This window comes from Staphylococcus casei (assembly GCF_030294405.1).
GTDB lineage: Bacteria > Bacillota > Bacilli > Staphylococcales > Staphylococcaceae > Staphylococcus > Staphylococcus succinus.
This window is the reverse complement of record NZ_CP125718.1, coordinates 2,710,558-2,768,228: the sequence shown is the minus strand read 5'-3', so window position 1 is coordinate 2,768,228 and position 57,671 is coordinate 2,710,558. Positions and strand designations below refer to the sequence as shown.

Below are 57,671 nucleotides of genomic sequence, written 5' to 3'. Positions count from 1 at the left end.
ATCTTCTAAGGCCTTTTGGAGATAGTCCACCGTACAACGTTGCACAATATCCTCATGGGAGTCAGTATCTTGCTGCATTGTAATATATTGATATGGAGCAGTTTTTTCAAGTGTGAAATTTTTCATTTTTACCATTCCTTTCAAAATTTGAGTTGATATTATATCGGTAGAATATTACAATAGGTACTACAATTGTATCACCGATACTTTTATTATAATGATGAAGAAAAAGAAATACAATATGCTTACGCTCGGCCTGGACAGTTTAAGCAAAAACTCTTCGGGAGGACATATTAGGAGGAAAATGTAATGTCGGATAATCAAACGGAATTAGATAAAAGAAATATTCTTCGCTTATCAAATGAGGAATCGAATAGATTGACTCGAGAATGTATTGAGACCGCCTTTAGTCATCTATTATCTGAAAAAGCCATAGAAAAAATAACAATTAGTGAAATCGCAAAAAAGGCAGGTGTTTCACGTTCAGCGCTTTATCGAAACTATATTTCCAAAGAAGCCATTTTAGACGCTATCTCCAAGCATTTTGTAGACTATGCTGCTTATTTTATGGAACAATTAATCAACCAAAAAAACGCAGATCCTAGCTACTATCGAACAATTTTTGAAAAAATCCAAGAGGAATCACATCCCTTTACATTCGTATTGCAATCGAGAATATTAGAGAAAAATTTTATTAATATTCGACAGGTTATCTTACAACAATATGTAGATTGCGATAAGAAAATTCAACATCTTCTATTAGGATGGGCAGGTATGTTCTTGCATATTATATTTAACTGGTATATAGATGGAATGGTGGAAGATGTAGATAGCATGGCAGATTTGTGTTACTCGCTATCAGAGAGTATTTTGGGCCAGATTGAAACCATTGACCCAAATTTTTCAAAATAATACCAGATCCTAGCACAATTGATTAAATACTATGTTTTCTCAAATCATAAAGATTGTGGAAATGAACAGCTTAAAATACAGATTAAAGTTATAGAAACTGCACGTGTACCATATGATGTGAAGAGATAGCTATTCAGCTTGCATATTTATTATTAAATAACTGTGAGTTAGCGCCTTCTAGAAAAGCGAATGCGACAGTAAAGCACTATAAAGTTATTTAGAATAATTAAAAGTACAGCACTAGGGTTAGTATTTACGAGAGTGCAAAATGTGGTCGCTTTTATTATCTACCTAAAAGGAATCGTGTTTTTAGGATGTTTCAAATGGAAATGGGTCACATATTGAATTAATATAATGCATTTTAGGAGTGGGGAAAATGAAACAGTATATTGTGGATGCATTTGCGGACAAAAATTTTGAAGGCAATCCTGCGGCGGTATGTATTTTAGAAAAATGGCCAGATGACTTGCTATTATTAAATATTGCCAAAGAAAATAATCTTTCAGAAACAGCTTTTATTTCTAAAGCAGATGGTTTTAAAAAATTACGTTGGTTTACCCCTGGTGGAGAAATTGAGTTGTGTGGACATGCCACATTGGCAACCGCTTTTGTTTTATTAAATTATATTGATACAACAAAAGAAACTGTTACTTTTTCAACACTTAGTGGGGACTTAATTGTCACTAAAAAGAATGGGTTATTTGAAATGGTTTTTCCAGCGTATGATTTAAAACCAGTTGAAATTGAAAATAAGCTTACTCAAGCTATAGGAATAAAGCCTAAAGAAGTCTATTTGGGTAGAGATTTATTATGTATTTTAGAAAGTGAACAACAAGTTATTGATTTGGATCCTGATATGGATAAAGTAAAAGAACTAGAGGGTTTGCTTTTACAAGTAACAGCACAGGGTTCTGATGTAGACTGTGTTTCAAGAACTTTTGCTCCGAAATTAAACGTAGATGAAGACCCTGTATGTGGGTCAGGTCATTGCCATATCGTTCCTTACTGGGCAGAAAAGTTAAATAAAGATAGTATCATAGCCTATCAAGCTTCTTCGCGTGGAGGTAAATTATATACTACATTTGAAGATGGTAAAGTAACATTATCTGGAAATGTAGTCCTATATGCTATTAGTGATTTATACATTTAAAAGTTCACATTAGCTCACCAATTCCAGCTGTAACATTGAGCATAGGTTGAATAGGATGATATGTTTAGTCGAACAGTATATCCAGAAGTACCACCTAAAGTTATTTATGGATTAACAGAAAAAGGCAATGACCTTTTACCTATTATTGATATGATGGAAACTTTCGGAAAATATCACGGTGAACAACCTAAAAATAATAAAGAGTAACTTTAATACTTTCTATAAATAATGGTAGAACATTGTTAAATAGCACAAGTACTAATTTTAGTACTTGTGCTATTTTTATTGCCTACTTTTAAAATAAGTATATAGGGTATATCATTACGAACAAAGCAGTACACAAATCTAATTAAGTCTAAATCATGAGGATGATATAAATATGAAAATCGGTATTATCGGCGCTGGTCCAATAGGATCAACACTATCTAATAAATTTGTTGATAACGGACATACAGTGAAAATTGCAGATGTACGTAGCATAGAACATTTAAATAACAAAGCATTCAGTGGACAGGCAGTAGATGTAGAAAACGCGATAACAGATATAGACCTTTTAATTCTGTCGATTCCTACAAATATTATGCCAGACATTAATAACATCATAGCACTTGTTTCTAAAGATGTTATTGTGGTCGATACTGCTAACTATTATCCATTTCGAGATAATCAAATCGAAGCGATTGAACATGGAACTCCTGAAAGCGTCTGGGTATCACAGCAAATAGGTCGAAATGTAGTTAAAGCATTTAACAATTTACTCGCATATACGTTAGAAAATAAAGGTGCTTCTCAAGAATCTAAAAACCGTATTGCAATGGCCATCTCAGGAAATCATAGTTCAGCAAAAGAAAAAGTAGCAACTTTAATAAATGAAATAGGCTTTGATGTAGTAGACAATGGGGAATTAACAGGTTCATGGAAACACCAACCAGGCACGCCTGCGTATTGTACAGAATTAACGAAAGCGGAATTGACTCTCGCATTGGAAAAAGCTAACAGGGCCAAGGCTCCAACACTAAGAGATAACATTATAGAAAACTTTTCTCCTGACTTCACTCATGAAGATACAGTGAATTTGAACAGAAAAATTTATAATGATAAGTAATCGGCTCATAGAAAGATCAACTTAATTCAATCAATAAGGGGAATATAATGCGTTATGTTTATGTGATTAGGTTTTGTTTTTAGAAACATATGTATTCAATTAAAGTTAGAAAAATAATTTTTAATAAAGACTAAAACAAAAATGGTTTCAAAAATGTAAAAATCAAATTGCTTCTTTAAATGACGCTTTCTTTTGAACTTTACTAGGATAAGCAAAACCGAAAATAAAAGCAATTATCCCTAAGATAAAACCTAAAACAATGAATCCGTTCAACTCATTATCATTAAAAATATTGATTAGCCCTAGGTCACCTAAATTACTCCAAATCCTATTATGGCCAAAATTAAAACCAGTAAAATTTAAAAGTAAAGTAATTAAGATAATATTTATAAATACAAAAGTGCCATCTTTCAATCCGCTACCAATCCTTCTATTTAAAGCGAATCCTTTTTATTTTTAGTATGTATCATCATGAAATAGTCCGAAAGATTACAAATCAAAGTAAAAAATATGTTGTTCGTGTTCTTAAAAGCTATGAGTTCATTGCTTTGTCGTTTCTTTATCTTTTATCATTTCTGAAGGCACAGCAAAAACAAACATCAAAATAAATAAGATGATTGCTAAATGAGGAATATCCTCTAGAAAATACCATTTCAGATTCCAATCAAACATCATATTAGCCGATGCAATGGCATATTTACTAAATAACAAAACAACACAAAGTCCTGCACATAAGTCTAAAAATTTAGTCAGAAAATACATGGAATTCCTCCTTTTTATCTTTAGTTTATTGAAAATAATGCCTCTGTTAACTGGTTATTAATGCGTCGCTTACTTCATATTTTCATCTTGCAAATCATATTTCTCCGTCTTGTCATCAATAGGTGCATCTTTATAAAACAGGAGAAAATAAACCACAACACCAATCGGAATACCCAATAATGGTGTAGTAAATATACTTGATATAACGATTGAAAATACTAATCAAATTAAATCAGGCCACTCCCATTTTTTATTTAATAAAGTAGCTAATATCTGATTTATAGTCATAACTTAACTCCTCATTTTTGAAAATATAGTTTATTTAAATGCTGTCGTATTAATCTCATGCTTGTCTAAAAATTGTTCAACTTCTTGTTGTTTCTTACCGTTCACATGCGCTTTGTATTTATCATTGATTTTATGTATTGCTTTAACATTTTTTAATTTTTTCTTATCAGAATTAGAATCATCCATTGTTTCATCCACTTTATCGTTCAACTGATTTATGAATTCATTCGCAGAAGTTACATAATCATTAACTTTTAAACTTCCCTTTTTATATTGCTGCGGCAGTTTATTGCTTTCTATAAACTGTTTGAAATGGTCATCATTCTTATTTGCCAGTTTCGTCAGCTTATTTAATTTTATTTGATTTGTTTCATTTACTTCAGCTTTATTTCGAATTTTTGAAGTATTGTCATTTAGTGCATCAAATGTATTTAAATACTTTTTAATGCTTGAATCCATTTCATTTTCGCTAATATTTTCATTCTTTTTTTGACTAGAAAACACCTCTTTGGGAATTTCTGTTGCTTTCGCTTCTTGGTTAGACCCTTTGTTTTCGGGTGCTTCATGACTACAAGCAGTTAATAATAAAGCTAACGCAATAACTGATGTGTATTTTATCAATTTCATAGTTCAAACCCCTATCCACAATATAATTTTTATCGATCATATAGCATATTAATTATATATTCAATCATATATTACATGTCAATACAATCAAACATAAAATATACTATTATTATCACAATAGTATTTCAATAACATAATAATTTTGTTAAACTAAGTTTTGTGTCGAAAATTAGGAGGATGCAAATTGGAAATCTTATCCATGGAAAATATTAATAAGAAAATCAAACGGAAACAAGTCTTAAAAGATATTACGTTTTCACTTGAAGAAGGCCATATTATAGGTCTAGTTGGAGGTAATGGCGCTGGTAAAACTACGCTGATGAAAGTTATTTTAGGACTTTCTAACTATCAATCGGGTACTTTCAAAAAACATATTAGCACAAAACATAATGATATAGGTGCATTGATTGAAGCGCCTGGTTTATATCCTTTTTTAACAGGCTATGAAAACATGAAATTAATCGATGAAGACCCAGATAATAAGCATATCGATCTTATTGTTGAGCAATTAAAAATGGAAGACTTTATACATAGCAAGGCCAAAACCTATTCTTTAGGTATGAAACAAAAATTAGGCATAGCGCTCGCTTTCTTAAACCACCCTAAACTTGTCATTTTAGACGAACCGATGAATGGTCTAGATCCAAGAGCGGTTAAAGATGTGAGAGAAGCTATCATTAGCTTACGTGAACAAGGCGTGACCTTCCTTATATCTAGTCATATACTAAGTGAGCTCGTTAAAGTAACGGATTCACTCCTTATTATTGATAAGGGCGAAATCGTTAGAGAAACAACTATGGAGCAATTGCATCAAACAGGTGAAAGTGACCTAGAGAATGTACTCCTTAATATTATTGAACGTAAGGAGGAAGCGTAATAATGACAACACTTATAAAACAAGAATTATTCAAAATGTTCAAGAAAAAATCGTCTATCATTATTCCCATTCTTATTTTTATTTTAATGATTGGGTTAGCGATATTAAGTAAAAACTATCCTGATATCATGGGATCTAAAGCATTATTTAAACAAGGTTATAGTGCATTTTCATGGATTTTCTTTCTTATGATTATTCAGGCTAGTACGATTATAACGATGGAATTCCATTATGGAACAATTAAAAATTTATTATACAGAAACTATTCTAGAACAAGTATTATTATAAGTAAGATTATCTCATTAGTTATTTATTCGCTTATCATATTTGTGATTAGTATTGTGATTAGTTTAATTCTTAACTTAACGTTCTTCTCTGATGTAAATATTTTAAAACAATCTGGTGATCATCTTTCACTTTTACAAGATATGTTATTAACTGCATTAAGTAATTATGTTGGTATGTGGTTATTATTAAGTTTAACGCTACTTATCTCTTGTGTATTCAAGAGTCCAGGTGTTTCTATAGCGATAGGTATTATTTTCTATTTTGCAATTTCTATCGTTTCAGGCATCTTGTTCGCATTGATCAATCAATGGGAATGGTTAAAATGGTTACCAATTAATATGTTGAATTTGAGTTCCCAAATTACAGATAATGAAGTATTTAAGGCACTAACTAAGCTAGAATTACATGAGCTATTCATCGGTAATATCGTTTATATTATTATCTTCTTAGCTTTAGTGATCTTTGTTTTCAAAAAGAAAAACGTCTAAGTTTTATTACAATATCTAGTATAAAGTAGCATAACGCAACACTCTCTTAGTCCTATAAGAGAGTGTTTTTTAGAAAGGTTAATAACATATGAATAGAGCGAAATGAAGACTTGTTTTAAATAGCTTATTAGCAATAATCTTTTTGGGTTATATATCATATGGATTATTGATATAAAGGCACTTGGATCAGTGATTTATTCAGTCTTATTATTTGAAGTACTTATTGTCAGAGATGTTATCGCTCCTAAAAAGCATAATGAAACGGACAAAAAATAACTAAATCAAGTGGGAGGTGTTTGTATATGTCAGCTAAAATATTAGTAGTTTTTTTATTACTTTTTTATCCTATTTTGATTAAAGCAAGAAGCAAGAAACAAGAAAAAGCGGGATAGCTAATGCGCCTTGGAGGAAAACAAGTAAATCAATGAATTATTGTACTCGAAAAATGTTGTATGGAATATGAAGCAAACTGAATTAATAAAGTAGCATGCTTCATATATGTGACGTTAACATTGTCCGTTATAGTTTTAATGGTAGTTTGTATTGTTAAGAGAATTTAAATCAAGGAGGGCGTATATGTTAAATAAAAAACAAACGCTATGTCAAATGAGTTAACGATATGATAGCTATCTTTGCTACTATAGGCATCTTAATCATAATGGCTTTTCATTTTTATATGAATATAGAGCCTAATGGAAGTTCTGAATTGGGCTTGAAAGTCACAGGACCTAGTATGGTTACTTTATATATTTTGATCGCAGTGGCTATTGTAGCAGCTGTCATCTCCTTTATGTGTAAAAGACAAAGCAAGACAAGATGAAAAACGAATAGGGTATAAATAAGGAAACAATAAGTTATGCAAAGTTTAAAAGCAGACGATATTCTTAAAATGATAAGAATTTCGTCTGCTTTTTTATTAGACAGTTACTATAAATACTTCCCTCCATCTGTTTTTTTATTGCATCTTTATAACCTGTTTTGATTTTATCTTGATAACTATAAACAGCGACACCTGCTGTACCCGGTGGTAAATCACCCGTCGTTGAATATAGCTCATTTTGACTAATTTTTAGAAAGTTACTATAAATTCCTCCTAAGTTAATAAGTGTTGAATATTTTATACTTTGTTTTCACTTACTTTATAGCGTATATTGCTTTCCATTGGCTGGCCTAGGAAATCTTTAGTTATATAGCTAAATTTAGTATAGAAAACAGCACCCACAAAATATCTTTTTCTACTTTTAACTGAAGTTAAAATATTATTCTTTATTTTTTAAAATAGTTTATTAATAAGTCATCTCTTTTAATTTATCTTCCAAGAACAGTGAATATGTCAATCGTAAGTAATTAACTTTTTAATGCTAAAAGGTTAGAATTTCCATTTTAAAGTTGAAGACAATTTTAAAAAATTTTATTATAGTTACCAAAAACTTTTTAAATTTACTTTTCGATAAAAAGTAAATATTGTAGAATTACTTTTGCATAAATGAAATTATGCAAAAATTAATATGGGGGGAATACCTTTGAAAAAGAAATACGATTTTATACCTAATAGACTTAACAAATATTCTATTAGAAGATTTTCTATCGGGACAGCTTCTATTTTTGTAGGGGCCACATTAATTTTTGGTTTAGGTAATGAAGCGAAGGCAGATGAAACGGAAGGTAATACTACTGATAATAAGTTTGTTGGTCAAGAATCAACAGCAAGTCAAGGTTCAGAAAGTAATAAAACTTCAGACTTGATGAATAAATTTAATCAAGAAATACAAACTTCCCAACAAAAAAATAGCACTCAAGATAATAAAGTATCTGATACAACGACTGGTGAAAAATTAAGTACTAATCAAGAACCAATAGCAAAAACAGAAAACGCTAAAAATGAAGAAAATAGTACATCAGATGAAACACAAATTTTACAACAATCATTTGAAAATCAAAGAAATGATGAAATGAATGATGAAATGAATGATGATACAACAGAACAGTTGAAATCAGAAAAGGACATCCAAAGTAATAAAGAGTCCACAAATAAAAATGAAAAAGAAACAATTCAAAATACTGAATATACAATTGAAAAAAACAAGAACGCAGCACAGAGTAATCAAAATATAGTTTCAAATAATGAAATCAATGAAGAATCTTCACCTAATAATCAAGTAGTCGAACATTCGATAGATACGTCATTACAAGATAGAGAAAATGTATCAACAGAACAAAGCAACGATGAAACTATTACAACAGATCAAAAACAAAATAATGACTCAAGAATAGAAAAGCAACAAGGCAATATACAAAGTAGTAATTTAACAAATGAAGTAACTGAACCAAGAGCAGATGAAATGAAATTACGTTCAGTGGACAATAATATGGCGAATGAAACAACGATAAATGAAGTTTCTGGTGAATTAGTAAATGATAAAGTGAATGTGAGTAGTTTTAACTTTAATAATAAAGGTATAAAACCTAATAATAGTGGTTATACAGAATTAAACTCTACTTTTAAAGTTGAAGGAAATGTGAGAGAGGGAGATTATTTTACTTTCATATTACCACATAATTTAACTGCTGATGGTGACGTAGATTATTCTAATATGAATAATACAATGAAACTTCCTGATTTAAAAAATAATGCTGGTCAGGTTGTAGCCACAGGTAATTATAATACTACTAATAAAACAGGAACTTATACATTTACAGACTATGTAAATGGTAAATCTAATATTTCAGGACAATTTCATTTACCAGTATTTACTGATAGAAAGAACACACCCAATAGTGGTACATATCAACTAGAATTTAACATGGCTGGAGAAACTTATGATTCTTCAATTAATATTGATTATGGTAACCCAGTTCAAGGACAACCCGAAAGTTATGGTGCAAATGTTACTTCGTTTATAACAGATATTGACTTACATTCAGGTCAAAATGAATATAAACAAGCAATTTATGTAAATCCAAAAGGAAACACTTTATACAATTCAATTGTAACATTACAGGGTTATCATGAAGATCCGTCTAAAAGTAGTACTACTCTAAATTTAAATGATACTAATTTAAGGATTTATGAAGTAGTAGACACTTCAAAATTAACTGATAGTTATTACATTGACCCAAGTAATCCAAACTATATAGATATCACAAATGATATAACACCATATATAAGAGATAATGGCGATAACACTATTAGTGTCGATTTTGGTAATATAAACAAAACATACGTTGTAGTGGTTGATGGACATTATGATAATAGTGGAGAAAACGTTAAAACAAGAGTGATTGAATCTAATACAGACTACTATGGTGTTAAGAGAAGTACGTATTATTGGGATAATGAAAATATCTTGAAAAATGGTTCGGGCTCTGCTGATGGCGACGATTCAGATGCCGATGCGGACGCTGATTCAGATGCCGATGCGGACGCTGATGCAGACGCCGATGCAGACGCTGATGCCGACGCCGATGCGGACGCTGATGCCGATGCCGATGCCGATGCCGACGCCGATGCCGATGCTGATTCAGATGCCGATGCGGACGCTGATGCCGATGCCGATGCCGATGCAGACGCCGATGCCGATGCTGATGCCGATGCCGATGCCGACGCAGATGCAGATGCCGATGCAGACGCAGATGCTGATTCAGATGCAGACGCAGATGCAGATGCCGATGCAGACGCAGATGCTGATTCAGATGCAGACGCCGATGCTGATGCTGATGCAGATGCAGATGCCGATGCAGACGCCGATGCTGATGCAGATGCCGATGCGGACGCCGATGCCGATGCGGATTCAGATGCCGATGCCGATGCCGACGCTGATGCCGATGCCGACGCTGATGCCGATGCTGATGCCGATGCAGACGCTGATGCAGACGCTGATGCAGACGCCGATGCCGATGCGGATTCAGATGCCGATGCAGACGCTGATGCAGACGCTGATGCAGACGCCGATGCCGATGCCGATGCCGATGCTGATGCGGACGCTGATGCGGACGCTGATGCCGACGTAGATAATACTATGATTAATAATAGTAGTTCTAATAAGGGCGGCCATTCAAATGATGGTAACAAAAATCAAAAAGATGGTGAAAAGTTACCGGATACAGGTGAAGATGCAAACAATAACACTATATTATTTGGATCGTTATTTGCTGGGTTAGGTTCGTTGCTATTATTTGGACGTAGAAAAAAACAAACGAACCAAAAATAAAATAGTATTTGTTAAATGAGGGAGCTAAGAGCTCCCTCATAATATTTATAAAAATTTTATTTAAGGGGGAAAATTGTGGAAAAGGTAATAGAATCATTAATCCAAAAAATTAATAAAATACATGATGAATATGATAAAGCTTTTATTAGCATAGGTAATGCTAATATTAAGGCTTATGTGAAATTGATTAAAAATACTAATAATATGAAATTTCAGCTAATAAAACAAGTTAATAACTTTAAAAAGAAAACCGGCTCATTTCCTAAATGGATAAAAGTTGATATTGTGACACATGAAGAAACAGTTGCTTTTAATGATGTTGAAAGATTATTAATTAATACGAGACGTAATTATATTGATTTTGGTTTAGTATTAGATAATCAATGGCAAATTACATTTTTACCAGACGAAATAAATGCTAATGCATTTGTACGGCCTTCAAAGCAACATAAAAATTTAAAGGAAATTGCAGAAAATAATATTACCTATTATTTAAAAAAATACAAACGATTAAACATGAATTTTAAAGTAGATGGATATAGAAATACCGATGTGACCATTTTTAAAACTAAGGGATATTTTATAGAAGGTAAAGAAATTATAGATTTATATGAACAAGGCTACATGAAAGGTGTTCGCCAGCTTCATGATCTAACTTCAGAAATAGATAGATTAATAGAGACAAGTACAAAATTTTTACAGAATGAAATACAACCTAATGGTAAATATATTTATGGATATTTCCCACATTTTGATAGAAAAATTAATTACTATAATATTTTGAGACATTCATCTTCTACATATGCATTAATAGAAGGCTTAGAATATTTAAATAAAGATATTAGTATAATTAAAAAAGCTTTAAATTATATTATCGAAAACTATTATTATGAAAAATATGATGAAGCATATATATATGATGATACAAAAGCAATAAATGAAATAAAGTTAGGACAGAATGCTTCGTTTATTTTTGCGGTATGTGAATATTTAAAAGTAAATCCCAGTGACAAGCAATATTTAAAATATGCCCAAAAGGTTGCTAAAGGTATTTTATCGATGATAAACATGAACAATATGGAAACAATTCATGTTTTAAATTATCCAGATTTATCAATTAAAGAGCAATTTAGAATTGTCTATTATGATGGAGAGGCTGCGTTAGCCTTATTAAGGTTATATCAAATAGATAAAAATATAAACTGGTTGAATACAGTAGAACTTTTATTCGAACGATTTATCAGTGAAAATTATTGGAAGTATCATGACCATTGGTTAGCTTATTGTTGTAATGAACTAGTTAAAATTAATCCTAAAGAAAGGTACTTTAAATTTGGTATGCAAAATGCAGCTGGTTATTTAGATTATATATATCAAAGAGAAACGACTTTCCCTACATTTTTGGAAATGTTAATGGCAACATATCATCTAGTAAAATCTGCGAAGACTCATGGATTTGAAAAGTTAGTAAAAGAAACGATAGATGAGGAAAAATTGGTGGAAACTATTCATAAAAGAGCTGATTATCAGAGAGTAGGATATTTTTATCCTGAAATTGCCATGTATTTTAAAAATCCACAACGTATATTAGGAAGTTTCTTTATTAAACATCACGGCTATCGTGTGAGAATTGACGATATAGAACATTACTTATCTGGCTATGTCCAATATCAAAAAGTATTCAAATAGGTTGATAACAACTATTTAAATTATAGATTAGAGTGTAATTAGTTATATGAATAATCTTATGAAAGAAATTAATCCCATTAATAAAACAAGACATAAAAAGATAGCACGAGGTTTGTTTATGTTAGACTCCTTAGAATTATTTTTTTTATTTTCATCTTGCTCATTTTTTAATAGTTCTTCTTCAATTTGTTTGTTAATTTCGTCTAGATTTTTTGGGTTCACAATAAGTCCTCCTTATTTAATTAAATTATAAAATAATAAATAGTGTGATACAAATATTATACAAAGAGGTGGTTAGTGGTGTATACAGTTAAAGATCTTGCTGATATTTTAAATCAAAAGATAGTTAATTCAAATAATAGTGAAAAAATAATAATAAATGATTTTGAATATATAGCAAGATACATAACAGGAAAAAATGTGGCCTTTATTAGCATCAGTAAACGAACTTGGAAGAAATGGTTAGGAAAAGAAGTGAAAATTGCAGAAGGTAATCAACAAATTGAAAATATGACGAGATTGCCTGGCTTAGTAATCACAGATGAATTTATATCAAATTTGGATCGCTCAATTCCACAAATAGTGGTTGAAGATGCTATTGAAGCAATGCAGACAATGGGGGAGTACTTTAGAACAAACTTTAATAATCCAGTTATTGGGATAACTGGATCTATGGGTAAAAGTTCTACTAGAATGATGATTGGAGAAGCATTAAAGAATCATAATATATTACAAAATAGAGGTAATGCTAATACACGTGTGCCACTTTTGCTCAATTTGTGTAAATTAATTAAAAAACCTGATTTTGCTATTTTTGAGATATCTATTAACGCATTAAATAATAGAGGAAATTTATCTTTAATAGTTAAACCTAATATCACTGTTATAACAGGTATTGGAGAAGCACATTTATCAACTATTAAAGGAACCCCAGAAATTGCTAGATTTAAATCTAGAATATTTGTAGGGCAAAGTGAAAAAGATATAGCAATTATTAATGAAGATACAAAACATGTAGATATTTTAAAAGACAGAGCTAGCCAATATTTAAATGACATAATAACTTATAGTAGATACCATCACAATGTGAGTATCAAAGAAAATAAAGGCTTTACTACAATTGATATAAATGACAATAAAAAACATATTCGATGTACTATTAATACAATAAGTGAGGGAATGGTCTCAAATGTGTTAGCGACTATAAAAGTGTTAAAAGTACTTAAAGTTGTAAATATAGAAGCGTGTGTTAGTAACCTTTCTGAGTTTAAACCATTTAAAAAGGTTTTAGAAATTAAAAAAATTAATACACCATTATTAAATACAACATTATTGGATGATACACATAATGCTTCGTTACCTGCAATGGTTAATGCTATTGAAGCATTTAACAAACAGTCTAGGTTTTATACAGGCAATAAGATAATAGTATTGGGAAAAATAAGTGACTTAGGTGAAGCGTCTGAAAAATTACATTTACAATTAGTCAATAAATTAGAACAGTCTAATGCTGATTATATTTTATGTATTGATAAGGAAGTGAGAAAAGTAGTAAATAGAGTGAAAAATAAAAGAATTACTTGGTATAATGATGCAGAACAGTTACTTATTGACTTACAACTTCTAGTTAATGAAGATGGCTTAACGCTTCTAAAATCATCTGTTACAGGAACAGAACTTCCTAAAATAGCTACGCGGTTATTTAATAATTTAAAAATTTCTCTTAATCAAAATTTGGATTATCATTATTATAATCAGTTTCCATTCAATCAAGCCTATAAGTATATTAATAAAAACAGCCAAGTCAAGTATAGTAAAAATCTGAATAAATCCTCATCTATAGAAGGATTGAGTCCATTGATTTACTATATTTATAGTCAACAAAAGACTATCTTGCTAAATAAAGTAGCATTGAAAAAGTGGCCTACTAATGATAGGACATATTTTGAAGGTAGAGTATTTAAATATAATGAATTGGTTGAATCTATGTTAAAAAACCCCCATCCAAGTTTGATTTATCAATTAGCAGATGTGTTATTTAAAAATGAAAATGATCGCCGTAAACATATTGAAACATTTATTAAACAACATGATTTAACACCATCATCGTCAGTTAACGTTACAGGAAGATATAGAGGAAAAGAACGCCAATCATTTACTATTGATGATTTAGAAAAAGTGTATAAAGTTTATAGTAATGAATTATTTAAAAATACAAAATATATTGTTTTTGGTGATAAGTATGTACATGGAATGATAAAAGATGATAAAAATGGGGTGCTTATTTTTTCTATGTATGATTCTTTAGAAGCACTAATAGCTCAAATACAATAAGAACAATAGAGCTATACTTATAAAAATATCGTAATTAAGATGGAATTTGAGTTTGAATGTATTTAAAAATACTTCTAAGTATTGATCATTGTAATGCTTACATTGTCAATGAACCTTTTCCCTTAAATTGGACAAAAAGAATTAATATCTTCATCATTATATAAATTTATAGATATGAGATATATTTTGTTGAATACATACATTTTAGCAATAAAGCACTAAAAAATACGAGTGTTTACTTCTCGCTATACGGATAAACGCTCATCAACATTCACTAATACTGTTGGCATTTTAAACTTAAAACTCCCCTCAACGGGAAAGGTGGATAGTAATGAATTTTTAAATTAGAGGATTCACACCGACATGTCACTTTTATATTAAAACTATGAACGCATTTTAAAAGTAAACGTCATAAAATGTTTGAAGATTATTTTCTAGGAAATATGAGTGGTAATAAGTTTATGGAAAATATAAAAAGGGTGTGAACGGATGGCTACTGTAATTTTTCTTATTGCTATAATCATAGTGTTATTAGTATATATTTTAGTTAAACATCAATATACTAAAGATTTTAAAGTTCAACAAAGTAAACGTAAAAGAGAACAAAGAGTTAAAAATTTTGTCTATAATGCTTTTGATATTGATAAGATTGAAGCAATACATTACAAAAAATCGTTTATTGAATTAATATACAAACAAAAAACACTTACTGTTGAAAAAGAGCGTATTATTTTTGTGGATTATGAGTATCAAGAAAAAATAGAGTCTAAATATGAAATGTCATCAGATATTGATAGAAGTGAATTATTTGATTTGATTATTGAAAATACTTATTTCTATATCACTGAAAATCATTATTTCACTTTATTAATTAATTCTAAAAAGAGAGAGAAACTTTGAATTAACAAGAGGGGGAGTTGCTTTGAAACCAGTTATAAAAGCATATGTAAATGTTGATGAATTAGAAGTAGACATTAAAACGTTAAAGGATCAAGGGGTAAATGTCCAAAATATATATGTGCTGCTAAAAAATTCAGAGTATATTAGTAACATCATTAATAACACGCATATTACAAGTATTAGTTATTATCCAATTGATAGTAATGACACATTTGAGAATAAGAGCCAACACATAAAAGAGAACTTAAAAACATTAGATTTTTCTGAAAGTGAGATTGATTCATATAAAGAAAGTGTATTTGATAATAAAATTTTTTTAATTGTTAAGGATTTTAGAATCAAAGGCGTTTTATAAAGGTGAAAATATGGGAAATTTGGATTATTTCAAAACGTATGACCCGTTGTCTCTAAAACTCAAAGTAGATTAGTATATCAATTTAATGATTTTGCATTTCCGCTCACTAGGATTTTATAATGTACTTAACAAAGTTACTAAGCATAATAAACTAAGAAGCTGAGACGTGAATCTCATTCTCAAAATAAAGGACTAATCCGTATGAAAATGGATTAGTTCTTTTTATATTTAAAACCTAACGCCTTCATAAACTAAAAAATTAAAATCTCCCAATTATAAATAATGCAATTTTCTTAGTTAAAGCTTCTTTCTCCATCGTGCTATGACTATTAACTAATTGTAATGCACCTTCATGAACCATTTGTGCAAAAATAGGAACAAATATTTCTTGTTCATTATCTGCATAAATGTCTTTCAAGCTTTTTGCTAAAACAATGTTCAATTCGGATAATATTTTTTCTCTCATTTGAGGTAATGCTAATCCAGCATAGCTACTTCGGCATTCAATATTAGGTTCTTGATAAAAATCATGAACTGCTAAAATGAGTTGGCTTATATTTTTTTGATTAAAAATCATAGTGTCTGGAATATAGTTCTCAATAGACGCTGTAGCAAAATCTTCCATAATGTAGTCTATTAAATCATATTTATCTTCAAAGTGCGCATAAAACGTAGCTCTGTTCACTTGAGCGCCTTTTGTGATATCCGCTATTGTTATTTTCTCAAAATCTTTTTTATTAACCAAACTAAAAAAGGCATTAATTAATGATTGTTTCGTATGTGTCATTCTCAAATTTTTTACTTTTTCTGCCATTTCATTACCCCTTAACAATTTAAAGTGCTTGTTGTTATAGCAACATTTAAGCGTGGTTTGTTGATTGTTATATTATTTTACTAGCTGTATATTTTAATTAAAGCAACACATTGTTGTTTTAATATATCATAGGTGAGGAGCTCCTTAAAATGAAAACAATTGTTATTGTAGGCGCAGGTACAGGATTAGGACTATCTCTTGCTAAGAAATTTGGTGCTGAAGGATTTAGAGTAGCAGCCATTTCTCGAAATGCTGAAAAATTAAAGGTTATTCAAGAAAACTTAAGCAATTTAAGCATTGAGGCGAAGATTTTTACAGCAGATATTACAGATTTAGAATCATTAAAAAAATCTATTCAAGCAATTAAAGTTGAATTTGGAGCGATTGATGTCATAGAATTTAGTCCTTACGCAAAAGAAGATAAATTTACAAATGTATTAGAAACTACCCAACAGAGTGTATCAGAAATGTTAAAAACTTATTTATTCCCATCAATTCAATTAGTTAACGAGGTTTTACCAGAGATGATAAATAAAGGAAGTGGATCACTCTTATTTACGACAGGCGTATCTACAATATTCCCTTTACCTTTTGCTGGAAATGCTGGCATTATAGGAGCTGGATTACGTAATTATGCTGAAAATCTCTACAATGAAATGGAAGAAAAAGGTATATTTATCAGACACCTTTCAATAGGAACAGAGATAAAATCTGGCACAATGGGAGATCCAGATTCTATTGCAGAGGCGTGGTATAATTTATACAAAGAAAAAGGAAAGTTTGAAGAAACATTTCCACAAGGTCTTAAACCATCTGATGTTTCCTAATTAGTATAATGCACTGAAATGACAAAGTATGATAAGTATATCAATTGAGTGATTTTATAATATATGTAACGAAAATAAGTATTCACTTATTACTCCAAACCCCGCACTACTATGAGTAGTGCGGGGTTTGGTGTTGTTGTGATTTAATGGCATATATTATTTATTGCGTTTATTTAGCCAATGCGTAAATAAGCACAATAACACAACCACTGATGACTGTAGGTGAGATGTGGACAAGGATTGATAGCATGAATAGCATATTTCTCCTATGACAATTAATACCTAAGAGATGGTAACGGCACTATTTTACACCTGTAAATACATAAGTATATTCACTTCAGGTCGTTATCGATTATGTTACGGTCTAACAAAACGAACTATCACATAATTAAAAAAGATACTTACAGTATCTTACAACAAGTATCTCCGTTTAAAACCAACTTTTTTTGTTGCTCATTAATTTTACAATAGTTCCATATGCGATGCTTTTCAGCAATAAGAATATTTGCATCCACTAATTTTTTAAACGATAAGAAAGTTTAGATTGTTTAAATGTTAACAATTCCTCTAAATCACATACACATAAAGACTTTGAATTACTTTGACGTATTGAATGCAAAATTTTAAGTTTAATTTTATAAGTAAGTGCATTAAATATCTGTTCATAAACATCTAATCATTCGTCCTTAGTTATATTTAGGATTGGATTTAATAACTTCCATTAAATAATCACCTAAAATACCTCTATTTTTAGTTTTTTGTATTGCTTCGTTAAAATGAGTGTTTATTATTTCACTATATATGTCAGTCTCTTCTTTTAAACTACTTATTTTTCATATATAATATAGATTATTTCAATTTTGCAAGATACTAATTTATATCATTTAGAGAGTGCCCTAATCAATAGAAAAGAACATAATGTAATATTATTTTAACATAAAAATTATTAATCAAATATCGTTTTTAAAAACAAATTATCTAGTAGAAAATAATAAATATTATGGTATACTACCATATATTGCATTATTTTATTTATGTTTTATTATTCCTAGCACTGCTTACTTATATAGATAGGAATATTGAAATTATTGGGAAGGATGAAAATGGGAATGGAAAGAAAGCTTCTAAGTATTATTGTTCCAGTGTTTAATGTACAAGGATACTTACATGATTGTATAGACTCACTGTTAGAACAAAATCTTGATAAGAGTCTCTATGAAATTATATTAATTAATGATGGTTCTATTGATTTATCGGGAAATATACTCAATAGATATAGTGAAATGTATGAAAACATAAAAGTTTATCATTACGAAAATTCTGGATTAGGGGCCACGCGTAATAAAGGTATTAATTTAGCTCAAAGTAAATATATTGCCTTCCTCGATAGTGATGATTTCGTACCTAAAAAGGCATATGAGTCATTATTAGAATCTGCTCTATATAATGACGCAGACATAGTTACTAGTCCTGTAGAGAGATTTGAAAACAATAAATATTCACGATCAGGTTTGCATAAAAAAGTAGACTTCAACTCAAAAGTGGGAACAACTTTAAAAGATACGCCTAGTTTACTTTACGATACAACAAGTACAAATAAAATTTATAATTTAGACTTTTTAAAATCCAATAATTTATTTTTCCCAGAGGGCATTGTTTATGAGGATATTTATTTTACAATGAGTGCTTTTTCAAAAGCTAAAAAAGTTAACGTAATAGAAACAATTACTTATATTTGGAGAATTAGAAATGGTGAAACTATTTCAATTAGTCAAGATCGATTCAATATTCAAAGTTATAAAGATCGTATTAATACATGCTTAAATACATTGAATTTTTTAAGGGAAAATTCGGATAGCATAGTATCTAAAGAGTTTGAAAAAAGAATCTTAGTATTTGATTTGCCATTGTTTTCCCCAGAATATAAAAATACAAATGAAGTATATACAAAAGAGTTTATTAAATTAACAAATGAAGCTCTCAAAAGTCTTGATAATAATTTAATTAAAAATTGTGACTATAGAAAGCAAGCCATCTATGAAGCCATAAAAAGAAACGATATCAATTTAACACTAAACTATAGTCAAGATCATGTACGCTCAATGACTTTAAAAGAAGATAATGGATTAAAACCAAAAGACAATTATCTTCCTGATGATTATATAAAAAGAATAGATTTTAATCATAGTGAAATATTAAAAACAAAGGTGAATTACATATCTTCAAATGAAAAAGAGTTATGTATAACCACTAACATTGAATCTAACTTATTGGAACAAATAAATTCAAAACACATTCATGCTTTTGTTTCTAATAATATTAATGAAATAGAAATTCCAATTAATCACGTTCAGTTGAGCACTTATGAACTGATTGTTGATTTGAAAAAACTAGCACCTTTCAATTATGGTGGTCTGAATAAGATAAAATTAAAATACGAATATGATAATATTCACTATGAAAAAATATTGAGTGAACCCGGAAATAAAAATGCGGTAATTAACAAAAAAATACAAAATTTTAATTATAGAATAAATTATTCATTCGGCTGGGAATTATTTATTGAAAAACAAAATATAGAAAATATTTTCAAAGATTTGTTTATCGAAAATGATAGTTTAATTATAGATACATTAAAAATAGATGAAGACTCTATTTTTAAATTAAAAAACTATCGCGAACAAACTATTACAGGTTATGTTGAAAATCAACGAATTGTTTTTGATTTAACTAATATATCTAACCACGATAGATTATTTGAATTAATTGTAATAAAGAACGGCTTAACTACATACAATTATAAGTTCAAGAAAATACCAAAATATTTTAGTTTTGTTAAAGCAGATAATCTATATGAGTATGTGTTACGTGCATACAGTAACCACTCTGTATCAATTAATAAAAAAGGTATTCATTCTAAAATAAAATCAATAACGCATAAAGATGATAAATTATTCATCGAATATACTTCCCCTTATGAAACAAATAACGAAAGTATTATATCAAATCTAATAGTAAAATCTACCAATGGAAAAGTGCTAAAACAATTTCCTAGCACAAAAGTTAATAATAATTTATTCAAAGTTGAAATAGATTTAGAGACTAATGATATTAACTACTTTCTAACTTACGGTACTTATATATTTTCAGTAGACTATTATTCAGATAATAAATTATTACCCGAATCATTATTACGTAACGAAAATAAAAATGTTGAATTTCCTTTTGAATTTAATCACCTAAATAGAAAATATGAGTTTTCATCACATAACGGACATTTAATATACTTAAAGAAAAGCCAAATATTTAGTCAATTTGAAGATACTAAAAAGAAACGTGATAATATTTATAAGTATTTATATCCTTTATTTAGGCTACTCCCTAAAAATAAAAATAAAATATCATACTACTCTTATTGGGGCGATCAATATAGTTGCAGTCCAAGAGCGATATACAAACAACTAATTCAAAAGAATACAAAATTTAAAAATGTTTGGATATTTAACGATGTTAATATGCCAGTTGAAGGTAATCCGATTAAAGTGAAAAAAAATTCGTTAAAATATTGGTATCACTTAGCTACTTCTAAATACTTTGTTCAAAATACGAATATGCCTTTAGATTATAAAAAACGTAAAGGGCAAATTGAATTACAAACTTTTCATGGAACTTTTATGAAAACAATGGGATTCGATACACCCGAATTTAAATTTGAAACACGTCAATATAAAATAGATGATTTTCAAAGCAAAGTAGATAAGTGGAACTATGTATCTATACCTTCTAACTATATGTTAGAAAAAGCACAAAGTGCTTTCAATACAAAGGTTAAACCTATAAAGTCAGGCTTTCCTAGAAATGATTTAATCTTTGAATCTTTAAATCGTAAAGAAGAAATAAAAAATAATCTTGGCATCCCTGATAATAAAAAGGTGATACTATACGCACCTACATGGAGAGAAGGAAAATCAGCAAATATACCTTTAGATATTGACCTAATGCAAAAATCATTGACAGATGAATATATTTTGTTAGTGAGAGCGCATTACATGGTGAGTAACAATATGGATATACGAAAAAATTATCCTTTTGCTATAAATGTATCGAGTTATCCAAATGTTGAAGAGTTATATGCTATAACTGATATTCTCATAACCGACTATAGTTCTGTTATGTTTGATTATGCTTATCTTAAAAGGCCTATCCTCTTCTATTCTTATGATTTAGAAAAATACTTATATGGTGAAAGAGGAGTATATCTTAATTATGAGAATGATGTTCCAGGACCTGTGGTTAGAACCACAAAAGAAATTATTGAAAATATAGATGATATTAAAAACATTGAAACAAAATATAGTAATTCTTATGAGGCATTTTACAACAAATTCTGTCAATACGGCAGAAAAGGTGATAGTGCTAATCAAGTAATTAGCCAATTTATTAAAAATTAAGGAGAATTTATTTTGAAAATATTAATAACGGGTGGCGCAGGATTTATAGGATCACATTTAACAGAGTACTTTAATGAGCAAAATTATGAAGTTTTTGTTTTAGATAATTTAAAAACTGGTTATCGATCTAATGTATCGTTTATAGATGACTCTCATTTTATTAATAATGACGTTACTAATACTCAATTTATTACAGAACTAATAAAAAAAGAGCAATTTGATTATGTCATACATTTAGCTGCGGTAGTGAGTGTTGTAGAAACAATTAAAGACCCTATACTATCTCAATCAGTTAATATTGAATCTACATTGAATATTCTTGAGTCAAATAGACAGTATAATAAAAATTTGAAAAAATTTATATTTGCCTCTTCAGCTGCCGTGTATGGCAATACAGAAGATTTACCTAAAAAAGTAGCTACGTTTATAGATCCAGAATCTCCATATGCTATAGAAAAATATGCTGCTGAACAATATACTAAGCTATATAATAAATTGTTTAATATGCCTACCACTTCTTTGAGGTTTTTCAATATATACGGCCCAAGACAAGACCCTAGTTCACCATATTCAGGTGTATTATCAATTATGAATGAAAAGTTCCAAAATGATGATACTTTTACCTTTTTCGGGGATGGCGAACAAACTAGAGATTTTGTTTATATAAAAGATTTAGTACAAGCAGTTACTATAGTACTTAATAATGAAAGTTCTAATGGAAGAATTTATAATTTGGGGAATGGTAATCAAATATCTTTATTACAAATCTTCAATACTTTTAAAAAGTTATATAATAAAACAATTAATCACAATTTTTCTGATACAAGAAGTGGAGATATCAAGCATTCTTATGCTCAAATTGAAGAATTAACTTCATTAGGATACAAACCCAAGTATGATGTTGAAGATGGTTTGAAAGCTTATGTAAATTATACTAACCATTCATAAAAAATATAAAAAAGGGGATGGTCAAAATGAAAAATAAATTAAAAAAATTTATTTTAAACCAAGCTAATAGGAAATTTAAATTTCTTATCGCGCCATTAAAACTTAAGTTAAGAAGTAAATATACTCGCAATATTATGCATTATGCTGATTTATATAAAAAAGTAAATATTGAGGGAAATTATATATTATATCAAGTAAGGGATGGTCAAAGTATGACAGATAGTCCTTATGCTATTTTTAAATATTTACTTAATGATAAATCTTATAAAAATTTCCAACATATATGGGTAGTATCTAACACTTCAAAACAAAAATCATATTCTAAAATATATAATCGATCTAAAAATGTTAAGTTCGTTGTAAAAGAAAGTAAGGATTATCTTTTTTACTTAGCTAAATGTAAATATTTAATTAATAATGCTACATTTCCAAACTATTTTACAAAAAAACCAAACCAAACTTATATAAATACATGGCATGGCACACCACTTAAATTTATGGGCTTAGATATAAAAAATAATTTAGTAGAATCTCAAAATACGATTAGAAATTTTCTGAGTTCGGACTTTATTATTACACCCAATAAACATACTAGTGAAGTATTTAAAAATGCATTTAAATTGGGAGGCTTAATAGATAACGCAATTCTTGAGATAGGTTATCCTAGAATTGATGCAACACTTAATTCTAATAAAGATGATGTAATAAAAAATATTAATAAACAAGGGATTAAAACAGATGATTCTCCTATATTATTATTTTCTCCAACATGGCGTGGCCAATTTGTCAGTAAACCCGAAGATAACATTGAAGATATGATTGAAATAGTAGAACGATTAAATGAAGAAACAAAATATCAAATTATTTTGAAAGTACATCCTTTTATTTATGATAAGGTAAAGCATAATAAAAAACTAAAACCTTATTTAATTGCTGATGATTTTGACACTAATGAATTATTAAGTGCTATAGACATGCTTGTGACTGATTATTCAAGTATATTTTTTGACTATCTAGTAACTGATAAACCTATTATCTTTTATACACCTGATTTTGAAACGTATAAACAAGATAGAGGATTATATTTATCAGTAAATTCATTACCTGGCCCTTCCGTGCATACAGTAAAAGAACTACTTCATACTATAATAAACGAAGATAATATTTTATCTGAATATCGAGATAACTATAAAAATTATAAAGACAAATACACTAGTTTAAATATAGGAAATGTCACTGGAAAATTAATTGATTATATATTTGAGAAAAGTTCTTCATCTATTTCAAAAGAACAAAAAGAAAAAAAGAACATTTTAATTTATCCTGGTGGTATGAAACCCAATGGAATTACTACATCGTTAATGAATCTTTTAGAAAGTATTGATTATAATACATATGATGTAACTCTTTTCTTAGGAAAAACTAAAAATAAAGACACATTAGATAATTTATATTCTGTTAATAGTAACGTTAGGGTTATATTAAGAAACGGGCCATTACTATCAACTACTATAGAATATTATCGAAATATTTTAGTTAGAAATAGAGGAATCAATACTAAAATAGAAAAACTTATTTATCCAGACGAATTATATGAACGAGAATTTAGAAAGATATTTGGCAACGCCAATTTTGACTATGCAATTGACTTTAGTGGCTATGCTATGTTTTGGTCATCGTTAGTATTAGCAAGTCATGCTAAAAGAAAATTAATATACTTGCACAGTGATATGAAGATGGATATGGAACGAACTGTGAACGGCATAAGACCCCACTATACAAATGTAAAAGGTACTATTTCAATGTATCCATATTTTGATAAATTAGTTAACGTATCCGAAGTAACTAAACAAGAAAACATTAATAAACTTAGTAAAAAATCAACTAGAAGAAAATTCCAATCTTCCAATAATACAATTAACTTACCTAAAATACGCAAGCTAATGAAGAATGATAATGACATATTTGTTAAAAATGACAAACGTGTCTTAGTACGTCAATTAGATAAACAAATCTCAAGTATACCTTTTTCTAAAGAAGATTATAAAGTTATGACTATGGGACGTTTATCTCCAGAAAAAGGGTTTGATAATTTAATAAAATCTTTTGAAATAGTAGTTAAAAAGCATCCTTCAGCTAAATTATATATATTAGGCGATGGACCACTCATGAATCAATTAAATAACCTTATAATTACATTAAAATTAGAAAATAATGTATTTTTAGTGGGCCAAAAGAAAAATCCATTTTTCATTATGAAAGAATGTAACTTATTTGTTTTACCTTCATACTACGAAGGTCAATCTATGGTTTTATTAGAAGCATTAACTATTGGTATAAATGTATTAGCTTCTAACATAGTAGCGAATAAATATGTATTAGATTATGGTAAATATGGTATGCTCTGTGATAATGATTATGCCTCATTAGCTAGTAGTATAATAAAATTCATTAATGGTGAAACTAAAGAATACGACAAATTTGATGCTGAAAGATATAATGAGGCAGCTATTAATCAATTTTATGATATATTACTCAATTAGTAGAAATGACAGATGTTTTTAGCATCTGTCATTTCTTATATAAATTAATGGAAGGGCGTTATTGAATGAAAATATCAAGTGACTCACAGAAATTTATAATTGAAAATCTACATAAAAATAAATTGTTAATTTATTCAGAAAATGGTGCTTTATCTTTTGAAAAGGAACTTGGAATATTTAATATTCCTTTAGAAAAATTACTGAATTTTTATCAAATTGAAAATGCTCCATTACATATTTTAGGTGAAGATGGTAACCCGATTGATACAAGTAAAATTGATGGGGAAATTGATTTTAGTAATGACACCTATTTAAGTATTGATGAAAAAAATTATTATATTTATATTGATAAAAACAATTTGCTGACGCTAGTTTTTAATAAAAAGCCTTCTCTCTTTAATTTTTATAATAAAGATTGCGAAATTACTAATATTAGTAAAGAAAAAAAAGCATTCACAATCAACTTCACTTGCAAATATTTTAAGCCTACATCTGTAAATGTGCTTATTAAAGATAGAAATCATACTTTTGAGATTCTTTTAACGGCAAGTTCATTCAAAGTAATTGTATTAAAAAGAAATACTTTCCACATACAAGCTCATTTTGTAATCGATAAAAACGCTATACGCTATATAATTAATAACGATAAAAATATTATTAATTATAATGTGGAAGCATATGACATTCACTTTAATTACAATATAAAGGAAATGCCTTTGTCTGAATATCCTCCCCGGATAAAAGCACCTGAAGCAAATATTTTTAAAGAGAATGATGAAGTTTGGGGCGAGTTTAAAAATAAAATGTGTTTATTTAAAATGTATGCTACTCAACATGGAAATTTATCAACTAGAATATTCATAGTTCCAAAGTTAACTTATCTTTACTATTTGAAAATGACAAAAAATAACTTAGAAACTAAGTCTAACAAGCCGATAGTAATTATAGTTGAATATCCAGAAAAGGCTCAAGATAATGGGTTAATCTTTTTTCAATATCTTATCAACAATTATAGTGATAGATTCTCTGTATATTATTTACTATCGGACTATAGTTCAGACATTACGAATCTTAAAGGATATGAAGATAACATTATCCAGTATCAGTCTTTGGAGCATATTAAACTATTTGAGCGTTCTACAGTTATAGTGCATACGCATACTCCAAATTATGTATTACCTTTCTTCACTAATTTTTTAGAAGAGAAAGTTAAATCTAAAAACAAACTATTTTTACAACATGGTATCATAGCTTCTAAAGACGTTAGTAATATATATGAACGCACACCAAATAATGAATTCACAAATTTATTTGTAGTATCTTCAGAAAGAGAAAAAAATGAAGTTATTAATAATTATAATTATCCTGAGGAGTCTGTTATCCTTTCCGGTTTACCACGATTCGATAACATCATAAGACACAGATATGCTTCACAAACTATTAAAGCTAGTATTTTGATAATGCCAACTTGGCGTAAAGAAATTGATCAATATAGTGATTCCAAATTTAAAGAAACGGACTTTTTTAAAGTTTTCAACCAATTATTAACAAATAAATCATTAATAAATTATATGTCTAATAATAAAATTACAATTAAATTTTATTTGCATCATAATTTCCAAAAATTCTCACATTTATTTGATGATACTTATGTAAATATAATTCACGAAGATGACCAAAATGTGAAAGATTTACTGTACGAGAGTAATTTGTTAATCACTGATTACTCTAGTGTTGGATTAGACTTTTCTCTTATGTATAAAAAAGTAATATATTATCGCCCTATTGAGTTAACAGATATAGAAATCACTACAGAAGATGGGAATTTTCTACCAGGAATAATTGTAAACACTGAAAGTGAATTATTAAAACAATTGCAAAATTTTGAAATAGATTATCAATACAAGAAGACTCTCAAAGATATTTATCTATATGATGATACTCTCGCTTGTCAGCGTATCGTTAATAAAATGATAGAAACATTTAATATATAATAAGAAATATTTCTATAGTCAATAATCAACGCATTCTTCGTAGAGTGTTTCATAAAATATAATGTCTTCAAAAATTTTGGTATTAAATAGTAAAGTTTGGATTATAAACATCTGTCATTAGTTATGCTAAAAGTAAGTAACTATATTAGTTAATTAGCACAATATTTAGGGTGAAATATTTTAAAGAAAATTAGTTATGACAATAGTTTATACATCAAAGGATCCCGGTTACTACTGAAAATAGTTATAGGGATAAATGTTTGTTATATTAGTAAGCTATCGTTTGAATGATTTGGTGGTTCAATTTGGGTTAAATTCATTTGAACATCACAATGCTTTAGAAGATGCTAAAGCTTGTGCAAATATTATTACCTACTTCGTTCAGAATAACGAATTAGAATCAATCGAAGTATTTTGTAAAAATCACGATTTTAAAATAGGGAAATTAAAGAAAAATGGGTTTGTGAAACGACATCGCTCAAAAGCAACTAAAATATCATTAGATTATAGTAATATTAATCCAAGAGAAGATAGTATCTTTTTTGATAAGACGATTTGTTTTACTGGGAAACTTCAAAAATATACTAGAAAAGAGGTTGCTCAAGTTGTTACAAATATCGGGGCAACTTGGGTTGATGGAGTTACGAAAGATGTAAATTACTTAGTTATAGGTAATTTAGAAAATTTAGAAAAAGCTACAGGATATAAAGAATCTAGCAAGATTAAAAGGGCAAAGGCGAATGCTAAGAAGGGATTACCTATTCAAATATTAAGTGAAGTTGAATTTTATCAAGAAATGGAAAGCGGGGAGTAAGATGAAAAAAATTATAACAAAAAAGCATGTTTTTTTAATCGATGAAAAAGAATCAATAGGTAATGATGATTGTGTTTATGGTAAAAGTTTACTGTTATCTATATATGTACATGTTAATACAAAGACCAAAGGAAAAACTGGCAGTTTCATCTATTCTGAATTTGTAGGACGTATCGTAAGACACGATGATGTAGTAGCTATAGAGGATCTAACAGATAAAGAAATAGAATTTTTTGAATATGTCAAAAAACGTAAAGAGGTACCATATTCTAAAAAAATAGTAGAAGAATATGATGTTGAAAAATACATAATATATGTTGACGTACAAGCTAAAGTTAATGAAATGAAAAACTAATAAAATTAAGCTAAAAGGTTAATTTTTATGGTAAGACTGGACGAAGTAATACAAAGAGCTCAAAAAAATGTTAATGACATATTTGAAATAAAAGGATTGTTTTCAAAACAAGAGTGAAAAAATGCAAGTAATGTTCAGTCATTAGGAAAGACTTTTTTGACGTGGTATATAATAAACAAGTCGAAGGTATTAGTTTTAAATGTAAAAAGAGTGATAATCATACAATATATAAATATAATCTAGTAAGCAAGCACTCGACCAATTAAGGTTAGGTGCTTTCTTTATAATCCATCAATAAGTTAAATCAATACAAGTATATGAAATGATCTATCACTTTATATGCCCCTTAAAATGCAAAATACAGTCACAATTAAAAAAATAAATTTACACAAAATCTAAACGCAAGCGAGACATTGTTATATTAGGTATGTAAGACAATAAATAGAGAAGGTAAAGAGCCATGAAGATGAAAAATTATGAAGATTATGTAGTCATTGAAAGAAACAGTAGTATCGTATTTGTATGTTTAACAGATAAGGGAAAGACATTTACAGTATAAGATGTTAGCAAAAATACAAAGTTATGTTCATTAAAAAATCTGTTGTTATAAGTATCGTTATTAAGACAGTATTTGATTTTTAAACGTTTAAGAGCTTGAGACATAAATATCTCATTCTCAAATTTAAAGCACGAATCTATGAGTTTATAATGGATTCGTGCTTGTCTATTTAAAATCTTCTGATTTTAAAAGATCATACTTTCCTGGGTATGGCTCGAGTCTTTAGTCTCTCACTCATAATTTCCCCTAGGCATCAACGCTTTACAAAATCTGCACAATCATGTGAATTTATAAAAGGTGTTTTTAACTTTGAAATGATAAAGATATTGAAGAGTGAATGAAAATATTTTTGTTATACTCAATATTGTATAGGTGGATAAATAATTTGCAAAGTAGGGATGTTATATGGAGTTAAGAAACCTTAGATATTTTTGGACAGTTGCAGAAGAAAATTCTATTTCTAAGGCTGCGTCAGTGCTTAATATTACCCAACCCACACTAAGTAGACAACTAAAAGATCTAGAGTTGGAGCTTGGCACTGAATTATTTCATCGAGTTAATAAAGGGATTATTTTAACAGAAGAAGGTATTTTTTTAAAAAATAGGGCTGAAGAAATTTTGTCGTTAACGAGCAAAATAGCGCAAGAATTTGAAAGTAAAAAAGAAAAAGAATTAAGTGGTCATATTACTATTGGGTGTGTAGAAGCAGATAATTCAGATACATTGTCAATGATATTAGAAGAACTCACTAATGATCATCCTTCAATTACATTCCATATTAGTAGTGGAACGAGTACAGATATTACAGAACGCGTTGATAAAGGATTAATAGACATCGCTATTTTACTTGAGCCTATTTCAATTGAAAAATATGAAAAAATTTCGTTACCAAGAACTGAGAGATGGGGCTTATTAGTTTCAAAAGATTCACCATTTGCGAATAAAGCAGATATTAAGCCTGAAAATTTAGAAGATATTAATTTACTAATGCCTAGAAGACAAGAGGTTTAAAAAATGATTGAAAATTGGGGGTCTTTTTCTGTCCATGATTTACAAATTATAGGGACTTATAACCTGATTTTTAATATATTTTCATTAGTTAAAAATAATGTGGGTTCAGCAATCGTGATTGAAGGAGCAGCTTCTAATAGAAGTATAGAAAATTTAAAATTTATACCATTAAAACCAGAAATGAAGACGAATTGTATTTTGGCATGGAAGAAAAACAGATTGTTGACGCCTATTTTAGAAGAATTTATAAGACGCTTTAAAGAAATAATTTAGTTAATTTTGAATATAAAATTTAAGAAACAAGCTATGCTTTTTGGGCATAGCTTGTTTCTTTTTAAGCATTAGACGCATGTTAAATAAAGCGTTAAGATTAACGTGTAATAAGTAACAAAATTTTGCCGGAATGAGGTGTTAAATATGGTGAAAAAACAAACAGCAGGTAGAGATAATTTAGGAACTTTTGCACCGAAGTTTGCTGAGTTAAATGATGATGTATTATTTGGAGAAGTGTGGTCAAGAGAAGACACATTATCGTCTTATAAAAGAAGTTTAATCACTATTGCTTCATTGATTACGGGTGGTAATTATGAACAATTAAATGCACATTTTAAAATAGGAAAAGCAAATGGGATTACAAAAGAAGATGTTTCTGAAATCATAACACATTTAGCATTTTATGTTGGATGGCCCAAAGCATGGTCAGCATTTAATATAGCCAAAGAAGTATATGAAGATTAAACGAGACAAAATGGAGGATTTAGGATGGCAAAAAATGAAGAAGTTAAAAAAGGTATTATATTCTCAATCGGTGAAACAAATGATACATGGGCAGAGTTTTTCACAGGTCAAAGTTATTTGAATACGCTTGTAAATGAAGATGGTGTCAATGTAGTGGTAGGAAATGTCACATTCGAACCAGAATGTCGAAACAATTGGCACATTCATACAGAAGGTTATCAAATACTACTTGTAACTGGCGGGGAAGGTTGGTATCAAGAAGAAGGAAAAGATGCACAAAAATTAGTGCCCGGTACTGTAGTTGTAACACATAAAGGTGTGAAGCATTGGCATGGTGCCACAAAAGATAGCTGGTTTGAGCATATTGCAATTACTGCAGGTGCATCAGAATTTTTAGAACCAGTTACAGATGAACATTATGAGAATATTGAAAAATAAGGAAATTAAAATATATGGCTAATAATATACAAGGCAAAGTAATTGTAATTACAGAGGCTGCAAGTGGTATTGGGGCAGCATCAGCTAGATTATTAAACAAACAAGGCGCTAAACTTGTTTTAGGTGCATGTAGAGTTGATAAATATATTATTGCAATCCATAGATGTAACGAAACCAGAAGAAGTTAATGCACTTGCAGAATTAGCATTAAAAGAATTTGGCAAAATCAATTATCAATGCCATAGATACAGAAGAAGCGACATCAATTAATGAAGTAATTGTTCGTCCTACACGTCAATGACCATAATAATACAAATAAAAGAAAGATTGGATTGAGTTATGGCTGAAAAACAGTGGAGTAAAAAACAAATAGAACAATTTAACATTGCTGATGATATGCGTATTTCACCCTTTTATAATGATGGGGAAACATTAGGGATACCAACTTGGATTTGGTCAGTTGTAACTGATGGCAATTTATATGTAAGAGCTTATAATGGTCAGAATTCAAGATGGTATTAATCTGCTAAAGTACAACAAGCAGGTCAAATTCAATTGGCAAAGCAGAAGTTTGATGTGAAATTTGAACCTATCTCTGGAAATCAAGCTCTAGATGAGCAAATTAGTGGAGCTTATAAAGAAAAATATAAAGCTAGTTTTTATCTTCCACCAATGATTGTAGAAGGACCAGTAAGTGCAACAGTTAAAATAGTGCTTAAATAATAAAATATGTGTATTTTGAAAATTCAGGGTTATCATGAACAACCTATTTTCTAAGAGAATTAAAAGAGGCTAATAACATGAATAAAAAATTAGTACTATTTATAGTATTAGGATCTTATTTTTTAATAATGATGGATACCTCGATTACTATGACAGCATTAAACGAAATTCAAGATGACTTAGAGATGAGTGAGGGTTTATTAACTTGGGTTCAAAGTGCTTATGTTTTAATTTTCGGTGGTTTACTTTTACTTGGTTCTAAAATGGGTGACATTTTAGGACTTAAAAAAATATTTTTGGTAGGTTTAAGCCTATTTCTATTATTTTCAATTGCTACGGGACTTGCAACAAATAGTTTAATGTTAATTACATCCCGTGGAGGACAGGGTATAGCAGCTGCACTTGTTTCACCTTCCATATTGGCATTTATTAATTCAATTTATGAAGATGGTCCTGAAAAAAGAAAAGCTATATCACTTTATAGCGCAATTGCAGGTATTGGCGCAAGTGGTGGATTAATAGTAGGCGGTGTGTTGACGTCATTAATTTCTTGGAGAGTTTGTTTTTTAATCAACATTCCTATATGTCTTATATTTATTACTTTGGCATTGGTACAGTTACCAAAAATGAATTCTAGTAAACAACAAGGCATTGATATATTAGGAACACTTTTATCAATTGTCTCTGTCATTTTAATTATTTTAGGTATAGAACGTATGCATACGTCAATTAGCTTAGAAAGTATATGGCTAATATTGATAGGAGTAGTTTTACTAATCTTATTTATAATAACGGAAAATAAAATACCTAATCCAATTATAAATTTAAATTTATTCAAAAACAAAGTACGTAGTTCGGGCTATCTTTTACGTTTTTTGTTTTTGAGTACAAGTTTTAGTTTTTGGTATTATATAAGTCTTTACTTTCAAAATTCATTTGGCTTAACACCATTTGCTACTGGTTTATTACTCATTATCACAACAGGTTTTAATTTTATTGTTGCTCTAAATATTCATAAATTATTAGAAAAAACAACAAACATAGCAATACTCGTACAAGGTATAGTGATTTCAATTATAGGTATGGGGTTATTGTCATTATGTCTTTATTATCAGACCAAAATACTTTTTTTCATCATTCCTTTGGTTTTGATAGGAGTAGGTCAAGGTTTTATTTTTACACCATTAACTAATTTAGGTGTTCACAAAGTATCTAACGAAAATTCTGGTATAGCTTCTGGATTAGTGAACTTGTCACATCAAATAGGATCATCCGTTGGGATAGTATTTCAACTATTGATAGCAACATTTATTATCAATTACACTAGTGTGGTAAATAACAATAATACATTCACATTTATTACTATTGTCATTGGTACTATTATCCAATTGTTTATGTTGATTTATGTCATGATAATTTTCAAAAAAAATAATTATAAATATGAAATTTAAATAGTTAAAACAATGGAAATAAGGAGTGATTTTTAATGGAATACGTAAAACTTGGAAATTCAGGATTAGAGGTATCTCGTCTTTGTTTAGGTACAATGGGATTTGGTGATGCCAGTAAATGGATTCATCCTTGGGTGATTGATGAAGATCATAGTCGTCCTATCATAAAAAAAGCGCTAGATCTAGGTATTAACTTTTTCGATACTGCTAATGGATACTCAGATGGTGTTAGTGAAGAGATTTTAGGAAGAGCTTTAAATGATTACGCAGATCGTGATGAAATTGTAATTGCAACAAAGCTTTATTTTTCTAATCAAAAAGGGCCTAATAGAGAAGGGCTTTCAAGAAAAGCGATAATGAGAGAAGTAGATAAAAGTTTAAAAAGACTTAATACGGATTATATAGATTTATATATTATACATCGTTGGGACTATAATACTCCTATTGAAGAGACGATGGAAGCGTTGCACGATGTAGTTAAATCTGGAAAAGTGAGATATATCGGTGCATCAGCTATGTATGCATGGCAATTTTTAAAGGCTAATTATATAGCAGAAAAAAATGGATGGACCAAATTCATTTCGATGCAAAATCATCTGAATCTTCTATACAGAGAGGAAGAAAGAGAAATGTTACCTCTTTGTAAATCGGAAAATATTGGTGTCACACCGTATAGCCCATTAGCATCAGGAAGATTAGTGCGTGATGGGGCTCAAAAAACAAAACGTTCAGAAACGGATCAGGTTCAAAAAGCTAAATACGATACTACTATTGAACAAGATAAAAGAATTGTTGATAGAGTGGCGGAACTTGCTGAAAAATATCAAGTAAGCCGTGTCCAAATTGCGCTTGCTTGGTTATTACAAAAAGAAGAGGTGACTGCACCTATTGTAGGTGCTACTAAACTTCCTCACCTTGATGATCCAGTGGCTGCAATGGATATTAATCTTTCTCATGAAGATTTAATGTATTTAGAAGAAAATTATGTTCCTCATAATGTAGTTGGTCCACAATAGTTGTTTTAAAAACTATCGTTATTAAGATTGAATTTGATTTTGAAACGATTAAAAGACTTCCTTTTAAAAAGGAAGTCTTTTTTACATATGATTAGCTTGTTATTTATTTAAAAGATAATATATTAATAATTTTGCCACTCTTCTCTTAAAATACCCATTTGTATGGCATCATAGAAATTCCCTTCAACTACTCGTCCTTTACGTATACGTGATTCTTCTATCATTCCAGCTTTACTCGCTACTTTCATCATTCTAATATTTCCTGACCATGTTGAAATACCTATTCTATTAGCGTCAGTTTCTTTAAAAAGATAATTAATCCATTCTTTAAACACTTGAGAACCTAATCCCTTTTCCCAATTATCATTTTTGTATATTACAATACCACATTCTAACCATTTGGATTTCTTGTCTTTCCAATAAGAAGTCACTACACCTAAGAAAGTTTTTTTATATTTTATTGCTAAAGTAGATAACGTATTTTTATAAAGATATTTATTTTCTTTATATTTATTTTTAAATTCACTGAACGTAAATTTTTCTTCTTCGATATATGGTCCGTTCCATTCCTTAGCTTTTTGTAATGGATCTAAATATTTCCAATAATAATAAATGTTTAAATCATCTGCATTTAGTTCTTCAAGAAGTACCTTGTTATTTGAATTTTTCAACTTTAATCTACCCCTATATTGTTTAGAATTTATTGATAGTATATACTTTTTACTGTATTAATTACATATAATAAATTCTATTAGTTCTAGCACTTAAAACGATCCTTATTTAGACAGAATTTGATCTTGAAATGATTAAGAGACTCCTTATTGAAAAAAGGAGTCTCTTTTAATCTATTTTTTGATAATCATCACCTATATATAATGACAAGGTTTAATCTTTAATTCACGTTATTATGGTTGAAGAAGAATATGTTGATTTAATGATTCCTAATAAGACAGAAATATGTAAAAAGTATTTGACATATTTTCAAGGAATATTTACACTCATAAATGTCAAAAACTTTTTACATTTATGAGGTGTTGTAATGAATTTTATCCCTTTTATTATTATTCTAATTTTTTCTTGTTTATGGACAGCCATAACACATAAGTATTTACCTTCTGAAACAATAGATAAAAGAAAGCACCAAGATCGATATGATGAGAGACAACGTAAAATGTTTATTGAAATACTCGCTAAAAGTTTTATTTGGATTATTTATTGTATGTTATTTACACTACTGCTTAGGTTCATAGGTTTATCACCAAACATTGAAAACACATGGTTTTCTCAATATCCAGAAGTATTCTTTTTAATTGTAAGTTTGTTTCTTTTTACTTTTAATTATTTCACTACAAATAAAAAATATACATCTAAGAGTTGAAACTATGAAAAATAAAATTAAAGAATATAGAAAGCAGAGAGGTATTTCTCAAGAAACTTTAAGTAAAAACTTAAATGTATCTAGGCAAACTATCAATGCAATAGAAAATAATAAATATGATCCTACGTTAACTTTAGCTTTTAAATTAGCAAAGCAATTTGATATAACTGTTGATGAACTTTTTTCTTAATCGTTCTATTTGCTTATATAGAGAAGACAATCAAAATCTTACTACTTTTTTATCCCTTAAGCGCTATATTATTATGTATTGTTATGGACAATTCAAATATTATTAAGAAAATAATAAACGGTTCTTCAAGTAAAAAAATTACTTTTAAGGAATTAGAATACCATGGTACAGCTAAAGAAATAATGTCTTGGTTTACTGAAATGAAAAGTTGTAAAAACTCAGTATAATTTTGCATTCCAAACTACTATGGTGTTATAATATGTGTAACGAAAATAAGTATTCACTTATACACCAATCCCCTCACTATGCCAGTAGTGAGGGGATTTTTGTTGGTGTGGCTTAATGTCGCCTATTTTTTATTACTTTTACTTAGCCAATAAGTAAAGTACGCAATGGCACAGCCACTGATGACTGGCGTTATGATGTGAACGAAAATAAGTATCACTTTATACACCCCCTCTCTACGTCAGCTAGACGCCTGAGAGATAGGCGACACCATTATTATACCACCTGTGAATATACAAGCATATGCACTTCTAATAAGTTGAATTATGTAAAAAACGACCTTTGTTCGCGCTAAATTAGTAGTTGTTCTATTAAGTATGCTACTAGTTAAAATGAATAATGATAGGACAACATAATTTAACATCCCCCTATTTGATAGCCGTAGTTTTTTAAAAATAAATCCCCCAATCTGTAGCAGTAGAAAGGGGATTTAATGAAAAGCAGAAATTTATCCATTCTGTTTTATTTACAGAGATAAATATTTCATTTCATTATAAAAGTAAAAATGCCCTTACTACTCGTAATAGTAAAGGGCGTTTTTGTTTTGATTTAAATGACAAATACTTCATTGAGTAATTGATTCTTATGATGTTCGTTTAATTCGTCATCACAAATTAATATATCCAATTCATCAAAATCGCATATTTTTACGGTAACCACTTTATTCATCTTACTACTGTCTGCTGTAAGATAATTGATTTTAGACATTTGAAGTATTTTACGACGTGTTTCGACTTCTTCTAGGCTATAATCAGTAACCCCATTATTTAAAGAAATACCACTGCAACAAATAAATGCTTTTTCTATGTTTAAACGATCAAAATTAAATAAAAAATCAAAACTTGTAATAGAGTGTTCCGATTTGCGTAATTTTCCTCCAATACTAATTACTGTATGACCTTGATCTAAAGTTTGTAACATCACAGGGATAGAATTAGTAATAATAGTTAGATTTTCATGATGTTTTAAATTTTTAGCGATTTGCAAAGTAGTCGAACCGCTATCTAAAAAAATACAGTCTCCATCGCTAATTTCTTTAATAGCTTTTTTAGCAATACTTTCCTTCTTATCTAAGTTTAAACCTAAACGCTGTTCAATGACTGACTCACCATTAGGTTCTTTTTTGATACGGATGCCACCATATTCTTTCGTAATCAAGTCATCTTTGACCAATTGTTGAACATCTCTTCTTAATGTCTCCATAGAAATATCTAAAGTTTTTTGTAACGATTTTAGTTTTAAAAAATCATTTTTTTCGAGTTCTTTAATGATTTTATGTCTTCTTTCTGTAGGTAACACTATATATTCCTCCTAAGTCAAATGTTTAAAGTGGTAAACAGTTGGTAATTAAGTAGTCAAGAGTTATTAAAATTTTACGTGCGCTTAACATGATATTAACAAACAATTTGTATACTTTCAGTATAGCAAATTGGAGGTGCTAAGTTGTTAGAATTAAAAAACGTGTCAAAAAAATACAAGCATAATGATGTCTTAAACGGAATTAATTTGGCTATTGAAAACGGAGAAATAGTTAGTTTACTGGGGCCAAGTGGTTGTGGAAAAACGACATTATTAAATATGATTTTAGGTTTAACTGAAGTAAGCGAAGGAGAAATTATTTATAATAACGAAGCTATTCAAAATAAGCCAATGCAAAAACGTGATTTTAATATTGTCTTTCAAGATTTTTGTTTGTTTCCACATTTGAACGCATACGAAAATATTATTTATGGATTAAAGAATATAAAAAAAAATCCTCACGATAAAAGTGTGACTGATTTAATAGAATTATTAGAACTTAGACCGCATTTATATAAGAAGATACATGAATTATCAGGAGGACAAAAGCAACGCGTGTCAATTGCAAGGACAATTGTTATGGAACCTAAAATTTTATTAATGGATGAACCATTAAGTGCATTAGATGGTGTAATCAAGGAATCTATTAAAGATATGATCCAAAAAATAGCAAAAACTTTAAATTTAACAACGATTATTGTGACACATGACCCTGAGGAAGCGTTAACCATGGCTGATAAAGTTGTTGTAATAGAGGAAGGGAAAATAGCACAATGCGCAACACCAGAAATAATTATAAATGAGCCTAAAAGTAAATTTGTAGAAAAATTTATTTTAGATCAATTAAAGATTAAGAGAAACAACATTTATCAACTGTTTGGAGCCTCATATGGCGCATAAAGTACTTAGCCAGCGTATGATATTTGCGTTAATCATCTTATTTTTTATATTTTTCCTAGTGGTTCCCATGCTCTTTTTGTTAGGCCGTTCTTTTATTTACCAGGGCCATTTAAGTTTAGAATATTATCAATTTATATTAAGTAATCAGGAAATCATTACAGCATTACTCAACAGTTTTAAAATCTCTTTTATTTCAGCAATTGTAACTACGATGCTCGCATTTTTAAGTGCTTATGCTATTCATATGACACAAGCAGCATCATGGCTAAAAACTTATAATAAAACATTAACTTTATTACCCATGCTTGTTCCAACGATTACTTATGGTTTTATTTTAATGTATTTATTCGGAAGTGAAGGGATTGTGGCACATGTTTTAGGGGGGATGCCATTTACGATTTATGGTAAAAATGGTCTGTTTATCGGCTACATTATTTATACCCTACCTGCCGCCTATATGATTATTTCCAATGCTTTCAATTACATTGATCATCGATTTTACTATATTTCTCAAATAATGAAAGATAACAAAGCAAGACGATTTTATCACACGCTGATTAGACCACTTCTGATTCCTATGGCTAATGCTTTTGTTCTTTCATTTATATTAAGTTTTACTGATTTTGGGATACCAGCTTCTATTGGTGCAAATTACAGTGTAATCTCTACCACACTTTATCAAATGATATTAGGCTCGATACCTAAATTTGCTGAAGGTGCGGTAATAGCTATGCTCATGCTTATTCCGGCAGTGATTGGGTTCGTATTTTTATCAATAATAGAAAAATGGAATGTTCAACAAGTAGGTGCATTTCACACTGTAATTAAAAAGCGGCCAATTCACGATATGATTATTAATGTATCTAGTTTCACCTTAAGTACGGCAATTTTACTTATATTTTCAGTTATGTTTATCGTACCGTTTACTGAAAATTATCCGTATCAATTGAATTTTACACTAAAGCATATCATTAACTTATTTAAAGATGATATTTTAATTCATATTTACCTACAAGCACTGTTTGTTGCAGTATCGACAGCACTATTTGGTACTATTATTAGTTTTTGTGGTGCTCTAATTAACATTCGAACAAATTTAAAAGCGAAGCAATCGATAAAAATGATTTCAATGATTACCACTACAGTTCCTGGAATGATTTTAGGATTGTCATATTTATTAGTTTTTCAAGGTAGCAGTATTAAAGGGACATTTCTCATTATCATTATTAGTATTATTGTTCATTACTATACAACACCCTTTTTGATGGCAAAATCTGCTTTAGAAAAACTAGATCCTTCATGGGATATCACAAGTGTATTAATGCGCGACTCATGGGGAGGTACAATATTTAAAATTATCCTACCCAACATGAAAGCAACGATTATTGAAATGATAAATTATTACTTTATTAATGCGATGGTCACGATTAGTGGCGTGATTTTTTTAGTGTCAACGTCGACACAACTTGTCTCAACAGAAATTAATCAACTACAACATTTTAATAGATATGTAGATATTTTTATTTTATCTATTTTGATATTGGTAACCAACGTCATCGTACGTATATTTAGTAGTTGGTGGCTGAAATATAATGAAAGAAAAGAGGCGAATTAAATGAAGCTAAAATTGAAAATAGTATTAGGCGTACTTTTGTGTTTGATATTACTTTATTTTTCATATTTTGGTCTTGGTTCGTCTACAGATAAAGTTATTATTTCGAGCAATGCGGATGAAGAAGCGATTGATGTTATAGATAAAACATTAAAGCAACATGGTTTTAAAGGCGAATACATCATACAACCGCAATCAACTTCAGAGTTAGGCGGAAAAATGATTGCAGAAGGTACAAATATAGAAGCAGATATTGTTACTCAATCGACTTATTATTTAGAAAGTGCGCAAAAAGAAAATAATATGTTTGCCAATCTAAAGCATACCAATAAAAAGAGTTTAGACAATTATCCAAATTATATAACGCCATTGTTAGGCAATATGGGCGCGCTATTTGTAAATACAAAAGCCTTAAAAGAGCAAAGGTTAGAGACTCCAAAGACAATTAAAGATTTAACTAAACCAGAATATAAAAATCAAGTGGCTATGCCAAATATTATGGACTCTTCGACGGGGTGGCTAGTAATACAAAGTGTCATAGGTCAATACGGCGATAAAGCAGGTGAACAAATATTAACAAAGTTAATTAAGCATGTGGGTCCTCACTTAGAAAGTTCAGGTTCAGGCCCATTAGAAAAAGTTGAGTCCGGTGAAGCAGCAGTAGGTGTTGGCTTAAGAGCACAGGTAATTGATTCTGAAAACAAAGGTAAACCTATACATCTAATTGATCCAAAAGAAGGTAACTATTCTCTTGTAGAAGGTGTAGCAGTTGTGAAAAAGGGTGGAGAGAAGCAAGAAAAAGCAGAAGAAATGGTGAGCATTATCCAAAAATATGGAAGACAAGATTTATTGGCAAAATACCCGGTGCCCCTGTATGAAAAAGATAAAGTAGCAAAAGATCAACTTCCAGCATATCCTCGAAAATGGGAAGGGAAATTGACAGTTGATTTATTGGAGAAACATCAAGACTTATTTAACAAGGCTAAAAAAGAAGCACAGAATAAATAAATGGAGGTACAATTATGGCACAATATAAACTTTTAACACCAGGACCTTTAACAACTACAGATACAGTGAAAAAGAAAATGCTAGAAGATAGATGTACTTGGGATGATGAGTATAAAAATTTAACCCAAGCGATACGTGAAAAATTATTAACAATAGGTATGGCAAGTGCAAGAGAATATACGGTGGTATTACAGCAAGGTAGCGGTAGCTTCGTTGTAGAAAGTGTATTGCAGACCGCATTATCAGATGAAGATCATGTGCTTATCATTAGTAATGGTGCGTGTGGTGAAAGAATGATAAAGATGGCACAAGTAATGAAAAAAAACATAACACCAGTTTGTTTGCCATATAATGAAACGCCAGATGTTAATGTATTGAAGAAAATATTAGAGCGCGATGATTCATTTACACATATCGCGTTTGTACATTGTGAAACAACCACAGGTATATTAAACCCAATTGAAGAAATATGCGAAATGGCTATTCAAAAAAACTTGAAGGTTATTTTAGATGCAATGAGTAGCTTTGGCGGTGTGCCGATTAATATACGAGCCTTAGATATCGATTATTTAATTAGTAGCGCTAACAAATGTATTCAAGGTGTGCCTGGTTTTGGATTTGTAATTGCTAAACAAACATCATTAGAACTATGCGAAGGTAACGCGACCAGTGTTTCCTTAGATCTTTATGACCAATGGAAAAGTATGAATATAGATGGAAAATGGCGTTTCACGTCGCCAACCCACGTAGTTGCTGCTTTTAGACAAGCAATCAGAGAATTAGAAGAAGAAGGCGGTGTAGAACAACGCTATCAAAGATATCGCAGTAACAATACGTATATTATAAATGAAATGAAGAAAATTGGGTTTGAACCTTATGTTGAAAGCGCATTTCAATCACCGATTATTACTACATTTTTATATCCTAATGAAACATTTGAATTTCAAGATTTTTATAAATATATGAAAGAACGAAATTTTGTGCTATACCCTGGTAAATTGATGGACAAACCTTCATTTAGAATTGGAAATATTGGCGATTTGCATAGAACTGATTTTGAAATATTAATTAAAATTATAAAAGAATATCAAATGATGAAAGGGGAAGAAGTATGACTAAAATTAAAGGGGTTATATTAGATTGGGCAGGTACTACAGTTGACTTTGGTTGTTTTGCACCTGTAAATGTATTTATAGATATTTTTAAAGAAGCTGGTATTACAGTCACGATAGAAGAAGCACGTGAACCAATGGGTATGTTAAAAAGAGATCATATTCAAAGTATGCTAGAAATGCCGAGAATACAACAATTATGGCAACATCAATATGGTAAAGCACATAGTGAAGCGGATATTGATAACCTATATAGACAATTTGAAACACTGTTAATGAAGAATTTGGAATCATTTACTGATCCACTTCCACATGTTATTGAAGTAATAGATGCGCTTCGTAAAAAAGGTTATGTCATTGGTTCTACAACTGGATATACAAAAGAAATGATGGAAATTGTCAGTTCAGCCGCAAAATCAAAAGGCTATACGCCTGATAATATTGTAACGGCTGATGATGTGAGTGGTTATGGTAGACCTTATCCATATATGATTTTTGAAAATATGCGTCAACTCGAGTTACAATCAGTTCATGAAGTAATTAAAGTAGGTGACACATTATCTGATATCAAAGAGGCACTTAATAGCGGCGTCACAGCTGTAGGTGTTATTAAAGGGAGCTCGATTATTGGGCTAAGCGAAAGTGAATGGATTAATTTGAACAATGATGACAAGAAAAAAATTATAGAGGATGCAAAACAAAAATTCTTAGCTCATGGGGCTCATTACGTATTGAATGATATAACAGAATTACCATTACTATTAGAGAACATACAAGAAACATAGTGTGTTATGCTATGTGAATATTATTTGCACTTTGAATCCTATAAGAATAATAGGCTTACAGAAGTGTCTAATATAAAACCCCCTCACTATCGTTTGAAGTGAGGGGTTTTATACTAGATAAATGCTATGATTGGTACAATCAGATATTCAATAATTGTGCCAATCATATAAATATAGAGTTTTTGACAATTGCGGTTCTTTAAACGCTTGATTGTCCACGTTTGTGCCACGTTAATGTGAAACTTAACATTGCTAATATACTAACAATAGTAAGTAGTAAGAATCCAGCATCCCAGCCTAAATGATCAACTAAGAGTCCCATAATGATATTAGCCATTACTGCGCCCCCTAAATAACCAAATAAACCTGTTAATCCAGCTGCCGTTCCAGCTGCTTTTTTCGGAACATAATCTAAGGCTTGTAAACCAATTAACATGACTGGTCCATAAATTAAAAACCCGATAGAAATGAGCGCAATGTTATCAATCAATGGGTTACCAGCTGGATTTAACCAATAAACGATAACCGCAATTGTAACGCCGAGCATAAAGATAAAGCCAGCAGGGCCTCGACGCCCTTTAAATACTTTATCAGAAATATAACCACATAATAATGTACCAGGTATACCTGCCCATTCATATAGGAAGTACGCCCAACCCGATGCTTTTAAATTAAAGTCCTTTTCTTCACTTAAATAGGTAGGGGCCCAGTCTAGGACACCATAACGTACGAAATATACAAATATATTAGCAATCGCAATGGCCCATACCCATTTATTATTTAACACATACTTAAAAAGAATTTCTTTTGTAGTCAATTCAGTTTCAATGGTATGTTTTGAATTTGTATCATAATCATCCTTATATGCTTCAATTGGAGGTAATCCCTCTGATTGAGGCGTGTCTCTAATCAAACTGTAGGAAATCAGTGCAATAATTATTGCCACAATGGCTGGAAGAATAAAAGTACCCTCAAAGCCTTTTAAATAACCAAAAGACCAAGTACTGATTAGCGTTACGCCAACGAGCGCTAATGGTGCCATTAAGCCGCCACCCACATTGTGTGCTACATTCCAAATGGCAGTCTTACTACCACGCTCACTCACACTATACCAATGTACAAGGACACGTCCAGAAGGGGGCCAACCCATACCTTGGAACCAGCCATTTAAAAACATCATCACAAACATAATGAAAATACTAGAGGTAAGCACAGGGATAAAACCTAATAATAAATTAACGATAGCCGTTAAAATTAAGCCTAATGTTAAAAATATACGGGCATTACTCCGATCACTTACTGTTCCCATTACAAACTTACTGATACCATAGGCAATCGATATAGCAGATAAAGCGATACCTAAACCAGTTTTACTAAACCCTTCGTCAATTAAGTAGGGCATCGCTAAGGAAAAGTTTTTACGTAATAAGTAATAACCAGCATAGCCTAAGAAAATTCCAAGGAATACTTGTAACCTTAAGCGTTTGTATGTATCGTCCACTTTCTCTGATGGAAGCGGTTTGATATGCTTCGCAGGTTTTAAAAATTTGAACATAAAGCCAATTCCCTCCTTTATTAATTTAAATTTAAAAAATAATTAACTTAATATTAAGATAGAGTGAATTGTAAGCGTTGTCAATATAAGTTGGAATAATATGTTATATTATATTAAAAAATGAATTACTATATTTATATTGTTTAATATTTGTGTATTTTTACTATGAGTTCTCTTATTTTTTATAGAAAAACACCTCCTTATAAATTCAAATTTAAATAAATTTATAAGGAGGTGTTTTTAGTTGTAAATGTTTATTTGCAATAAAAATAACTTCATAAATAGAAGAGGGCGTTAACTTTCGATGCCTTGTTTTTTGGGAATAGCAAATAGCACGATAATAAACGATAATAGGGCTAATAACACGTTTAACCCAAAGCCAAGCATTGCACTTGTTTCTAAACTTAATGCTGTTTTACCAATAGCATAAATTGTGCCGGACAATGCGACACCAAAAGCATTACCTAGTGATGAAGACATTTTGTATACACCTGAGGCCATACCGATTTGATCTTCTGAAGCATTGGCGATAGCTGTATCCATAGAAGGCGTAGCATAGAAACCTAAACCTAAACCATAAATGAAATAACCCACGATACAAAATACCACGTATAGTGTATTAGGTAAGAATGTAAATGATATTAAAATAATACCGATCATATTAAGTAAACTACCTATAACCATAGGTTTTTTAGCACCTAAATGCTGTAATATTTTTTCTCCAATACGAATCGTAGCAATTACTGTAACGAGGTAAGTAATTGTCAGTGCACCTGATTGAAATGCATTAAAACCTAGTGATTCTTGAACAAATGTATTGCCGACAATTAATGTTCCTGCAACGGCATTCATTAAAAAGTTAGATAGTGTTGAACCGGTGTAACCCATATCTTTAAAGATTTTAAAATCAATTAATGGATTTTTAATTCTTCTTTCAACAATAATAAATATAATAAGTGAAATAATAAATATAGCTATCATTGTTAATATTAACGGAGAAAATAGACCGTAATCTGAACTTTGAGTAATAATGAGGTTAATGCTAAATACAAATATAACGAAAATAACTAATCCGGCAATGTCGAATTTTTTATTTGCTTTAGATTGAGCACGTACTTCGGGTGTGCCTTTAATAAGTAAGATAGAAATTAAGGACACAATGATTGATATGATAAAAATCCATTTCCATCCAATCGCAGTCGAAACAATACCACCGAAGAATGATGCGATACCGCCACCACCCCATGATCCAATAGACCAATAACTTAAAGCGGCTTGGCGATGTCTGCCATTATAATAAGCTTTGACCAATGAGAGTGTCGCTGGCATAACGATTGCTGCTGAAAACCCTTGTATAATACGACCTGTTATGAATAAAGGGACAGCAGATGAAATAATAATTAATAATGACCCTAAAATATTTAATACTAATCCAATATATGTCATTTTTACGTAACCAAACTTATCAGCTAAACTACCTGCACCTACAACAAACATACCAGAGAATAACGCTGTAATACTAACTGCTGCGTTAATGATTCCGGCATTTGCGCCAAATTCTTCTTTTAATGTTGGAACGATATTGACGAGTGAGCTTGAGAATAACCAGAAAGTTATTACTCCAAGAACGATACCTGTAAGAAGTCTTCCATTGCCTTTAAAATCTGTTTCTTTAAGCACTTTTTTTCATCCTCCACGCTTGCATCTTTAAAATTCTTTGCTATTTTAAATTGCTTTAAATTAGATATTTAAGAATTTTAAAAGCTTTTAAAATCTTGCCATACTTAAATATCTTATTCCTTTTATATAATTTTTCAAGACAAAAAACTGTATTTTCCTTCATAAGCAAAAATAGTTTGCTTTGCTAACCAAAAGTGGTAGAATGTCTCGGTGCGCAAAATTTGATGAACGTAAAATTTTATTATCAAATACTGTGATGAGGACATATTGAAGGCTTTTTTGAATTAGCACTATCATTATATATTCTGTATGATTATAAAATGAAAAAGAACCCCGACAACTACAGCAAGAGTTCTCGAGATTCTTTAGATTGGAAATGTATTAACCTGTTGTGCCTTCCCAAAGTTTAACAGGTAACACATATTCATTTTTCGTATGATCATTCATTAGGCGTTTTGTTAAAACTGATAATGCTGTTGTAGCCATGTCATCAATAGGTTGAATGATTGTGGTTAAGTCAGGTTGAATATTTCTCATCATTTGCGTACCGTCATAGCCTATAATTTTGAAGTTATCAGGCACCTTTTTTCCGAATTCATAGGCGAGTTGTAATATCATTGCAGCGTCGATGTCATTGGATACAAAAATACCTTCAATTTCAGTATATGCTCTAAGAATTTGACGAAAAGTTTCTTTTTTATTAATATCATTCAAACTAAAATCTACTTCATAACACATCGGCTCTAAATGATGAGCATTCATTGTATCTACATAAGCTGACTTTCTTCTATTTGCGGGTGTTTCTAAATCGGTGGGCCCATGTAAATGCAATATTTTTGTTAATCCTTGATTGATTAATCTTTCTGTAGCCATTTTACCACCACTATAATTATCAGATTCGATAATTGGAATATCCTCATTCATAATACGATCTATAGCGACAATAGGTAATTGCGCGTTTTCGTATTGTTTAATATTTTGGTTATGGGTTCCAACAATTAAGCCATCAATCTGATTCGATAATAATTGATCTAAGTAATGCATTTCTTTTTCTGGATCATTCATAGAGTTACCAATAATCACTTTATAGCCTTGATTATATAACTTTATTTCTAATGCTTCGACGAGTTCACCGAAAAAGGGATTTGCTACAGTGGGAAAGAGTAAGCCGATAATGTGTGTTTGTTTTTTATATAACTGTCGTGCCACCGTATTGGGTTTATAGTTCAAAGTCTTCATAGCCGCATTTACTTTATCAATTGTAGCTTGGCTAAGATAACCACGATTATTTAAAACCCTCGACACCGTAGTCTTAGATACATTGGCTAATTTAGCAACATCTTCTAATTTAGGCTTCATATAAACCTCCTCAATAATTCTTAATTATCTCTAGTTTAATAAATATATTGAGAAAGTGAAAGGAAACAAAGGCCCACATATGATTCATATGCAGACCTTTGACTTAGAATTGTATAGCATCGTCCTTAAGTTTATAAATGATAGCTGTACCTGACAAAGAACGATTTGATGTATTTTCAATACTTAATATTGGCGTATGCGGGTAATAATAACGTTCTGTAAAGCATGTTTCACCATCATTGATAAATATTTCTACGGAACTCTTATCTATAAAAATACGTAAATTCACTTCATGAGCTGCTGTAATATCAGCATAACGACAATCATCATGGTCGCTACGGAATAACGTAAATGAATGACTTTGTGTGTTGTAAGTGAGTGACATGATAGTATCATCTTGTTGCGTGTTGAGCGCCAATTTAATAGTATCGTTCTCTAATTTATTTGTTTTCAAAGATAGATTTACTTCGACATGTGCACTATCATCAGATAACAACACTTGGCGATGATCTAATGAGAGTGAGCGACATGCTCCTGTACGAAGGTGTTTAACTTCTTCTACAGGGTTCATAAATACTTTATTATTTTTTAAATTGAGCGTTCTAGGTAAAGTTAAAGCACCTGCCCATCCATCTTCTTGTTCGATTATGTCATTTTCCCACATGTCCATCCAACCGATAACAACAGTTCTACCATCGGGTGTTAAAGTAGTTTGTGCCGCATAAAAATCATGACCATTATCTAATTCTATAAATGACCTATCTCGATTGAAAGTGGATTGCGCGTAATCTAAATGACCTATAAAATAACCTGTTTGGAATAAATTGAGAAACTTTTTATGTTCAGCTTCAATACCTTGTGGAGAAAAGAGCAAAACATGCTTGTGCTTTAATTCGAAAAGGTCTGGACATTCCCACATGAAGCCTTCTTTAGCGACTTGTTTAGATTTATCAATAGCCCCTTGATATTCCCATTTTTTGAGGTCAGAAGATTTATATAATAGGGCACGTCCTAAACCGTCTTGACCTTGGCTACCTAAAATCATGTAAAATACATCTTCGTATTGCCACACTTTAGGGTCTCTAAAATGCTGAGTATTATCTGCTGGTGGTGTAGCAATGATTGGATTGTGCTCATATTTAGTAAAATGTATGCCATCTTGGCTGTACGCCATATTTTGATTTTCCCAGAAATCTTCAGGTTGATTACTATCATTAAAATGATGACCAGTGTAGATAAGGTAAAGTGTATCATCTTTGACAATTGCGCTGCCTGAGAAACAACCATCCGTATCTTCAGGATCTCCAGGCGTTAATGCAATAGGGAGGGTTTCCCAATGTACTAAATCTTTACTGCGGGCATGTCCCCAATGCATGGGGCTACCGCCTTTTTCACTATAAGGGTAATATTGATAAAAGATATGATAATATCCCTTGAAATAACAAAAGCCATTTGGATCATTTATCCATCCTGAAGATGCCATAACGTGATAACCTAAACGATATTTGTGTGATTTTAATTGAACTGGATTCATAAAATATATGCCTACTTTCTATACTGAATTTTAATTTGTTAGTTGTGCATTTTTAAGGAAAGGATCGCCATCTACCATTTCATCATCATTTTTCAATAAAACAAAACCGAATACGGCTGCTATCATGACAATGATTGAAATGAGAATAAATGTATAATTGTATCCTATGTTATCTCGGAGTATGCCTAATGGTGTTGAAAGTAAAACAGAACCAATTTGACCTGATATTTGTAAGCCGACAAGATAAAGTGTTGCAGATAATTTAGGATCAAAGTGCAGAGTCAGATATCTAAAGGTTGGTAACATGAATAAGGGTACTTCTAAAGCATGCATCATTTTAATTAAAGACATTAAAATGGGACTATCGGTAGAAGCACTTAACCCAATGCGTAAAAACATAACAGATACGCCTAACATTAACGTGGGCTTCACCCCAATTTTCATCATAATAATAGGAACAATACCCATCATGATGGCCTCGCAAAACACCTGCAATGAGTTTAAATTTCCGTACATCGTTTGGCCTGTCTTTGGATTATCAAATAATTTGGTATAAAAATCAGGGAACATTTGCCCATCGTAAATACCATAGAAGGTGCCCGTAAACATGATAAATAACATTACGACCCATAAATGCTTCATTTTCAGCGTTTCAATCATGTCTTTGGCAGTAGGTATAGATTCATCATCCGGATGATGGCGTAAGGTTTTTATCATTTTCTTTTCATTTTTAGATTTTAATAAAATGAGATTTAATAAAAGAAATAGACTTAATAGCGAACCAAGCCAGAAATTAAAATCCGGATTGATTACAAATAAGTGACCCGCAATCAAAGCGGATAATGCAAATCCAATAGAACCCCATGCTCTGGCTTGTCCATATTTAAAATTAAAGAAACGACTTAATTTTTCAGCAACTGTTTCATAGACACCAGAAGCAGAAAGAAAACCTGCTGATAAAAAAATTGACCCTGCAATGACACCAACAAAAAAATGATTTTGAATTAAATCTTTGTATACTAAAGTGAAAAAAGGTCCAACTAAAACTGAAATTGAAGCACAAGAGATGATGAGTGTTCTTTTAATAACCAACTTGTCTTGAATTAAACCATAACTAAAAAGAAAAATAATCGTTACAAAGGAATTTACAGAATAAATGGTTCCAATTTCAGTACCGGACAAACCTAAACCATTACTTTTTGAAGCAAGCCAAATTTGAAAAAGAGACCACCATATCGACCAAGAAGCAAAGTATAAAAACATAGTTAAAGAGCTTTGTACATAAGAGACATTTTTAAAAGGTTGTAAATGTTTAGTGATATTCAAATGTTTTTCTCCTTCCGCAACACATGTATTGAAAACGCTTTCTTAGAATTGTAGAGTAATTTTTTCTGTATGTCAACCGGTTGACATACAAGGTCAATGATATTGCCTATGAATAAAGGCGTTTTGATAGTGCATATTAAATCAAAGTAATAATCAATAACTATATTAAAAAGTTATATAGACACAGGCAGTGGACGACGATGTGATAACATATAAAGTTCACATATTTTTTAGAATTAAATCCTACCTTTCATCATGAATTGTGTTATGTTATGTAGGAAAAGTTATATTATAGGAGGTATAAATATGGAAGCAACTTTACCAAATTGCCCAAAATGTGAATCAGAATATACATATGAAGATGGCAACTTATATGTTTGCCCAATGTGCAATCATGAATGGTCATCAAATGCAGATGAAAGTAATACAGAAGAAGAGATTATTAAAGATGTTAATGGACAAGAACTCAATGATGGTGATGCGGTCACTGTTATCAAAGATTTAAAAGTCAAAGGCACGTCATCAGTAATTAAGCAGGGTACGAAAGTCAAAAGTATTCGCTTAGTAGAGCCAGAAGATGGACATGATATCGATTGTAAAATTGCAGGTATTGGACAAGTAGGCTTAAAGTCATCGCTTGTGAAGAAATCTAGTAAATAATAAGTCGTTCGTAATAGCTAAAAGCCTCGTAACTACAAATCAGTTACGAGGCTTTTGATTATCATTTTTATAGAAGATCATAAATCAGATATATTTGAAATAGAAAATATTCAAAACACTATATACCTAAGAGGGGTATATGTTATGATAATACTAAATGATTCTGATATAAAATAAAGGGGTGTTTTGCGATGATAAAAAAAGTGAGCTTTATAATCATAGCATCAGGTTTAATGTTGTCAGCTTGTTCAAATAATCATGAAGGTAAAGAACATGCTAACAATCAACAACACGAAGACCATGTGCAACATAAAGATACACAGCAGTTGCCAGATAATATGAAACAGACAAAAGACGGCGAATTTAAAAAAGGTGATAAAGTGACGATTACCATGGGACATATGGCTGGTATGAAAAACGCCAAAGCAACAGTGAAGGCCGCATATAAAACGCATGCTTATGTTGTCAGCTATAAACCCACTAATGGTAAAAAAGAAGTTGAAAATCATAAATGGGTCGTTAATGAAGAATTAGCAGATGCGCCTCAAAAAGGATTTGAAAAAGGTGACACTGCAAAATTAAAAGCAGATCATATGCCTGGAATGAAAGGCGCTAAAGCCACAATAGATAATGTTAAGCATACAACGGTTTATATCGTTGATTATAAATCTACAGACAATGGTAAATTGGTTAAAAATCATAAATGGATGACAGCTGATGAATTAAAATCCCGTTAAGGTGATGACGATAATAGGTAAAATAAAAAGAGAAGTACATATGTGTTTGTACTTCTCTTTTTTTATTTAATATAGAATGAAAAAAGCGATTTAGTTAGTGAGTAATGCTAATTCTTGACGAGCACTCATTTCTACTGCTTGTGCTACCGCAGTTGTTACGTTAGCGTTTAAGGCACTTGGAATAATGAAACTTTCATTTAATTCATTTTCTGGAATGACACTTGCGATTGCATGAGCAGCTGCTACTTTCGTCTCCATTGTGATATGTTTAGATTGTGCATTTAATATACCCTTAAATATCCCTGGAAAGGCCAATAAATTATTGATTTGGTTTGGATAGTCTGAACGCCCTGTACCGACGACGGCAGCACCTGCAGCAATTGCCTCCTCTGGATAAATCTCTGGCACAGGGTTGGCTAAAGCAAAAATAATGGGGTTAGCACGCATCGTCTTGATATGTGTTTGTGTTAACGCTAAGGGGCCGGACACACCGATAAATACATCTGCGTGTTCAATAACATCATCTAAAGTGCCGCGTTGCTCTGTTAAATTGGTGCGAGTTGCAATGTCATTTTGTGTAGCGTTGAGCCATGATTCTCCTCTACATAAGACGCCCTCTAGACTGACTAGAGAGATGTTAGAGTAGCCAGCTTCTAGTAACAATTTAGCAATAGCAATACCTGCTGAGCCAGCCCCGTTAATGACAATCTTGACATCATAGTGCGTTTTTTCTACAAGTTTTAGTGCGTTCGTCAAGGCTGCGAGAACAACGATAGCCGTTCCGTGCTGATCATCGTGAAATACAGGGATGTCTAACTCTTCTTTTAAGCGCGCTTCTATTTCAAAGCAACGTGGTGCTGATATATCTTCTAAATTAATACCAGCAAAGTTAGGCTGAAGTGCTTTAGTAATAGCAATAATTTCTTCTGTATTTGTGGTATCTAAACAAATTGGAAATGCATCTAATCCTGCCATCTGTTTAAATAAAATGCTTTTCCCTTCCATTACCGGTAATGCAGCCTTAGGTCCAATATCTCCTAGACCAAGGACTGCCGTACCATCAGTTACCACAGCAATCATATGCCCTCTGGCAGTTAAGGTGTTAACTTTGTTTTCATCATTTGCGATCGCTTTACATACTTCAGACACACCTGGGGTATAGACAACACTTAAATCTTCTTCAGAAGTGATATTAACCTTACTCGTCACGGCAATTTTCCCAGCATGTTGTTGGTGAAAAGTTACCGAATCTATTTTCTCATTTTCTCTGGACATGTTTAGAACTCCTTATTTTAAATATATTTTGAATGTAGATTAGCTTAATAATTTCAAGAGTAAAGTTGCAAAAATAACAGTTGAAACGCCACCAATTCTAGTTGCTACCTGAGCAAAAGGCATCAGAGACATACGCTTAGAAGCAGATAAGATAGCTACATCGCCTGTACCTCCTAAGCCACTATGACAACCTGTAACTATAGCTGCATCAACAGGATACATGTTCATTAATTTACCTACAAAGTAGCCTGAACTAATCATTGTGATTACCACAGAGGCGCAAATAATAATATAGGCTGGTGTGACAATTTTAACGACATCACCTAATGGAATATAAAGCATGCCTAAACCAACCATGAGTGGCCACGTAAGACTGGTTGAAACAAATTTGTATAAATGGTGTGCGCCCTGTTCCATTTTGCTAGGCATCCATTTTAAGCATTTAATCAATGTAGCAAAAAGTATCATAATCACGGGGCCTGGTATACCAGTAAATTTATGTCCAAGCGTACCGACAATAAAGAAACTACACGCAATTAATAAGCCGGCGCCCATTAATGAAAAATCAATTGTTTTATGATCAGATTGAGTATCTTTAGAATTTTCATCTGCTGAAATCTTGTCTTTGTCTTTAGATTTTACTAATGTGCCATTGCCTGAAAGGGCTGTTTTCTTTTCTCCTAAACGCATCATTAATCCCGCAGAAACAACTGCGATAATATTACCGATAACTGCAGCTGGAATCATTTGACCAACAAAAGATTCTGCAGAGTCTCCCAAGATCGATGAATAAGCAATTGATAATGGAAGGATACCTTCTCCGATACCTCCACCAATAATTGGAACAATAATATAAAATACTGTATGCATGACATCATAGCCAAATAACAGGCCGACTAATATGCCTACGCCTACAGAACTAGCAGTACCTACTAATAAAGGCACGAACATACGCGTGAAACCTTGAATTAACATCTTACTATTCATGCCTAAAATACTACCAACCACCAAACATGAAATATACAGATATAAGAAGTTTGATGTCTTCATTAATGTTGTGACTGCTTTAACAGAAGCTGGATTCATTAAATTTAAAAATACTAATATAGATGGTATAAGTAATGCAAGTATAGCTGGACCACCGATATCTTTTAAAATAGGAATTTTCATCCCTAAATCACCTAGTAATATACCCATAATCATAATGACAGCAAATCCACCAATCATATCTGGTGGTAAAGTATTATATACAGAAGCGGCATAGATAATGATGGCTAACGTAATATATAGTGGTAGAGGCACAACGCCAACCTTTACATTTAATAATTTTGACCAAAAGCCTTTAGCTGTTTCTTCTGATTCTCCCCCTGACAACGAAAGCGCTTTCATTTTATTCTTTGAAATCATAATAATCCCCCTTATTAATCTTAAGTACATCTTAGTGCTTTAAGGGAATAAAGCCTAGTTTATGAAAGTTTTATAATCTTTTTGTAATTAAAAAAAGGGGACGTAGCATCCCCTTTAAATATCGGTAATTTTTGTATTTTTATTGCACATATTCATTTAGAAAATGTAGATTTTCTTGTTTGAAATGGTATAAATAAACAGGTCTTCCTATGCCATAGGTAAGGGTTTCTTCCAATACGTCAATATCAGCTAAAAATTTTAAATATTTCCGGACAGATACTCTTGAAATATTTGCGATTTCTGAAATTTCATCAGTTGAAAATTCCATTTTACCGGAATGATTGACTTTATTTACAATAGATTGCAACGTTCCTTTAGTTAGTCCTTTAGGTAAATTACCATTGGAATCTGATGACGTACTTTTTTTATTAAATAACTCATTATCTAAGACAGATTGGCTAACGCTTTGGTTATCGTTATAAAATTTAAGTTTCTCTTTATATTGTAGTAATGATTTTTTAAAACGTTCAAATTCGAAGGGCTTAATTAAATAATCCATAGCACCATAACGGAAAGCTTTTTGAATTTGATCTACATCAGATGCTGCGGTAATCAGTATCGCATCAATCTTCAAGTGATGTTCTCGTATATAAGTTAAAAGTGACAGGCCGTTTTGTTCTGGCATATAAACATCGAGCAAAATTAAATCAACATGAGTTTGCTCCATTGTTGTAATCGCTGCTGTCACATTATGTGTAATTGCCACTAAATCATAGCCATCTATTTTTTCTATAAATTGTTTGTTTAATTGCGCTACCATAGGATCGTCTTCCACAATCAATACACGTATCATTGATGATTCCCCTTTTCTTCATATGGTATGACGACTGAAAACTGTGTTTTCCCTTTAACATGCGTATCGATAGTGATTGTACCTTCAAGCTTTTCGACACTTTGTTTAACAAGATACAGTCCATACCCTCTATGATTCCCTTTAGTTGAATACCCTTTATCAAATATTTTTTGTTGTAATTCATCATTTAACCCGATACCAGAATCCGTAACATCTATATATAATTGTTTATCTAAATATTTTAAATATACTTCAATGGTTGGATAGATACTAGACGATGAAGATAAGGCATCCATGCTATTATCGATTAAGTTCCCAATAATAGTAATCGTTTCATGAGTTAAGTATGCATGTTCTGGTTCGCGAATCACGCTCTCATTAATTATGGATAATTCAATATCCTTTTCTCTCGCTAGACTAAGTTTGCCAATTAAAAAACCAGCTAGTGCAGGGTCTTTAATATTGGAGGCGATTGTTTCATTTTCCTGAGTGCCATGATCTACAATTTCGTGAATATATTTTTCTAAGTCATCATAATTTTCCATTTGTATCAGACCAAGGATAACATGCAATCTATTACTAAATTCATGAGATTGTGCACGTAACGTCTCAGCATAGGTCTTCACACCGACTAATTGTTCTGATAGTTGAGCCATTTCTGTTTTATCCCTAAATGTAGAAATGGCACCCACGATTTCGTTATTTACAAAAAGTGGTACGCGATTCACTAAAATTTTAACACCATTGATGTTTTGTTCTTCATCTAACTCTGGTTTACCAAATGCTAACACATGAGGGAGTTGCGTAGATTGCATGTAGTCATCGATTTTCATTCCTACAGCGCGGTCAGGTAATCCAGCTTTTTTAAATATCTCTTTTGCTGACTTATTTACTAAATTAATTTTGCCTTCTTGATCGACAGCGACAATGCCTTCGTGAACAGATTGTAGCATCGTATTACGTTCTTCAAGTAATTTAGCTATTGCTGAAGGTTCTAATCCATATAGAATTCTTTTAATATATCGTGATAATAAATATGCGCCTAATATACCAACAAGAATGCCCAGCAACGTGCCGATGAGTACTTCTCTTTTGCCTTCTGACATAGCATCATCTACACTTTTCATCGGAACGCCTACCGCCACCACGCCGATTTGTTTATGGTTATTATCATACACAGGTGTAAATGAGCGTAGTGATTTACCTAATGTTCCTTCAGCTTCAGACATAGATGACTTCCCATTTAGTGCTAGCATTTCATCTCCACCTTGAAATCTTTTGCCTATGAGATCAGGGTTCGGGTGAGATTTCCGTATGCCATGCATATCCATAACAACTATGAAACTAACGCCAGTCACAGATTGTATTTCGGAAGTATATGATTGAATTTTATAAGCGTTTTTTTGATGCTTGAATCCTGATTCTACAATTTCAGAATGCGCTATGGTGCGTGAAATCACTTCTGCTTTTTCTTCTGCAGTTTTATGTATGGCATTTCTCACAGTATTACCAATAAGCAAACTTGTAATGACTAATGACAAGATGACTACTAAACAGACAAAAATAATAATAATAGTACTAAGTTTCAATTGTCTTTTGCGCAAAATAGTTACCTTCCTTATTTGATACGGCGTATGTCTATTAATGTGTTTCTTACATTTTTAATATATGAATATTTGAGTCTTCTAGCTAAGAATATATTAAAAATATAATTTTACAAGCCATGTTCGGAATATTCTATCATTTTGTTACTTTAATGGATCATTTGCATCACGTTATGAAGTATATGTTATTGATAAAATAAGAAAGGATACTGTAATTAAAATAGGGTATAAATATGAAAATATAGTTTTTAATTACTGAAGGAGCAATGTAAATGATGCAGTCGATTAAATCTGTAGCTATGGAGTTAGAGATATCCAAAAATGCATTACGCTATTATGAAAAAGAGGGATTAATTGGCCCGATTGATCGAGATACAAATGGTATTAGACAGTATAGTACTCAAGATATTGAAATGATATATAAAATCGTGCATCTACGTGCTA

At 30.7% G+C, this 57,671-nt stretch carries 54 protein-coding genes and 3 pseudogenes (2 of these 57 only partly in view); 37 read left to right on the top strand and 20 right to left on the bottom strand.

The window, feature by feature from the left end; translation table 11 throughout:
- On the bottom strand, positions 1–126 hold the 5' end (the start) of the coding sequence (locus QMO72_RS13330; protein WP_286093205.1) for a tannase/feruloyl esterase family alpha/beta hydrolase. 1,641 nt of this gene lie to the left of the window's left edge; the window shows 126 of its 1,767 coding nt (coding positions 1–126); the start codon lies at positions 124–126; its stop codon lies beyond the left edge, outside the window.
- 183 nt (positions 127–309) lie between these two features.
- Here QMO72_RS13330 and QMO72_RS13325 point away from each other — a divergent pair, with 183 nt between their 5' ends.
- From QMO72_RS13325 to QMO72_RS13310, 4 genes and pseudogenes are all read left to right on the top strand, one after another.
- A complete protein-coding gene (locus QMO72_RS13325) occupies positions 310–912 on the top strand; it encodes a TetR/AcrR family transcriptional regulator (protein ID WP_103266185.1) in 603 nt (200 codons plus the stop codon).
- Positions 913–1,288: 376 nt separating this feature from the next.
- A complete protein-coding gene (locus QMO72_RS13320) occupies positions 1,289–2,062 on the top strand; it encodes a PhzF family phenazine biosynthesis protein (protein ID WP_103266186.1) in 774 nt (257 codons plus the stop codon).
- Between the two features lie 69 nt (positions 2,063–2,131).
- Positions 2,132–2,269, top strand: a pseudogene (locus tag QMO72_RS13315) (winged helix-turn-helix transcriptional regulator); the annotation flags it as partial.
- Between the two features lie 172 nt (positions 2,270–2,441).
- A complete protein-coding gene (locus QMO72_RS13310) occupies positions 2,442–3,167 on the top strand; it encodes an NADPH-dependent F420 reductase (protein ID WP_103266188.1) in 726 nt (241 codons plus the stop codon).
- A gap of 162 nt (positions 3,168–3,329) precedes the next feature.
- Here QMO72_RS13310 and QMO72_RS13305 read toward each other — a convergent pair whose 3' ends face one another.
- The 4 genes from QMO72_RS13305 to QMO72_RS13295 all read right to left on the bottom strand — a co-directional run bounded on the left by QMO72_RS13305 (position 3,330) and on the right by QMO72_RS13295 (position 4,844).
- Positions 3,330–3,581 (bottom strand): hypothetical protein, encoded by a 252-nt coding sequence (locus QMO72_RS13305; RefSeq protein ID WP_286093204.1) that lies wholly within the window; start codon positions 3,579–3,581, stop codon positions 3,330–3,332.
- Positions 3,582–3,707: 126 nt separating this feature from the next.
- Positions 3,708–3,929: an epilancin biosynthesis-related protein ElxI1 gene (gene elxI1 / locus QMO72_RS13300; protein ID WP_103266189.1), complete on the bottom strand. Its 222-nt coding sequence runs from the start codon at positions 3,927–3,929 to the stop codon at positions 3,708–3,710.
- Between the two features lie 69 nt (positions 3,930–3,998).
- Positions 3,999–4,139 carry a hypothetical protein gene (locus tag QMO72_RS14190; RefSeq protein ID WP_491016612.1) on the bottom strand — a complete coding sequence of 47 codons (141 nt, stop codon included), beginning with the start codon at positions 4,137–4,139 and terminating at the stop codon, positions 3,999–4,001.
- A gap of 108 nt (positions 4,140–4,247) precedes the next feature.
- Positions 4,248–4,844, bottom strand: coding sequence for an NDxxF motif lipoprotein (locus tag QMO72_RS13295; protein WP_103266190.1), 597 nt, complete (start codon positions 4,842–4,844; stop codon positions 4,248–4,250).
- A 184-nt stretch (positions 4,845–5,028) separates the two neighbouring features.
- Here QMO72_RS13295 and QMO72_RS13290 point away from each other — a divergent pair, with 184 nt between their 5' ends.
- The 5 genes from QMO72_RS13290 (at position 5,029) to QMO72_RS13270 (ending at position 12,397) form a co-directional block, all read left to right on the top strand.
- The gene (locus tag QMO72_RS13290; RefSeq protein WP_103266191.1) at positions 5,029–5,721 is read left to right on the top strand and encodes an ABC transporter ATP-binding protein; all 693 of its coding nucleotides are present in this window, start codon (positions 5,029–5,031) and stop codon (positions 5,719–5,721) included.
- Between the two features lie 2 nt (positions 5,722–5,723).
- On the top strand, positions 5,724–6,497 hold the full coding sequence (locus tag QMO72_RS13285; RefSeq protein ID WP_103266192.1) for a DUF2705 family protein: 774 nt from the start codon (positions 5,724–5,726) through the stop codon (positions 6,495–6,497).
- A 619-nt stretch (positions 6,498–7,116) separates the two neighbouring features.
- Positions 7,117–7,317 carry a hypothetical protein gene (locus QMO72_RS13280; protein ID WP_103266193.1) on the top strand — a complete coding sequence of 67 codons (201 nt, stop codon included), beginning with the start codon at positions 7,117–7,119 and terminating at the stop codon, positions 7,315–7,317.
- A 703-nt stretch (positions 7,318–8,020) separates the two neighbouring features.
- Complete coding sequence (locus QMO72_RS13275; RefSeq protein ID WP_286093203.1) at positions 8,021–10,708, top strand: fibronectin-binding protein FnbA; 2,688 nt, start codon at positions 8,021–8,023, stop codon at positions 10,706–10,708.
- Between the two features lie 75 nt (positions 10,709–10,783).
- Complete coding sequence (locus tag QMO72_RS13270; protein ID WP_433963171.1) at positions 10,784–12,397, top strand: poly(glycerol-phosphate) alpha-glucosyltransferase; 1,614 nt, start codon at positions 10,784–10,786, stop codon at positions 12,395–12,397.
- Between the two features lie 42 nt (positions 12,398–12,439).
- Here the strand turns inward: QMO72_RS13270 and QMO72_RS13265 are convergent, their stop codons facing one another.
- Positions 12,440–12,619 (bottom strand): hypothetical protein, encoded by a 180-nt coding sequence (locus tag QMO72_RS13265; protein ID WP_103268174.1) that lies wholly within the window; start codon positions 12,617–12,619, stop codon positions 12,440–12,442.
- A gap of 78 nt (positions 12,620–12,697) precedes the next feature.
- Between QMO72_RS13265 and QMO72_RS13260 the strand changes: the two genes are divergently transcribed.
- The 3 genes from QMO72_RS13260 (at position 12,698) to QMO72_RS13250 (ending at position 15,986) form a co-directional block, all read left to right on the top strand.
- Positions 12,698–14,731 carry a Mur ligase family protein gene (locus QMO72_RS13260; RefSeq protein ID WP_103268173.1) on the top strand — a complete coding sequence of 678 codons (2,034 nt, stop codon included), beginning with the start codon at positions 12,698–12,700 and terminating at the stop codon, positions 14,729–14,731.
- Positions 14,732–15,220: 489 nt separating this feature from the next.
- The gene (locus tag QMO72_RS13255; protein WP_069824567.1) at positions 15,221–15,631 is read left to right on the top strand and encodes a hypothetical protein; all 411 of its coding nucleotides are present in this window, start codon (positions 15,221–15,223) and stop codon (positions 15,629–15,631) included.
- Positions 15,632–15,653: 22 nt separating this feature from the next.
- Positions 15,654–15,986, top strand: a complete 333-nt coding sequence (locus tag QMO72_RS13250) for a general stress protein (RefSeq protein WP_069824568.1) — start codon at positions 15,654–15,656, stop codon at positions 15,984–15,986.
- A 259-nt stretch (positions 15,987–16,245) separates the two neighbouring features.
- Here QMO72_RS13250 and QMO72_RS13245 read toward each other — a convergent pair whose 3' ends face one another.
- Positions 16,246–16,800: a TetR/AcrR family transcriptional regulator gene (locus QMO72_RS13245; RefSeq protein WP_103268171.1), complete on the bottom strand. Its 555-nt coding sequence runs from the start codon at positions 16,798–16,800 to the stop codon at positions 16,246–16,248.
- A gap of 149 nt (positions 16,801–16,949) precedes the next feature.
- Here QMO72_RS13245 and QMO72_RS13240 point away from each other — a divergent pair, with 149 nt between their 5' ends.
- Positions 16,950–17,627 carry an SDR family NAD(P)-dependent oxidoreductase gene (locus QMO72_RS13240; RefSeq protein ID WP_103268170.1) on the top strand — a complete coding sequence of 226 codons (678 nt, stop codon included), beginning with the start codon at positions 16,950–16,952 and terminating at the stop codon, positions 17,625–17,627.
- A 401-nt stretch (positions 17,628–18,028) separates the two neighbouring features.
- Here QMO72_RS13240 and QMO72_RS13235 read toward each other — a convergent pair.
- Positions 18,029–18,285 (bottom strand): annotated as a pseudogene (locus QMO72_RS13235) (ArsR family transcriptional regulator).
- A 451-nt stretch (positions 18,286–18,736) separates the two neighbouring features.
- Between QMO72_RS13235 and QMO72_RS13230 the strand changes: the two are divergent.
- The 14 genes and pseudogenes from QMO72_RS13230 to QMO72_RS13165 all read left to right on the top strand — a co-directional run bounded on the left by QMO72_RS13230 (position 18,737) and on the right by QMO72_RS13165 (position 34,668).
- Positions 18,737–22,078, top strand: a complete 3,342-nt coding sequence (locus QMO72_RS13230) for a CDP-glycerol glycerophosphotransferase family protein (RefSeq protein WP_286093202.1) — start codon at positions 18,737–18,739, stop codon at positions 22,076–22,078.
- A gap of 12 nt (positions 22,079–22,090) precedes the next feature.
- Positions 22,091–23,026, top strand: coding sequence for an NAD-dependent epimerase/dehydratase family protein (locus QMO72_RS13225; protein WP_103268168.1), 936 nt, complete (start codon positions 22,091–22,093; stop codon positions 23,024–23,026).
- A 26-nt stretch (positions 23,027–23,052) separates the two neighbouring features.
- Complete coding sequence (locus QMO72_RS13220) at positions 23,053–25,569, top strand: glycosyltransferase (RefSeq protein ID WP_286093201.1); 2,517 nt, start codon at positions 23,053–23,055, stop codon at positions 25,567–25,569.
- A 65-nt stretch (positions 25,570–25,634) separates the two neighbouring features.
- Positions 25,635–27,563 carry a CDP-glycerol glycerophosphotransferase family protein gene (locus tag QMO72_RS13215; protein ID WP_286093200.1) on the top strand — a complete coding sequence of 643 codons (1,929 nt, stop codon included), beginning with the start codon at positions 25,635–25,637 and terminating at the stop codon, positions 27,561–27,563.
- A gap of 256 nt (positions 27,564–27,819) precedes the next feature.
- Positions 27,820–28,377 (top strand): BRCT domain-containing protein, encoded by a 558-nt coding sequence (locus tag QMO72_RS13210; RefSeq protein WP_103267985.1) that lies wholly within the window; start codon positions 27,820–27,822, stop codon positions 28,375–28,377.
- 1 nt (position 28,378) lies between these two features.
- On the top strand, positions 28,379–28,732 hold the full coding sequence (locus QMO72_RS13205) for a hypothetical protein (protein ID WP_103267984.1): 354 nt from the start codon (positions 28,379–28,381) through the stop codon (positions 28,730–28,732).
- A gap of 964 nt (positions 28,733–29,696) precedes the next feature.
- A complete protein-coding gene (locus QMO72_RS13200; RefSeq protein WP_286093199.1) occupies positions 29,697–30,302 on the top strand; it encodes a LysR family transcriptional regulator in 606 nt (201 codons plus the stop codon).
- Positions 30,303–30,305: 3 nt separating this feature from the next.
- Positions 30,306–30,575 (top strand): type 2 periplasmic-binding domain-containing protein, encoded by a 270-nt coding sequence (locus QMO72_RS13195; RefSeq protein WP_286093198.1) that lies wholly within the window; start codon positions 30,306–30,308, stop codon positions 30,573–30,575.
- Between the two features lie 144 nt (positions 30,576–30,719).
- Positions 30,720–31,040: a carboxymuconolactone decarboxylase family protein gene (locus QMO72_RS13190; protein WP_103267983.1), complete on the top strand. Its 321-nt coding sequence runs from the start codon at positions 30,720–30,722 to the stop codon at positions 31,038–31,040.
- A 24-nt stretch (positions 31,041–31,064) separates the two neighbouring features.
- The gene (locus tag QMO72_RS13185; protein ID WP_103267982.1) at positions 31,065–31,478 is read left to right on the top strand and encodes a cupin domain-containing protein; all 414 of its coding nucleotides are present in this window, start codon (positions 31,065–31,067) and stop codon (positions 31,476–31,478) included.
- 14 nt (positions 31,479–31,492) lie between these two features.
- Complete coding sequence (locus QMO72_RS13180) at positions 31,493–31,666, top strand: hypothetical protein (protein WP_286093197.1); 174 nt, start codon at positions 31,493–31,495, stop codon at positions 31,664–31,666.
- 151 nt (positions 31,667–31,817) lie between these two features.
- A pseudogene (locus QMO72_RS13175) lies at positions 31,818–32,201 on the top strand (DUF2255 family protein).
- Between the two features lie 77 nt (positions 32,202–32,278).
- Positions 32,279–33,652 carry an MFS transporter gene (locus QMO72_RS13170; RefSeq protein ID WP_103267981.1) on the top strand — a complete coding sequence of 458 codons (1,374 nt, stop codon included), beginning with the start codon at positions 32,279–32,281 and terminating at the stop codon, positions 33,650–33,652.
- A 35-nt stretch (positions 33,653–33,687) separates the two neighbouring features.
- A complete protein-coding gene (locus QMO72_RS13165; RefSeq protein ID WP_103267980.1) occupies positions 33,688–34,668 on the top strand; it encodes an aldo/keto reductase in 981 nt (326 codons plus the stop codon).
- A 122-nt stretch (positions 34,669–34,790) separates the two neighbouring features.
- Here QMO72_RS13165 and QMO72_RS13160 read toward each other — a convergent pair whose 3' ends face one another.
- Positions 34,791–35,339: a GNAT family N-acetyltransferase gene (locus QMO72_RS13160; RefSeq protein ID WP_103267979.1), complete on the bottom strand. Its 549-nt coding sequence runs from the start codon at positions 35,337–35,339 to the stop codon at positions 34,791–34,793.
- Between the two features lie 368 nt (positions 35,340–35,707).
- Between QMO72_RS13160 and QMO72_RS13155 the strand changes: the two genes are divergently transcribed.
- Positions 35,708–36,046, top strand: coding sequence for a hypothetical protein (locus tag QMO72_RS13155; protein WP_103267978.1), 339 nt, complete (start codon positions 35,708–35,710; stop codon positions 36,044–36,046).
- 4 nt (positions 36,047–36,050) lie between these two features.
- Entirely contained in the window at positions 36,051–36,236 is a 186-nt protein-coding gene (locus tag QMO72_RS13150; protein WP_103267977.1) for a helix-turn-helix transcriptional regulator, read from the top strand.
- Between the two features lie 349 nt (positions 36,237–36,585).
- Here QMO72_RS13150 and QMO72_RS13145 read toward each other — a convergent pair whose 3' ends face one another.
- Together QMO72_RS13145 and QMO72_RS13140 are read right to left on the bottom strand one after the other, a co-directional pair.
- Positions 36,586–36,681, bottom strand: coding sequence for a type I toxin-antitoxin system Fst family toxin (locus QMO72_RS13145; RefSeq protein WP_286093196.1), 96 nt, complete (start codon positions 36,679–36,681; stop codon positions 36,586–36,588).
- Positions 36,682–37,070: 389 nt separating this feature from the next.
- Positions 37,071–37,820, bottom strand: a complete 750-nt coding sequence (locus QMO72_RS13140) for a DeoR/GlpR family DNA-binding transcription regulator (RefSeq protein WP_103267976.1) — start codon at positions 37,818–37,820, stop codon at positions 37,071–37,073.
- A 144-nt stretch (positions 37,821–37,964) separates the two neighbouring features.
- Between QMO72_RS13140 and QMO72_RS13135 the strand changes: the two genes are divergently transcribed.
- From QMO72_RS13135 to phnX, 5 genes are read left to right on the top strand one after another with little or no spacing between them, the layout of a single operon-like run.
- Positions 37,965–38,720 (top strand): ABC transporter ATP-binding protein, encoded by a 756-nt coding sequence (locus tag QMO72_RS13135; protein ID WP_103267975.1) that lies wholly within the window; start codon positions 37,965–37,967, stop codon positions 38,718–38,720.
- Positions 38,710–40,335, top strand: a complete 1,626-nt coding sequence (locus tag QMO72_RS13130) for an ABC transporter permease subunit (protein WP_103267974.1) — start codon at positions 38,710–38,712, stop codon at positions 40,333–40,335. Before QMO72_RS13135 ends, QMO72_RS13130 begins: the two co-directional genes overlap by 11 nt.
- Entirely contained in the window at positions 40,336–41,340 is a 1,005-nt protein-coding gene (locus tag QMO72_RS13125; RefSeq protein ID WP_103267973.1) for an extracellular solute-binding protein, read from the top strand. It abuts the gene before it with no gap.
- Positions 41,341–41,354: 14 nt separating this feature from the next.
- A complete protein-coding gene (phnW, locus tag QMO72_RS13120) occupies positions 41,355–42,455 on the top strand; it encodes a 2-aminoethylphosphonate--pyruvate transaminase (protein ID WP_103267972.1) in 1,101 nt (366 codons plus the stop codon).
- Positions 42,452–43,237: a phosphonoacetaldehyde hydrolase gene (gene phnX / locus QMO72_RS13115; RefSeq protein ID WP_103267971.1), complete on the top strand. Its 786-nt coding sequence runs from the start codon at positions 42,452–42,454 to the stop codon at positions 43,235–43,237. Before phnW ends, phnX begins: the two co-directional genes overlap by 4 nt.
- A 199-nt stretch (positions 43,238–43,436) precedes the next feature.
- Here the strand turns inward: phnX and glpT are convergent, their stop codons facing one another.
- The 5 genes from glpT to QMO72_RS13090 all read right to left on the bottom strand — a co-directional run bounded on the left by glpT (position 43,437) and on the right by QMO72_RS13090 (position 50,691).
- The gene (gene glpT, locus QMO72_RS13110; protein WP_103267970.1) at positions 43,437–44,792 is read right to left on the bottom strand and encodes a glycerol-3-phosphate transporter; all 1,356 of its coding nucleotides are present in this window, start codon (positions 44,790–44,792) and stop codon (positions 43,437–43,439) included.
- A gap of 294 nt (positions 44,793–45,086) precedes the next feature.
- Positions 45,087–46,472, bottom strand: a complete 1,386-nt coding sequence (locus QMO72_RS13105) for an MFS transporter (protein WP_103266884.1) — start codon at positions 46,470–46,472, stop codon at positions 45,087–45,089.
- Positions 46,473–46,853: 381 nt separating this feature from the next.
- Complete coding sequence (locus tag QMO72_RS13100; RefSeq protein ID WP_103266886.1) at positions 46,854–47,831, bottom strand: LacI family DNA-binding transcriptional regulator; 978 nt, start codon at positions 47,829–47,831, stop codon at positions 46,854–46,856.
- 103 nt (positions 47,832–47,934) lie between these two features.
- Positions 47,935–49,365, bottom strand: a complete 1,431-nt coding sequence (locus QMO72_RS13095) for a glycoside hydrolase family 32 protein (protein ID WP_103266888.1) — start codon at positions 49,363–49,365, stop codon at positions 47,935–47,937.
- Between the two features lie 30 nt (positions 49,366–49,395).
- Positions 49,396–50,691 (bottom strand): oligosaccharide MFS transporter, encoded by a 1,296-nt coding sequence (locus tag QMO72_RS13090; protein WP_350049699.1) that lies wholly within the window; start codon positions 50,689–50,691, stop codon positions 49,396–49,398.
- 306 nt (positions 50,692–50,997) lie between these two features.
- Here QMO72_RS13090 and QMO72_RS13085 point away from each other — a divergent pair, with 306 nt between their 5' ends.
- Positions 50,998–51,351 carry a zinc ribbon domain-containing protein YjdM gene (locus QMO72_RS13085; protein ID WP_046837016.1) on the top strand — a complete coding sequence of 118 codons (354 nt, stop codon included), beginning with the start codon at positions 50,998–51,000 and terminating at the stop codon, positions 51,349–51,351.
- 191 nt (positions 51,352–51,542) lie between these two features.
- Positions 51,543–52,088 carry a YdhK family protein gene (locus QMO72_RS13080; protein ID WP_103266889.1) on the top strand — a complete coding sequence of 182 codons (546 nt, stop codon included), beginning with the start codon at positions 51,543–51,545 and terminating at the stop codon, positions 52,086–52,088.
- 90 nt (positions 52,089–52,178) lie between these two features.
- On the opposite strand, the gene QMO72_RS13075 is transcribed toward QMO72_RS13080, so the two are convergent.
- The 4 genes from QMO72_RS13075 to dcuS all read right to left on the bottom strand — a co-directional run bounded on the left by QMO72_RS13075 (position 52,179) and on the right by dcuS (position 57,227).
- The gene (locus QMO72_RS13075; protein ID WP_103266890.1) at positions 52,179–53,363 is read right to left on the bottom strand and encodes an NAD(P)-dependent malic enzyme; all 1,185 of its coding nucleotides are present in this window, start codon (positions 53,361–53,363) and stop codon (positions 52,179–52,181) included.
- A 39-nt stretch (positions 53,364–53,402) separates the two neighbouring features.
- Entirely contained in the window at positions 53,403–54,770 is a 1,368-nt protein-coding gene (locus QMO72_RS13070) for a 2-hydroxycarboxylate transporter family protein (RefSeq protein ID WP_103266892.1), read from the bottom strand.
- A 139-nt stretch (positions 54,771–54,909) separates the two neighbouring features.
- On the bottom strand, positions 54,910–55,623 hold the full coding sequence (locus QMO72_RS13065) for a response regulator (RefSeq protein WP_103266893.1): 714 nt from the start codon (positions 55,621–55,623) through the stop codon (positions 54,910–54,912).
- Positions 55,620–57,227 (bottom strand): DcuS/MalK family sensor histidine kinase, encoded by a 1,608-nt coding sequence (gene dcuS / locus QMO72_RS13060; RefSeq protein ID WP_103266895.1) that lies wholly within the window; start codon positions 57,225–57,227, stop codon positions 55,620–55,622. The genes QMO72_RS13065 and dcuS overlap by 4 nt, the downstream gene beginning before the upstream one ends.
- Positions 57,228–57,499: 272 nt before the next feature.
- On the opposite strand from dcuS, the gene QMO72_RS13055 reads away from it, so the two are divergent.
- Positions 57,500–57,671: the start of a MerR family transcriptional regulator gene (locus QMO72_RS13055; RefSeq protein ID WP_083248575.1), read on the top strand. Its footprint extends 203 nt past the window's final position; only the first 172 of its 375 coding nucleotides appear in the window; the start codon lies at positions 57,500–57,502; the stop codon falls past the right edge of the window.

Excerpts from the sequence above, each read along its gene's own strand:
- QMO72_RS13095 (WP_103266888.1), bottom strand. The coding sequence starts at position 49,365 with ATGAATCCAGTTCAATTAAAATCACACAAATATCGTTTAGGTTATCAC.
- QMO72_RS13150 (WP_103267977.1), top strand. The coding sequence starts at position 36,051 with ATGAAAAATAAAATTAAAGAATATAGAAAGCAGAGAGGTATTTCTCAA.
- QMO72_RS13070 (WP_103266892.1), bottom strand. The coding sequence starts at position 54,770 with ATGATTTCAAAGAATAAAATGAAAGCGCTTTCGTTGTCAGGGGGAGAA.
- QMO72_RS13170 (WP_103267981.1), top strand. The coding sequence starts at position 32,279 with ATGAATAAAAAATTAGTACTATTTATAGTATTAGGATCTTATTTTTTA.
- QMO72_RS13215 (WP_286093200.1), top strand. The coding sequence starts at position 25,635 with ATGAAAATATCAAGTGACTCACAGAAATTTATAATTGAAAATCTACAT.
- QMO72_RS13205 (WP_103267984.1), top strand. The coding sequence starts at position 28,379 with ATGAAAAAAATTATAACAAAAAAGCATGTTTTTTTAATCGATGAAAAA.
- QMO72_RS13295 (WP_103266190.1), bottom strand. The coding sequence starts at position 4,844 with ATGAAATTGATAAAATACACATCAGTTATTGCGTTAGCTTTATTATTA.
- QMO72_RS13085 (WP_046837016.1), top strand. The coding sequence starts at position 50,998 with ATGGAAGCAACTTTACCAAATTGCCCAAAATGTGAATCAGAATATACA.
- QMO72_RS13065 (WP_103266893.1), bottom strand. The coding sequence starts at position 55,623 with ATGATACGTGTATTGATTGTGGAAGACGATCCTATGGTAGCGCAATTA.
- QMO72_RS13075 (WP_103266890.1), bottom strand. The coding sequence starts at position 53,363 with ATGTCCAGAGAAAATGAGAAAATAGATTCGGTAACTTTTCACCAACAA.
- QMO72_RS13245 (WP_103268171.1), bottom strand. The coding sequence starts at position 16,800 with ATGGCAGAAAAAGTAAAAAATTTGAGAATGACACATACGAAACAATCA.
- phnX (WP_103267971.1), top strand. The coding sequence starts at position 42,452 with ATGACTAAAATTAAAGGGGTTATATTAGATTGGGCAGGTACTACAGTT.
- phnW (WP_103267972.1), top strand. The coding sequence starts at position 41,355 with ATGGCACAATATAAACTTTTAACACCAGGACCTTTAACAACTACAGAT.
- QMO72_RS13310 (WP_103266188.1), top strand. The coding sequence starts at position 2,442 with ATGAAAATCGGTATTATCGGCGCTGGTCCAATAGGATCAACACTATCT.
- QMO72_RS13195 (WP_286093198.1), top strand. The coding sequence starts at position 30,306 with ATGATTGAAAATTGGGGGTCTTTTTCTGTCCATGATTTACAAATTATA.
- QMO72_RS13200 (WP_286093199.1), top strand. The coding sequence starts at position 29,697 with ATGGAGTTAAGAAACCTTAGATATTTTTGGACAGTTGCAGAAGAAAAT.
- QMO72_RS13165 (WP_103267980.1), top strand. The coding sequence starts at position 33,688 with ATGGAATACGTAAAACTTGGAAATTCAGGATTAGAGGTATCTCGTCTT.
- QMO72_RS13285 (WP_103266192.1), top strand. The coding sequence starts at position 5,724 with ATGACAACACTTATAAAACAAGAATTATTCAAAATGTTCAAGAAAAAA.
- QMO72_RS13255 (WP_069824567.1), top strand. The coding sequence starts at position 15,221 with ATGGCTACTGTAATTTTTCTTATTGCTATAATCATAGTGTTATTAGTA.
- QMO72_RS13320 (WP_103266186.1), top strand. The coding sequence starts at position 1,289 with ATGAAACAGTATATTGTGGATGCATTTGCGGACAAAAATTTTGAAGGC.
- QMO72_RS13240 (WP_103268170.1), top strand. The coding sequence starts at position 16,950 with ATGAAAACAATTGTTATTGTAGGCGCAGGTACAGGATTAGGACTATCT.
- QMO72_RS13280 (WP_103266193.1), top strand. The coding sequence starts at position 7,117 with ATGATAGCTATCTTTGCTACTATAGGCATCTTAATCATAATGGCTTTT.
- QMO72_RS13185 (WP_103267982.1), top strand. The coding sequence starts at position 31,065 with ATGGCAAAAAATGAAGAAGTTAAAAAAGGTATTATATTCTCAATCGGT.
- QMO72_RS13100 (WP_103266886.1), bottom strand. The coding sequence starts at position 47,831 with ATGAAGCCTAAATTAGAAGATGTTGCTAAATTAGCCAATGTATCTAAG.
- QMO72_RS13155 (WP_103267978.1), top strand. The coding sequence starts at position 35,708 with ATGAATTTTATCCCTTTTATTATTATTCTAATTTTTTCTTGTTTATGG.
- QMO72_RS13130 (WP_103267974.1), top strand. The coding sequence starts at position 38,710 with ATGGCGCATAAAGTACTTAGCCAGCGTATGATATTTGCGTTAATCATC.
- QMO72_RS13125 (WP_103267973.1), top strand. The coding sequence starts at position 40,336 with ATGAAGCTAAAATTGAAAATAGTATTAGGCGTACTTTTGTGTTTGATA.
- QMO72_RS13325 (WP_103266185.1), top strand. The coding sequence starts at position 310 with ATGTCGGATAATCAAACGGAATTAGATAAAAGAAATATTCTTCGCTTA.
- QMO72_RS13180 (WP_286093197.1), top strand. The coding sequence starts at position 31,493 with ATGGCTAATAATATACAAGGCAAAGTAATTGTAATTACAGAGGCTGCA.
- QMO72_RS13220 (WP_286093201.1), top strand. The coding sequence starts at position 23,053 with ATGAAAAATAAATTAAAAAAATTTATTTTAAACCAAGCTAATAGGAAA.
- glpT (WP_103267970.1), bottom strand. The coding sequence starts at position 44,792 with ATGTTCAAATTTTTAAAACCTGCGAAGCATATCAAACCGCTTCCATCA.
- QMO72_RS13230 (WP_286093202.1), top strand. The coding sequence starts at position 18,737 with ATGGAAAGAAAGCTTCTAAGTATTATTGTTCCAGTGTTTAATGTACAA.
- elxI1 (WP_103266189.1), bottom strand. The coding sequence starts at position 3,929 with ATGTATTTTCTGACTAAATTTTTAGACTTATGTGCAGGACTTTGTGTT.
- QMO72_RS13080 (WP_103266889.1), top strand. The coding sequence starts at position 51,543 with ATGATAAAAAAAGTGAGCTTTATAATCATAGCATCAGGTTTAATGTTG.
- QMO72_RS13210 (WP_103267985.1), top strand. The coding sequence starts at position 27,820 with ATGTTTGTTATATTAGTAAGCTATCGTTTGAATGATTTGGTGGTTCAA.
- QMO72_RS13190 (WP_103267983.1), top strand. The coding sequence starts at position 30,720 with ATGGTGAAAAAACAAACAGCAGGTAGAGATAATTTAGGAACTTTTGCA.